At 70.7% G+C, this 56637-nt stretch carries 51 protein-coding genes, 1 pseudogene and 1 riboswitch (1 of these 53 only partly in view); of the genes and pseudogenes, 21 read left to right on the top strand and 31 right to left on the bottom strand.

The features are described 5' to 3' along the window. Positions 1-977, bottom strand: the 5' portion of a protein-coding gene (locus ABZ880_RS33020; RefSeq protein WP_361270373.1) for a bifunctional nitrate reductase/sulfite reductase flavoprotein subunit alpha. The gene continues 3109 nt to the left of window position 1, outside the view; the window shows 977 of its 4086 coding nt (coding positions 1-977); it begins with the start codon at positions 975-977; the stop codon falls past the left edge of the window. A 158-nt stretch (positions 978-1135) separates the two neighbouring features. After that, the gene (locus ABZ880_RS33015) at positions 1136-1606 is read right to left on the bottom strand and encodes a hypothetical protein (protein ID WP_361270370.1); all 471 of its coding nucleotides are present in this window, start codon (positions 1604-1606) and stop codon (positions 1136-1138) included. Between the two features lie 354 nt (positions 1607-1960). Between ABZ880_RS33015 and ABZ880_RS33010 the strand changes: the two genes are divergently transcribed. From ABZ880_RS33010 to katG, 7 genes are all read left to right on the top strand, one after another. Then, positions 1961-2560 carry a hypothetical protein gene (locus ABZ880_RS33010; protein WP_361270367.1) on the top strand — a complete coding sequence of 200 codons (600 nt, stop codon included), beginning with the start codon at positions 1961-1963 and terminating at the stop codon, positions 2558-2560. Beyond that, entirely contained in the window at positions 2557-3870 is a 1314-nt protein-coding gene (locus ABZ880_RS33005; protein WP_361270364.1) for a copper resistance protein CopC, read from the top strand. Before ABZ880_RS33010 ends, ABZ880_RS33005 begins: the two co-directional genes overlap by 4 nt. A 59-nt stretch (positions 3871-3929) precedes the next feature. Beyond that, positions 3930-4949 carry a cupredoxin family copper-binding protein gene (locus tag ABZ880_RS33000; protein ID WP_361270361.1) on the top strand — a complete coding sequence of 340 codons (1020 nt, stop codon included), beginning with the start codon at positions 3930-3932 and terminating at the stop codon, positions 4947-4949. A gap of 208 nt (positions 4950-5157) precedes the next feature. After that, positions 5158-5673: a hypothetical protein gene (locus ABZ880_RS32995; RefSeq protein WP_361270359.1), complete on the top strand. Its 516-nt coding sequence runs from the start codon at positions 5158-5160 to the stop codon at positions 5671-5673. Next, positions 5661-6374, top strand: a complete 714-nt coding sequence (locus ABZ880_RS32990) for a plastocyanin/azurin family copper-binding protein (protein WP_361270356.1) — start codon at positions 5661-5663, stop codon at positions 6372-6374. Before ABZ880_RS32995 ends, ABZ880_RS32990 begins: the two co-directional genes overlap by 13 nt. A gap of 187 nt (positions 6375-6561) precedes the next feature. After that, complete coding sequence (locus ABZ880_RS32985; protein WP_361270353.1) at positions 6562-7008, top strand: Fur family transcriptional regulator; 447 nt, start codon at positions 6562-6564, stop codon at positions 7006-7008. Positions 7009-7032: 24 nt separating this feature from the next. Next, a complete protein-coding gene (katG, locus tag ABZ880_RS32980) occupies positions 7033-9246 on the top strand; it encodes a catalase/peroxidase HPI (protein ID WP_361270350.1) in 2214 nt (737 codons plus the stop codon). 70 nt (positions 9247-9316) lie between these two features. Here katG and ABZ880_RS32975 read toward each other — a convergent pair whose 3' ends face one another. The 3 genes from ABZ880_RS32975 to ABZ880_RS32965 form a co-directional block, all read right to left on the bottom strand. Beyond that, the gene (locus tag ABZ880_RS32975) at positions 9317-10210 is read right to left on the bottom strand and encodes an alpha/beta hydrolase (RefSeq protein WP_361270347.1); all 894 of its coding nucleotides are present in this window, start codon (positions 10208-10210) and stop codon (positions 9317-9319) included. A 332-nt stretch (positions 10211-10542) separates the two neighbouring features. Then, a complete protein-coding gene (locus tag ABZ880_RS32970) occupies positions 10543-11883 on the bottom strand; it encodes a class I SAM-dependent RNA methyltransferase (RefSeq protein WP_361270344.1) in 1341 nt (446 codons plus the stop codon). A 93-nt stretch (positions 11884-11976) separates the two neighbouring features. Next, complete coding sequence (locus ABZ880_RS32965) at positions 11977-14040, bottom strand: APC family permease (RefSeq protein WP_361270342.1); 2064 nt, start codon at positions 14038-14040, stop codon at positions 11977-11979. A gap of 402 nt (positions 14041-14442) precedes the next feature. Here ABZ880_RS32965 and ABZ880_RS32960 point away from each other — a divergent pair, with 402 nt between their 5' ends. Then, complete coding sequence (locus ABZ880_RS32960) at positions 14443-15114, top strand: TrkA family potassium uptake protein (protein WP_361270339.1); 672 nt, start codon at positions 14443-14445, stop codon at positions 15112-15114. After that, positions 15114-15791, top strand: coding sequence for a TrkA family potassium uptake protein (locus ABZ880_RS32955; RefSeq protein ID WP_361270336.1), 678 nt, complete (start codon positions 15114-15116; stop codon positions 15789-15791). The genes ABZ880_RS32960 and ABZ880_RS32955 overlap by 1 nt, the downstream gene beginning before the upstream one ends. Positions 15792-15940: 149 nt before the next feature. On the opposite strand, the gene ABZ880_RS32950 is transcribed toward ABZ880_RS32955, so the two are convergent. The 9 genes from ABZ880_RS32950 to ABZ880_RS32910 all read right to left on the bottom strand — a co-directional run bounded on the left by ABZ880_RS32950 (position 15941) and on the right by ABZ880_RS32910 (position 24554). Beyond that, complete coding sequence (locus ABZ880_RS32950; protein WP_361270333.1) at positions 15941-16699, bottom strand: DUF3159 domain-containing protein; 759 nt, start codon at positions 16697-16699, stop codon at positions 15941-15943. 3 nt (positions 16700-16702) lie between these two features. Continuing rightward, a complete protein-coding gene (locus ABZ880_RS32945; protein WP_361270331.1) occupies positions 16703-17101 on the bottom strand; it encodes an OB-fold nucleic acid binding domain-containing protein in 399 nt (132 codons plus the stop codon). An 82-nt stretch (positions 17102-17183) separates the two neighbouring features. Then, a complete protein-coding gene (locus tag ABZ880_RS32940; RefSeq protein WP_361270329.1) occupies positions 17184-17870 on the bottom strand; it encodes a response regulator in 687 nt (228 codons plus the stop codon). Continuing rightward, positions 17867-20434, bottom strand: a complete 2568-nt coding sequence (locus ABZ880_RS32935; RefSeq protein WP_361270327.1) for an ATP-binding protein — start codon at positions 20432-20434, stop codon at positions 17867-17869. The genes ABZ880_RS32940 and ABZ880_RS32935 overlap by 4 nt, the downstream gene beginning before the upstream one ends. A 124-nt stretch (positions 20435-20558) precedes the next feature. After that, positions 20559-21254 (bottom strand): ABC transporter ATP-binding protein, encoded by a 696-nt coding sequence (locus ABZ880_RS32930; protein WP_361270325.1) that lies wholly within the window; start codon positions 21252-21254, stop codon positions 20559-20561. A gap of 60 nt (positions 21255-21314) precedes the next feature. After that, entirely contained in the window at positions 21315-22493 is a 1179-nt protein-coding gene (locus tag ABZ880_RS32925) for an alginate lyase family protein (protein WP_361270323.1), read from the bottom strand. A gap of 156 nt (positions 22494-22649) precedes the next feature. Further along, entirely contained in the window at positions 22650-23411 is a 762-nt protein-coding gene (locus ABZ880_RS32920) for a DUF3710 domain-containing protein (RefSeq protein ID WP_361270320.1), read from the bottom strand. Position 23412: 1 nt separating this feature from the next. Beyond that, the gene (dut, locus tag ABZ880_RS32915) at positions 23413-23973 is read right to left on the bottom strand and encodes a dUTP diphosphatase (RefSeq protein ID WP_361270318.1); all 561 of its coding nucleotides are present in this window, start codon (positions 23971-23973) and stop codon (positions 23413-23415) included. Beyond that, complete coding sequence (locus tag ABZ880_RS32910; protein ID WP_361270315.1) at positions 23970-24554, bottom strand: PaaI family thioesterase; 585 nt, start codon at positions 24552-24554, stop codon at positions 23970-23972. The genes dut and ABZ880_RS32910 overlap by 4 nt, the downstream gene beginning before the upstream one ends. Positions 24555-24612: 58 nt before the next feature. On the opposite strand from ABZ880_RS32910, the gene ABZ880_RS32905 reads away from it, so the two are divergent. After that, positions 24613-25077: a DUF3093 domain-containing protein gene (locus ABZ880_RS32905; RefSeq protein WP_361270312.1), complete on the top strand. Its 465-nt coding sequence runs from the start codon at positions 24613-24615 to the stop codon at positions 25075-25077. 21 nt (positions 25078-25098) lie between these two features. Here ABZ880_RS32905 and ABZ880_RS32900 read toward each other — a convergent pair whose 3' ends face one another. From ABZ880_RS32900 to ABZ880_RS32885, 4 genes are all read right to left on the bottom strand, one after another. After that, positions 25099-26046 (bottom strand): hypothetical protein, encoded by a 948-nt coding sequence (locus ABZ880_RS32900; protein WP_361270310.1) that lies wholly within the window; start codon positions 26044-26046, stop codon positions 25099-25101. 13 nt (positions 26047-26059) lie between these two features. Beyond that, positions 26060-26356, bottom strand: coding sequence for a DUF4193 domain-containing protein (locus tag ABZ880_RS32895; protein ID WP_005481602.1), 297 nt, complete (start codon positions 26354-26356; stop codon positions 26060-26062). Positions 26357-26749: 393 nt separating this feature from the next. Next, positions 26750-27988, bottom strand: a complete 1239-nt coding sequence (locus ABZ880_RS32890; protein WP_361270308.1) for a HAMP domain-containing sensor histidine kinase — start codon at positions 27986-27988, stop codon at positions 26750-26752. 6 nt (positions 27989-27994) lie between these two features. Further along, complete coding sequence (locus ABZ880_RS32885; protein WP_031165802.1) at positions 27995-28648, bottom strand: response regulator transcription factor; 654 nt, start codon at positions 28646-28648, stop codon at positions 27995-27997. Between the two features lie 428 nt (positions 28649-29076). On the opposite strand from ABZ880_RS32885, the gene ABZ880_RS32880 reads away from it, so the two are divergent. Next, positions 29077-29241, top strand: coding sequence for a hypothetical protein (locus ABZ880_RS32880; protein WP_361270305.1), 165 nt, complete (start codon positions 29077-29079; stop codon positions 29239-29241). 182 nt (positions 29242-29423) lie between these two features. Here ABZ880_RS32880 and ABZ880_RS32875 read toward each other — a convergent pair whose 3' ends face one another. Together ABZ880_RS32875 and ABZ880_RS32870 are read right to left on the bottom strand one after the other, a co-directional pair. After that, positions 29424-30239, bottom strand: coding sequence for an inositol monophosphatase family protein (locus ABZ880_RS32875; protein ID WP_361270302.1), 816 nt, complete (start codon positions 30237-30239; stop codon positions 29424-29426). An 8-nt stretch (positions 30240-30247) separates the two neighbouring features. Then, positions 30248-31375, bottom strand: coding sequence for a ferrochelatase (locus ABZ880_RS32870; RefSeq protein WP_361270301.1), 1128 nt, complete (start codon positions 31373-31375; stop codon positions 30248-30250). Between the two features lie 184 nt (positions 31376-31559). On the opposite strand from ABZ880_RS32870, the gene ABZ880_RS32865 reads away from it, so the two are divergent. From ABZ880_RS32865 to sepH, 3 genes are all read left to right on the top strand, one after another. Then, positions 31560-32798 carry an MFS transporter gene (locus ABZ880_RS32865; RefSeq protein WP_361270298.1) on the top strand — a complete coding sequence of 413 codons (1239 nt, stop codon included), beginning with the start codon at positions 31560-31562 and terminating at the stop codon, positions 32796-32798. Beyond that, positions 32758-34077 (top strand): D-arabinono-1,4-lactone oxidase, encoded by a 1320-nt coding sequence (locus ABZ880_RS32860; protein WP_361270295.1) that lies wholly within the window; start codon positions 32758-32760, stop codon positions 34075-34077. Before ABZ880_RS32865 ends, ABZ880_RS32860 begins: the two co-directional genes overlap by 41 nt. Positions 34078-34471: 394 nt before the next feature. Then, on the top strand, positions 34472-35521 hold the full coding sequence (gene sepH / locus ABZ880_RS32855) for a septation protein SepH (protein ID WP_361270293.1): 1050 nt from the start codon (positions 34472-34474) through the stop codon (positions 35519-35521). A 90-nt stretch (positions 35522-35611) separates the two neighbouring features. On the opposite strand, the gene ABZ880_RS32850 is transcribed toward sepH, so the two are convergent. Beyond that, positions 35612-36463: a sulfurtransferase gene (locus tag ABZ880_RS32850; protein ID WP_361270290.1), complete on the bottom strand. Its 852-nt coding sequence runs from the start codon at positions 36461-36463 to the stop codon at positions 35612-35614. Between the two features lie 284 nt (positions 36464-36747). Here ABZ880_RS32850 and ABZ880_RS32845 point away from each other — a divergent pair, with 284 nt between their 5' ends. Then, complete coding sequence (locus ABZ880_RS32845; RefSeq protein WP_361270287.1) at positions 36748-37551, top strand: VOC family protein; 804 nt, start codon at positions 36748-36750, stop codon at positions 37549-37551. 40 nt (positions 37552-37591) lie between these two features. Here the strand turns inward: ABZ880_RS32845 and ABZ880_RS32840 are convergent, their stop codons facing one another. From ABZ880_RS32840 to ABZ880_RS32825, 4 genes are all read right to left on the bottom strand, one after another. Continuing rightward, a complete protein-coding gene (locus ABZ880_RS32840; protein ID WP_361270284.1) occupies positions 37592-38239 on the bottom strand; it encodes a thymidine kinase in 648 nt (215 codons plus the stop codon). A gap of 62 nt (positions 38240-38301) precedes the next feature. Further along, on the bottom strand, positions 38302-39495 hold the full coding sequence (locus ABZ880_RS32835) for a nucleotide pyrophosphatase/phosphodiesterase family protein (RefSeq protein WP_361270281.1): 1194 nt from the start codon (positions 39493-39495) through the stop codon (positions 38302-38304). Further along, on the bottom strand, positions 39495-40091 hold the full coding sequence (locus ABZ880_RS32830; RefSeq protein ID WP_361270472.1) for a DUF5998 family protein: 597 nt from the start codon (positions 40089-40091) through the stop codon (positions 39495-39497). Before ABZ880_RS32830 ends, ABZ880_RS32835 begins: the two co-directional genes overlap by 1 nt. Before the next feature lie 55 nt (positions 40092-40146). Continuing rightward, complete coding sequence (locus ABZ880_RS32825) at positions 40147-42984, bottom strand: GNAT family N-acetyltransferase (RefSeq protein ID WP_361270278.1); 2838 nt, start codon at positions 42982-42984, stop codon at positions 40147-40149. Positions 42985-43193: 209 nt separating this feature from the next. Between ABZ880_RS32825 and ABZ880_RS32820 the strand changes: the two genes are divergently transcribed. Continuing rightward, a complete protein-coding gene (locus ABZ880_RS32820) occupies positions 43194-43475 on the top strand; it encodes an HPr family phosphocarrier protein (RefSeq protein WP_361270274.1) in 282 nt (93 codons plus the stop codon). 139 nt (positions 43476-43614) lie between these two features. Here ABZ880_RS32820 and ABZ880_RS32815 read toward each other — a convergent pair whose 3' ends face one another. The 4 genes from ABZ880_RS32815 to ABZ880_RS32800 form a co-directional block, all read right to left on the bottom strand. Beyond that, positions 43615-44307, bottom strand: coding sequence for a GntR family transcriptional regulator (locus tag ABZ880_RS32815; protein ID WP_361270271.1), 693 nt, complete (start codon positions 44305-44307; stop codon positions 43615-43617). 187 nt (positions 44308-44494) lie between these two features. Then, positions 44495-45259: a M23 family metallopeptidase gene (locus ABZ880_RS32810; protein WP_361270269.1), complete on the bottom strand. Its 765-nt coding sequence runs from the start codon at positions 45257-45259 to the stop codon at positions 44495-44497. A 13-nt stretch (positions 45260-45272) separates the two neighbouring features. Next, a riboswitch (cyclic di-AMP (ydaO/yuaA leader) is annotated at positions 45273-45436 on the bottom strand. Positions 45437-45649: 213 nt separating this feature from the next. After that, a complete protein-coding gene (locus tag ABZ880_RS32805; RefSeq protein ID WP_361270266.1) occupies positions 45650-47038 on the bottom strand; it encodes a pitrilysin family protein in 1389 nt (462 codons plus the stop codon). Beyond that, the gene (locus tag ABZ880_RS32800; protein ID WP_361270263.1) at positions 47035-48429 is read right to left on the bottom strand and encodes a pitrilysin family protein; all 1395 of its coding nucleotides are present in this window, start codon (positions 48427-48429) and stop codon (positions 47035-47037) included. The genes ABZ880_RS32805 and ABZ880_RS32800 overlap by 4 nt, the downstream gene beginning before the upstream one ends. A 246-nt stretch (positions 48430-48675) precedes the next feature. On the opposite strand from ABZ880_RS32800, the gene ABZ880_RS32795 reads away from it, so the two are divergent. Continuing rightward, positions 48676-51132, top strand: coding sequence for a DNA topoisomerase IV subunit A (locus tag ABZ880_RS32795; protein WP_361270261.1), 2457 nt, complete (start codon positions 48676-48678; stop codon positions 51130-51132). Here ABZ880_RS32795 and ABZ880_RS32790 read toward each other — a convergent pair. Then, on the bottom strand, positions 51129-52205 hold the full coding sequence (locus ABZ880_RS32790) for a GTP-binding protein (protein WP_361270258.1): 1077 nt from the start codon (positions 52203-52205) through the stop codon (positions 51129-51131). The two genes, ABZ880_RS32795 and ABZ880_RS32790, sit on opposite strands and share 4 nt — an antisense overlap. 351 nt (positions 52206-52556) lie before the next feature. Here ABZ880_RS32790 and ABZ880_RS32785 point away from each other — a divergent pair, with 351 nt between their 5' ends. The 3 genes and pseudogenes from ABZ880_RS32785 to ABZ880_RS32775 all read left to right on the top strand — a co-directional run bounded on the left by ABZ880_RS32785 (position 52557) and on the right by ABZ880_RS32775 (position 53982). Further along, positions 52557-53084, top strand: coding sequence for a DUF6082 family protein (locus tag ABZ880_RS32785; RefSeq protein ID WP_361270255.1), 528 nt, complete (start codon positions 52557-52559; stop codon positions 53082-53084). A gap of 307 nt (positions 53085-53391) precedes the next feature. Beyond that, positions 53392-53625 (top strand): annotated as a pseudogene (locus tag ABZ880_RS32780) (hypothetical protein); the annotation flags it as partial. 111 nt (positions 53626-53736) lie between these two features. Continuing rightward, positions 53737-53982 carry a hypothetical protein gene (locus ABZ880_RS32775; protein ID WP_361270469.1) on the top strand — a complete coding sequence of 82 codons (246 nt, stop codon included), beginning with the start codon at positions 53737-53739 and terminating at the stop codon, positions 53980-53982. Between the two features lie 83 nt (positions 53983-54065). Here the strand turns inward: ABZ880_RS32775 and ABZ880_RS32770 are convergent, their stop codons facing one another. Beyond that, positions 54066-55232: a citrate synthase/methylcitrate synthase gene (locus ABZ880_RS32770; RefSeq protein WP_361270253.1), complete on the bottom strand. Its 1167-nt coding sequence runs from the start codon at positions 55230-55232 to the stop codon at positions 54066-54068. A gap of 109 nt (positions 55233-55341) precedes the next feature. Between ABZ880_RS32770 and ABZ880_RS32765 the strand changes: the two genes are divergently transcribed. After that, a complete protein-coding gene (locus ABZ880_RS32765) occupies positions 55342-56598 on the top strand; it encodes a citrate synthase (protein WP_361270250.1) in 1257 nt (418 codons plus the stop codon). Positions 56599-56637 lie beyond the last annotated feature (39 nt).

Here is a 56637-nt window from a genome sequence, read left to right as displayed (position 1 = left end):
TGGTTGACCAGGGCGTTGGTGTTCCAGGTGCCGTGCGTGGACTGGTTGAGGCCCATGGTCCAGCAGCTGGTCCACTTCCCCGCCTCGCCGATCAGCCGGGCGGCCTCGCGGATGTCGTCCTCGGGGATGCCGGTGATCTCCGCGACGGCGGCGGGCGGGTAGTCGGCGAGGAAGGCGGGCATCCCGTCCCAGCCGTCGGTGTGCCGGGCGATGAACTCCTGGTCCGTGTGCCCGTTCTCGTACAGCAGGTGCAACAGCCCGTTGAGCAGGGCGAGATCGGTGCCGGGCTCGATCTGCAGGAACAGGTCTGCCTTCTCGGCGGTGGCACTGCGCCGCGGGTCGACGACGATGAGCCTGGCTCCCGACTTCACCCGTTCCATCATGCGCAGGAAGAGGATGGGGTGGCAGTCGGCCATGTTGGAGCCGATGACGAGGAAGAGATCGGCCTTGTCGAGGTCCTGGTACGACCCGGGAGGCCCGTCGGCGCCGAGCGACAGCTTGTAGCCCGTGCCGGCACTGGCCATGCACAGCCGGGAGTTCGACTCGATCTGATTGGTCCGCAGGAACCCCTTGGCCAGCTTGTTCGCCAGGTACTGCGCCTCGAGGCCCATCTGCCCGGAGACGTAGAGGGCGACGGCGTCCGGCCCGTGCTCGTCGACGATGGCGCGCAGCCGCCGGGCGGTCTCCGTGATCGCCGCGCCGGCCCCGGTCGGCACCGGCTCCTCGCCCCGGTCCTCCCGGACGAGGGCCGTGGTCAGGCGTCCGGGCGCGGCGAGCATGTCGGCGGTGGTCGCGCCCTTCGTGCAGAGCCGGCCGAAGTTCGCGGGGTGCTCCTTGTCGCCGGACGCCTTCAGAACCGTACGGCGCCCGTCCGGTCCGAGCCCGACATCCAGCACGATGCCGCAGCCCACACCGCAGTACGAGCAGACCGTCCGCACCTTCTCCGTGTCGGCGTTCCGCGAGCCCGGCGCGGCCACGGGCACCCCCTGCCTCTCATGATCGTTCCGTGCGGGTGGATCTTCCGCGACGGTACGAAACGCCCATTACACATGTGTCTCCTGAGCCGGTCATCAGGGGTTACACGTGACGCACAGGGGTGCGAGGGGCGCTGTGAGAGGAGCGCCGGGCCGGGGCCTCAGCTGCCGCCGACCTCCAGGGCGGCCAGCAGCACAAGGACCAGGGTCGCGGCGCCGAGCAGACCGTGAGCGGCGACGACGGGGAGCGGGAGGTGTCGTTCGGCGGGGGTCGTCGTCTCGTCGCCGGCGGGGGTCGTGCGGTACACGGGGAGCCAGCGGGCGAGCATGGTGAAGCCGAGCAGGGCCACGGCGAGGAGCACGCCGAAGGACGTCCGGGCCAGGCCTTCGCGGTCGGCGGCGAGGTAGACGATCCAGACGATCAGGCCGGACGAGAGTGCGCAGGCCGCGTCGTTCCGCGTCGCCCGCGAGCGCGGCGCGGCCCTGGGCGCGGATGCCCGCGGGGGTGACATCACGGCCGCGCTGGAATCACTCGGCTTCGAGCCCGCCGACGCCGGTTCCGGCCGGACCGTGCTGCACAACTGCCCCTTCCATCCGGTGGCGGCACAGGCCCCGGATCTGATCTGCGGCATGAACCACGCATTCCTCTGCGGTTATCTCGCCGCATCCGGCCACGACGGGACCACTGCCGTCCTGACCCCTCAACCGGGCCTTTGCTGCGTCGAGTTGCACACCGACCGGTAAGGCATATGCATTCACGGCGATTCCGTGAAGAAGAAATGCCCTGCGCGTTCGAATTCACCACCCCTTCTTTTTCTTCACGGAATGCAATGCGCGCATTGGGGCGGCAAGGTCCGTTCTCACAGGCACCCCCCGGTCGGAAATGAGGCAACGAAACGGCCGATTAACTGACGCGTAGCGGACGGGAATCGTCACGGCAGTGCACTCCTGGTCACCGCCGTTCACGCACAGCGTCAGGAGGGACCATGTCCTTCTTCGCCAGGGCATCCTGGCCAGGAGACCACCGCGACGAAACAGTGGCGGGCACTCTGGTCGCAGCCGTAGTCGTCGTACTCGGATACGCCTCGGGCATCGGCGCGTCCACGCCACCGACCGTCGACACCGCGGCACCGCCGGCCTCCGCGGCCCCGTCGCACGAGCCCACGGCCCGCTCCGAAACCGGCCCGCCCGACACCTCCGCCGGGAATGCGGGCGCCGGCTCGGCGGGCGGTTACTGGACTGGAGGGACCGGCAGCGGAATTCCCGTGGCCGGTGCCCCGTCGGCCACCGACGGGAACAGCGGCCACGATCACGGCACGGGCGGCGGCAGCGGACGCGGCTCCACCTCTCCCTCGCCTTCCTCCGCTCCCACCCCGTCGCCCACCCCCTCCGACAGCTGCGCCGAGGGCGAAGTCCGCCTCGTACAACCGCTGTTGACAGGTGTGGTGACTCCGGTGACCGGCCTGCTGAACGGCCTGCTCGACCCTGCGTCGCCGAGCCCGTCGCCCTCTCCCTCGTCGTCGGCCGACAGTCTCTGCGTCGGCGTGGCGGCCTCGCCGTCGGTACTTCCGGAGGTCCTCCCGTGAGACGCCGCGTCCCGCCCCTGCTCGTCGCCGTCCTGGCCGCCCTCGCGGTTCTGCTCCTCGCCGCGCCGCCCGCATCGGCCCATACGGAGCTGGAGTCCTCCACCCCGCAGAACGGCACCCGGCTCACGCACACGCCCACCACGGTCCGGCTCACCTTCAGCGAGCCGGTCGAGCTCGCCGACGTCCACATCAAGGCGGCGGGCGAGCAGCCGGCCGTGTCCCGCAGCGGGCGTGGCAACGATGCCATCCAGGTCACCGTCCCCAGGACCACAGGTCAGGACCGCCTCACCCTTGTTTGGCAGGTACTTGACATAGAGGACGGGCACTCCACCTCGGGCACACTCTCCTTCCGGCTCACCGCGAAGGGCACATCCGACGCCGCGCCCAAGGCACCGGAACCGAGCGACACGGTGCACACGGCCTGGGTCGCCGTGCGCTGGGCCGGCTATCTCTCCCTCGCCCTGTTCATCGGCGGCCTCGCCTTCCTCGCCCTGCTCTGGCCGCAGGGCGCCGAAGACCGCCGTAGCCGACGCATCCTCACCCTCTCCTGGACCGCCGGCCTCGCGGCGAGCCTGCTCGCGCCGGGGCTCCAGGGCGCGTACGGAGCGATGGGCACGCTCGGCGACGTACTCGAACCCGCCACCTACACCGACCTGTTGACCACCGAGGTCGGCATCGTGGCCGCCTGCCGGGTGCTGATGTGGGTGCTCGGCGCCGTCGTCCTGGCCGCCCTCCTGCAGGGCGGTGACCGCGCCGCACGGTCGCCCGGCTGGCGCGTCGGGGCCCTGGCGGTGGGCGTCGGACTACTGCGTACGACCGGCATGACCGGCCACAACTCCGAGGGCTCGCACCCCGGTTGGGGCGAGGTCGCCGACCTGGTCCATCTGCTCGGCGTCTCGCTCTGGCTGGGCGGTCTGACGCTGCTGCTGCTCGGCGTGCTGCCCCGGCGCCGGCCCGAGGAGCTGTCGGCCGTCGTGTCCGGCTACTCCACGCTGGCCGCGGTGTCGGTCACGGCGATCGCGGTCGCCGGGGCGGTGCTGACCTGGCAGGTGATCGGGTCCTTCGACGCACTGTTCCACACCGGCTACGGGCGGCTGCTGCTGCTCAAACTCGCCGTACTGGCCCTGGTGTTGCTGATCGCCCAGCGCAGCCGCGGCTGGGTGCGGACGCGGCTCGACATCGCCGTGCTGCTGCGCGGCGACCGCGCCACCCTGCGGCCCTTCGTCCACTCGGTCGCGGCCGAGACGGGGCTCGTCCTCGTCGTACTCGCCGCGACGAGTCTGCTGGTCACGTCCGCCCCCGGGCGGTGACCGGCATCTGTCCCACCCCTCTCCTCTCACAAGGGATCTCACAAGGGAGACGCACCACCATGCACACTGAGGAAACCACCGCACCCCCGCGCCACGGGCGCTCACGGGTGGGCAACCGAGTGCTGCTGGCCACCGGCCTCGGCGCGGGCCTCGCGGCCGTCGCCGGGCTCGGCCTGCTCCAGGCGTCCGCCGGGGCCTCCACCCCGCAGACCGCGACACCGGCGGCCGAGGCCCAGTCGATGTCGGACATGGACCACTCGGCCACCGAAGCCGAGGCGGCCGACTACACCGTCGAGATCAAGGACTACAAGTTCGACCAGCCGAAGCTCACGGTGAAGGTCGGCGACACCGTGAAGTGGGTCAACGAGGACTCCGCTCCACACACGGTCACCACCACCAGCGGCCCGGCCAAGTTCGACTCCGGCACGCTGCAGAAGGGCGACAGCTGGTCGTACACCTTCACCAAGGCCGGTACGTACGACTACTACTGCGCGGTCCACCCGGACATGACGGCGTCCGTCACCGTGGTCGCCGACGAGGGCGGCAGCTCGGGCGGCTCCGGCGGCGGCTCGACGGGCGGTTCGACCGGCGGCAGCTCGGGGGGCTCCACCGGGGGCAGCTCGGGCGGTTCGACGGGCGGTTCCACCGGCGGGTCGACGGGCGGCTCGACCAGCAGCGGCAGCAGCTCCGGCGGCACCAGCGGCGGGGGCGACGGCGGTGACGAGCAGTGCGTCAGCGTCCAGCAGGTCCTGCTGCCGATCCTGCAGCACATCGACAAGGCCCACCTGGAGGAGTCCCCGGGCCGGCAGGTCCAGGACGCGCTCCAGCTCGACAGCTACCTCAAGATGCACACCGTGTGGGTGGAGTCGATCCTCACGCCCGCGGTGAACGGCGCCGGCAGCGTCGCCGACGACACCCTCAGCGTGCTCCTCCAGCACATCAACTCCGCGCATCTGGACGAGTCCCCGGGCCAACAGATCGCCGACATCCTCAACCCCGACGCCTACGTGAAGATGCACACGGTCTGGGCCGAGCACCTGCTCGCACCCACCGAGGACTACGTCACCAACTCCTGCTGAACCAGCACCTGCTGACCTCCTTCAGCAGGACGCGGCGGGCCGGCCGAGTCGCAGTCGGCCGGCCCGCCGCTCACTTCATTCTCCCCACCTGTCGCTCCGCAGGGCCTGTACTTCGGATCAGGTCGGCTGTGAGATACGGCGCTTCCCGGCTGCCCCGCGACGCCGAGATGATCCGAAAGACAGGCCCTATGCCCACCGAGGTGCCGAGATGACCACCGAGACCCTGCCCAACGCCACGCTGCCCCCGCCCCGTCCGGGCCCCGGCTGGCTGCCCGACCCCGGTACCTACGGCGCCGCCCCGGACCGGTGCATCACCGAACTGACCGCCCGCCTGGGCCCGTTCGCCACCATGCGCCGTCGTCTCACCCCGGTCGACGCCACCCTCTCCGTCGCGCCGGAGCCCGAGGACTGTGTGCTGAGCCTGGAGTTGGGCGGCCGGGTGCTGCGCGGCAGGTCGCTCACCTTCGTCAGTACGGCGATCACGCCCAAGGACGACGGCGCCCGCCTCCGCATGGCCGGCGAACTCGCCCTGGGCGACGCCTCCGTCCCGGCCGCACTCCCACTCCGTGTCGTCGACCGCACCGCCGACCGGCTGCTCGTCATCGGCACCCTCGGTGTGCCCTACCGTGCCCTGCGCCGCACGACCGGCTTCGCCCTGCCCCGCACCCGCCCCGCAGCCCGCATCCGGCTGCTCGTCGCCGCGGAGTTCACATGCCTCGCCTGACCTTCCTGCGCACCCTGCTCGCCGCCCTGCTGGTGGCCGGCTCGGCCACGGCCGTCCTGCCCGCGCCCGCGGCCCAGGCCGCGGGCACCCACCAAGTCCTCATGTCCGGCTACGCGTTCAGCCCCCGCACCCTGACCATCACCGCGGGGGACACCGTCGCCTGGACCAACCGGGACCAGGCACCCCACGACGTCAAGACCACCTCCGGCCCGGCGTCGATCCACTCCCCGATGCTCAGCAAGGGCGGCACCTGGAGTCACACCTTCACGACCGCGGGGACGTACGGCTACGTCTGCACCGTCCACCCGGACATGGCGGCCCAGCTGGTGGTGAAACCGGCCGCGGCGCCCACTCCCACCGCCCACCACCACCCGACGTCCGCCGCACCGGCCACCCGGCCCGCCACCGCCATGCCACCGTCGATGCACATGGACCCCACCACCAAGGCCGCCGCCCCCGCCGCCTCGAAGAAGGACGCGGGGTCCCCCTCCCCCACGACCGCCGCCTCCCCGTCCAGCTCCGCCGCACCCGCGCCGGCACAACCGGTCGACGCCCAGAACACCGCCTCCGCCACCCGCCCCCTCAGCCCCCTCCTGCTCCTCACCGGCGTCGTGGCAGGCGTCGCGGTGCTGTGCCTGCTGCTGGTCGGCTCCCGCTCGGCCGCCCACCCGTCCCGGAGCGAGGGCCCCGGCACCGACTGACGCCCGGCAGTACGACACAACCCGAGAAGAGCCACCCAGCGGCAGCCACGTCACTCCCGGCGTGCGCTGCCGCAGGCCGTCGTGGCGGGCCCACCCCCGGACTTAACCAGCGGTTCAATGCGACGCGCCAAAACTTGGACTGTTCGTTTTCTTGAACTCTTCGTGTTTGTGCGGCTAGGTTGTCCGCATGACCGCATCCCCGACTCCGACCACCGCCGAGGAGCTGCGCGGTGCCGGCCTCCGGGTGACGGCCGCCCGCGTCGCGCTGCTGGAAACCGTCCGCGACGGTGACCACCTCGACGTCGAAGCGATCGCCTCTGGGGTGCGCGATCGTGTCGGCCACATATCGCTGCAGGCCGTGTACGAGGCGCTGCACGCGCTCAGCACGGCGGGACTCGTCCGCCGCATCGAGCCGCCGGGCAGCCCGGCCAGGTTCGAGGGGCGCGTCGGCGACAACCACCACCACCTCGTCTGCCGGTCGTGCGGCGCCGTCGTCGACGTCGACTGCGCGGTCGGCCACGCCCCCTGCCTGACCGCATCCGACGACCGCGGCTTCGCGGTCGACGAGGCAGAGGTCATCTACTGGGGCCTGTGCCCCACCTGTTCCACCGAAGCCCGCAGTTCAGCTCAGTGATCCACCCAGTTCGGAAGGACTCCCATGTCTGAGAACCCTGACGCAATCGTCACCGACCCCAAGGCCGAGGGGACCGGTGGCTGCCCGGTCGCGCACACGCGCGCCGCGCACCCGACCCAGGGTGGCGGCAACCGCCAGTGGTGGCCCGAGCGGCTCAACCTGAAGATCCTTGCCAAGGACCCGGTCGTCGCGAACCCGCTCGGTGCGGAGTTCGACTACGCCGAGGCGTTCAACAACCTCGACCTGGCCGCCGTGAAACAGGACATCGCCGAGGTGCTGACCAGCTCGCAGGACTGGTGGCCCGCCGACTTCGGCAACTACGGCCCGCTGATGATCCGTATGGCCTGGCACAGCGCCGGCACCTACCGCATCAGTGACGGCCGCGGCGGTGGCGGCCGCGGTCAGCAGCGCTTCGCGCCGCTGAACAGCTGGCCGGACAACGGCAACCTGGACAAGGCCCGCCGTCTGCTGTGGCCGGTCAAGAAGAAGTACGGCCAGTCCATCTCCTGGGCCGACCTCATGATCCTCACCGGCAACGTCGCCCTGGAGACCATGGGCTTCGAGACCTTCGGCTTCGGCGGCGGCCGCGCCGACGTCTGGGAGGCCGACGAGGACGTGTACTGGGGTCCCGAGACCACCTGGCTCGACGACCAGCGCTACACCGGCGACCGTGAGCTGGAGAACCCGCTCGGCGCCGTCCAGATGGGCCTCATCTACGTCAACCCGGAGGGCCCGAACGGCAACCCGGACCCGATCGCCGCGGCCCGCGACATCCGCGAGACCTTCCGCCGTATGGCGATGAACGACGAGGAGACCGTCGCCCTCATCGCCGGTGGTCACACCTTCGGCAAGACCCACGGCGCCGGCCCGGCCGACGCGGTCGGCAACGACCCCGAGGCCGCCTCCATGGAGGAGCAGGGCCTGGGCTGGAAGTCCACCTACGGCACCGGCAAGGGCGGCGACGCCATCACCTCCGGTCTCGAGGTCACCTGGACCACCAAGCCCACCCAGTGGAGCAACGACTTCTTCAACATCCTCTTCGGCTACGAGTGGGAGCTGACCCAGTCCCCCGCCGGCGCCAACCAGTGGGTGGCGAAGGACTCCGAGGAGATCATCCCCGACGCGCACGACGCGTCGAAGAAGCGTCGGCCCACGATGCTCACCACCGACCTCTCGCTGCGCTTCGACCCGATCTACGGCGAGATCTCCAAGCGCTTCCACGAGCACCCCGACCAGTTCGCGGACGCCTTCGCCCGCGCCTGGTACAAGCTGACCCACCGCGACCTGGGCCCGAAGTCCCTGTACCTCGGCCCGGAGGTCCCGGAGGAGACGCTGCTGTGGCAGGACCCGCTGCCGCAGGCCGAGGGCGAGGCCATCGACGCCGCGGACGTCGCGGCCCTGAAGGCCAAGCTCCTCGACTCGGGCCTGAGCGTCTCGCAGCTCGTCTCCACCGCGTGGGCGTCGGCCTCGACGTTCCGCGGCAGCGACAAGCGCGGCGGTGCCAACGGCGCCCGCATCCGTCTGCAGCCGCAGGCCGGCTGGGAGGTCAACCAGCCCGACGAGCTCGCCCAGGTGCTGCGCGTCCTCGAGGGCGTCCAGTCGGAGTTCAACTCCGGCGCGAAGAAGGTCTCCCTGGCCGACCTGATCGTCCTCGGTGGTGCCGCCGCCGTGGAGAAGGCCGCCAAGGACGCCGGCTTCGACGTCGAGGTGCCCTTCACGCCGGGCCGTGTGGACGCCGCGCAGGAGCACACCGACGCGGAGTCCTTCGCCGCGCTGGAGCCCGCCGCCGACGGCTTCCGCAACTACGTGGGCAAGGGCAACCGCCTGCCGGCCGAGTACCTGCTGCTCGACAAGGCGAACCTGCTCACGCTGACCGCCCCCGAGCTGACCGTCCTCGTCGGTGGTCTGCGCGTCCTGGGCGCCAACCACGGCGGCTCGGCGCACGGCGTCTTCACCGAGACCCCGGGCAAGCTGACCAACGACTTCTTCGTCAACCTGCTCGACCTGGGCACGGAGTGGAAGTCGACGTCCTCGGACCAGACCACCTTCGAGGGTCGCGACGCCTCGGGCCAGGTCAAGTGGACCGGCACCCGTGCCGACCTGGTCTTCGGCTCGAACTCCGAGCTCCGTGCGCTCGCCGAGGTCTACGCGAGCGACGACGCGAAGGAGAAGTTCGTGAAGGACTTCGTCGACGCGTGGGTCAAGGTCTCCAACCTGGACCGGTTCGACCTGGTCTGATCCACCCGAACACCGCACCGGGCCGGCCCCACAAGGGCCGGCCCGGCCGTCGTTGTGCCTGCTCCCGGCGTCAGGCGGCGAGCGCAGTCCGCAGGGTGGCGGCCATCAGCTCGATGGCCTCCTTCCCCGCCGGCACCGGACCCGTGTGCGTGAAGTAGTGGTCGACGCCCGCGAAGACACGGTGGGTGACCGGGACACCCGCGGCCTCCAGCGCCTTGGCGTAGGCGTCGCCCTCGTCGCGCAGCCGGTCGTGCTCCGCGGTGATGACCAGGGCGGGCGGCAGCCCGGCGAGGTCGTCGGCCGGCCCGGGCGAGACGAGCGGGTGGGAGAGGTCGGCGGGATCCGGGACGTAGGCGGCGGTGAAGACCCGCATGAGATACGGGGTGAGCAGCGGCTTGGCGATCGGCGAGTGCTTGGTCGCGGGGTCGGCGAGCTGGTCGAGCGGTACGGAGTCGAGGATCTGCAGCCGGGGCGAGAAGGTGCGCCGGTCCCGGGCCGTGCGGCAGACCGCGGCGGTGAGGTTGCCCCCGGCGCTGTGCCCGCCGACGGCGAGCCGCGAGCCGTCCCAGCCGTGGTCGGAGTCGTGCTCGACGGCCCACGCGGTGACGTCGTAGGCCTGGGTGACGGCGGTCGGATAGGGCCGTTGCGGGGCGACGGCGTAGTCCACGTTGATCACGACGCATCCGGCCGTGGCGGCGATGTACCGGCAGATGTGGTCGTCCTGCTCGGGTCTGCCGACGATGAAGCCGCCGCCGTGGAAGTTGACGTACACGGGCGCGGGGCTGTCGGCGGTGGCCGGCGGGCGGTAGACGGTGACGGCCACCGGACCGGCACCGGTCTCCACGCGAAGGGTCTCCGTCTGCTTCGGGACGTCGGTGAAGCGCAGGTCCTTGTGGACGCGGGACATCACGCCGCCGAGCAGCAGCTGGATGGCTCTGGCCTGGATTCCTGGACTGATGGGCATGGTCCGACCCGCCTATCGCTACAACATTGAAGTAACAGGATTCCTGATAATGAGGGCTCGACGCGCGCCGCGCAACGGGCGGCGCGTCAGAACCTGCCGAGGCCGACGCCCCACGAACGGAATCCGCACATCCGCAGCCTCGGCCCTTCGGCCCGCAACTCCCTGCTACTGCACGGTCAGGTTGTGCGCCCGCCGACCGAGACCGAGCTGCACCTCGCGCTGTTGGGCGCGCACGCCGAAGCCCTGCTGTGGGATCGCCGTACGCCCGGGCGCCCTGCAGGAGGCCGCGCAGCCATCGCGGACGCACCTTGTGCGCCGCACAAAACCTCGGGTCAGGAGCCCTTTGCGGCCGGTTCGAGGATCGCCACGCACTCCACGTGATGCGTCATCGGGAACAGATCGAACGCCCGCAGCGTCCGCACGCGGTACCCCCCGTCCCGGAAGTACCCCAAGTCCCGCGCCAGCGCCGCCGGATCGCAGGCCACGTACGCGATCCTGCGCGCCCCCAGCGAGGCCAGGTGCTCCACCGTCTGCCGGCCGGCGCCGGCCCGCGGCGGGTCCAGAACGATCAGGTCGACCTCGGTGATCCCGGTGCGCGGCAGGACGGACTCGACCTTGCCCTGCTCGATCCGCACCCGGTCGAAGCCGGCGAGGTTGTGCCGCGCGTCCTCGACGGCCCGCTTGCCGGACTCGATGCCGAGGACCGCGCCCTTGTCGCCGAGCCGGTCGGCGAGGGCGCCCGCGAACAGGCCGACGCCGCAGTACAGATCCAGCGCCATCTCGCCCTTGCGCGGCAGCAGGCCCTGCATGACGGCCGTCACCAGCGTGTCCGCGGCCTTCGGGTGGACCTGCCAGAAGCCGCCGCTGCCGACGCGGTGCGTACGGCCGTCCGCGCGCTCGCGGACGAAGGGGCGGCCGTGCACCCGGTGAACCCCGCCGTCCTTCTCGCCGACCCGCATCACGGACACCGGCTTGTCCAGCTCGACGATCGGCAGCCGCGCCCCCGGCTTCGGCGTCAGGATCACCTGGCGGTCCTGCGAACCGGTGGCCGCGATCGCGTCGACCGACGCCATGCCGCTCCAGTCGCGCTTTTCGATGCCGAGCTCGGTCACCCCGGGGGCCGCGATCATGCAGTGGTCGATCGCCTCCACCTCGTGCGAGCGGTGCCGGCGCAGACCGGCATGGCCGTCGGCGTCGACGGCGTACTGCACGCGCGTGCGCCACTGCGGCACCTCGCCCGCCGGCAGCTTGTCGCCCTCGGCCGGCATGACCGTGCCGTCCCAGCCGGCCTCCTCGGGCGTGAGGCCCGCGAGCCGCTGCAGCTGCTCGGCGATGACCTCGCCCTTCAGCCGGCGCTGCGCCCCCGGCTTGGCGTGCTGCCAGTCGCAGCCGCCGCAGCGGCCGGGACCGGAGTAGGGGCAGGGGGCCTCGACCCGGTCCTTGGACGCCGAGAGGATCTCCACCGCGTCCGCGCGCAGGAACCGGGCCCCCTCCTCGCCCTCGGTCACCCGCGCCACGACCCGCTCACCGGGCAGCGCGTGCCGGACGAAGAGCACCTGGCCCTCGGCCGTACGGGCAATGCAGTGCCCGCCGTGGGCGACGGGCCCGATCTCGACCTCGTACTCCTCCCCCACCAGCGACCCCGCCTGCGATTTCTTCGGTTCTGCCTGCATGGCGGGGTGACTCCACAACATCGGGAAAGGGAAACGGCCGGACAACAGCCCACCAGTCTACGTGGGCGCTGTCCGGCCGTTGACCAACGAGCGTCAGCTCTTGCCGCCCGAGCTGCCCGAGGGCTCCTTCGGCCGTCCCTGCTCCGCCGGACCGCGCCGCACGGAACCCGGCGCGTTCCAGTCCTGCCGCTTGCCGGCCCGCAGCTTCGCGGCCTCCGAGGACTGCAGCTGGTAGGGCACCGAGGTGACCATGATGCCCGGCGTGAACAGCAGCCGGCCCTTGAGCCGCAGTGCGCTCTGGTTGTGCAGCAGGTGCTCGTACCAGTGGCCGACCACGTACTCGGGGATGATCACGGACACCGCGTCGCGCGGCGACTCCTTCCGCAGCCCCTTCACGTACTCGATGATCGGCCGTGTGATCTCGCGGTACGGCGAGTCCAGCACCTTCAGCGGTACGTCGATGCCGCGCCGCTCCCACTCCTCCTTCAGCGCCTTCGTCTCCAGCGGGTCGACGTTGACGGTGAGCGCCTCCAGGGAGTCCGAGCGCATCAGCTTGGCGTAGGCGAGGGCGCGCAGCGTCGGGCGGTGGATCTTGGAGATCAGGACGATCGAGCGGACCCGGGAGGGCCGTACGCTGTCGTCGCTCGGGCCCTCGGGCGCAGCGATCTCCGCGGCGACACGGTCGTAGTGCTTACGGATCGCGGTCATGGTCGCGTAGAAGATCACCATGCCGAGCAGCGCGACCCAGGCACCATGTGTGAACTTGGTGACGAGGACGACGACCAGCACCAGGCCGGTGAAGAAGGCGCCGAAGGTGTTGATCGCCCGGGAGCGCACCATGTGGCGGCGCTTGGCCTGGTCCTTCTCGACCGCCAGATGGCGGTTCCAGTGCCGGACCATGCCGGTCTGGCTGAGCGTGAAGGACACGAAGACGCCGACGATGTACAGCTGGATCAGCCGGGTCGAGTCGGCGCCGTAGATCACGGTCAGCAGGGTCGCCGCGCCCGCGAGCAGCACGATGCCGTTGGAGAAGGCGAGGCGGTCGCCGCGGGTGTGCAGCTGGCGGGGCAGATAGCGGTCCTGCGCGAGGATCGAGCCGAGGACCGGGAAGCCGTTGTAGGCGGTGTTGGCCGCCAGGAACAGCACCAGGGCGGTGGCCGCGGCGAGCACGATGAACAGGAAGCTGCCCTTGCCGAAGACGGCCTCGGCGACCTGCGTGATCACCGGGTTCTGCACGTAGTCGGCACCGACCCCGACGCCGTTCTTGAGCAGGTCGGTGGCCGGGTTCTCGGCCATGCGGACCTTGGTCGTCAGGGCGAGGACGATGATCCCGCAGAACATGGTGACGGCCAGCAGGCCCATCGCGGCGAGGGTGGTCGCGGCGTTCTTCGACTTGGGCTTGCGGAAGGCCGGCACGCCGTTGGAGATCGCCTCGACACCGGTGAGCGCGGCACAGCCGGAGGAGAAGGCCCGCAGCATCAGGAAGACCAGAGCGAATCCGGCCAGGCCCTCGTGCTCGGCCTTGATCGTGTACTGCGCTGTCGGCGCCCGCATGGTGTCGTCGAGCACCAACCCGCGGAACGCACCCCACGCGATCATGATGAAGACGCCGCCGACGAAGACGTACGTCGGAATCGCGAAGAGCTTCCCGGATTCCTTCACGCCGCGCAGGTTCATCAGCGTGAGCAGCACGATCACGGCGACGGCGCACAGCACCTTGTGCTCGACCACGAACGGCACCGCGGAGCCCAGGTTCTCGATGCCGGAGGCGATCGAGACGGCGACGGTGAGGACGTAGTCGACGAGCAGCGCGCTGGCGACGGTCAGGCCCGCCCTGGGCCCCAGGTTGGTGGTGGCGACCTCGTAGTCGCCGCCGCCGCTGGGGTAGGCGTGCACGTTCTGCCGGTAGGAGGCGACCACGGTGAACATCAGCACGACGACCGCGAGGGCGATCCAGGGGCTGAAGTGGTACGCCGACACGCCCGCGATGGACAGGACCAGCAGCACCTCTCCCGGGGCGTAGGCCACGGAGGACAGCGGGTCGGAGGCGAAGACGGGGAGGGCGATGCGCTTCGGCAGGAGCGTTTCGCCCAGCCGGTCACTGCGCAGTGCGCGCCCGATCAAGATCCGTTTGGGCACGTCGGTCAGTTTGGACACGACAGGTAATCGTAGGCGTTCGAACGGGCGCCCAACCACCCGCCACCCCACATCTGCTCTACGGGTGAAAACGGACGTGCGCCCGGCTGCGGATTCCGCAGGTCGCGGTAGCCCCATGCCTATATGACAAACACCGCCCGTTTCCCAACCGTCACGGGCCCGTTGCCGCCCCCGGAGGTTCCATGCACGCCACAGCAGAGTTGATCGGCGCCGCGGCGGCCCTCGTCGGCCTCGGAATCCTGACACTTGCCAGCGTCCGCAGCATCAGCCGGCGCTGATAGCCCCCGACCCCCACGGCAACCGTGCACAGGGGTGCCGACGTCCTACCGCGCGTGTGTAGCTTGGGCGTCGGTCTGAGACCCTGAGGCTGAGCAGTAGTTTTTGGACATCGGAAGGACGGTCGTGCACATCGTCATCATGGGCTGCGGAAGAGTGGGCTCCGCACTTGCCCAGACCCTGGAGCAACAGGGGCACACGGTCGCCGTGATCGACCAGGACCCCACCGCCTTCCGCCGCCTCGGCCCCGGGTTCGGCGGCCGCCGGGTCACCGGGATCGGCTTCGACCAGGACACCCTGCGCGAGGCCGGCATCGAGGAGGCCGGTGCCTTCGCCGCCGTGTCCAGCGGCGACAACTCGAACATCATCTCCGCGCGGGTGGCCCGCGAGATGTTCGGCGTGGAGAACGTCGCGGCCCGGATCTACGACCCCCGGCGCGCCGAGGTCTACCAGCGCCTGGGTATCCCGACCGTGGCCACGGTCCGGTGGACCGCCGACCAGATGCTGCGCCGTCTGCTCCCCTCCGGGGCGGAGCCGCTGTGGCGCGATCCCACCGGGGGTGTCCAGCTCGCCGAGGTGCACGCCTCCGCGGCCTGGGTCGGCCACAAGATCAGCAAGCTGCAGGAGGAGACGGGCGTCCGCGTGGCGTTCCTGACCCGGCTCGGCGAGGCGATCCTGCCCACCTCGCAGACGGTGCTGCAGGAGGGCGACCTGGTGCACGTGATGATGCGCACCGACGAGGTCGACAAGGTCGAGGCGTCCTTCGCCAAGGGTCCCGAAGAGGAGGGCGGTCACTGATGAGGGTCGCCATTGCCGGTGCCGGTGCGGTCGGCCGCTCGATCGCGGGCGAGCTGCTGGAGAACGGCCACGAGGTCCTGCTCATCGACAAGGCGCCGACCGCCATCTCGGTCGAGCGCGTCCCGCAGGCGGAGTGGCTGCTGGCCGACGCCTGCGAGATCACGTCGCTGGACGAGGCGGCTCTGCAGCGCTGCAACGTCGTGATCGCCGCGACGGGCGACGACAAGGTCAACCTGGTCGTCTCGCTCCTCGCGAAGACGGAGTACGGCGTCCCCCGCGTCGTCGCCCGCGTCAACAACCCCAAGAACGAGTGGCTCTTCAACGAGTCCTGGGGCGTCGACGTCGCCGTCTCCACCCCCCGCCTGATGTCCGCCCTGGTCGAGGAAGCGGTCTCGGTCGGCGACCTGGTCCGCCTCCTGCGCTTCAGCCACGGCGACGCGAACCTGGTCGAGCTGACGCTGCCGGAGGAGTCGGCCCTGGCCGGCACCCAGGTCGGCGACGTGGAATGGCCCGAGGACACGTCCCTGGTCACCATCATCCGAGGCACCCGAGTCCTGACCCCGACCCGGGACGACTCCCTGGAACCGGGCGACGAGCTGCTTTTCGTGGCCGCCCAGGCACGGGAGGAACAGCTGGAGGACCTGCTGTCGGTGCGACGCGAGGACGCGGCGGGTTAGGCGTTTCGGTTACGACGACGAGGGGCGCCCTGCGAGTGCGGGGCGCCCCTTCTTTTTCAGCCCGTCCGGCGTTTGAGGACGTGGCCCTTCGGGCCGAGGCGGGGGTCTGGGGGCGGCAGCCCCCGGCGACGCCCGCGCCGACGCCGGTGCTACGCCTCCCGACGGTGCCGCCCGCCTGCCGCTTCCTCGCGTTCGGCGCGCTCCGCGGCCTTGCGCTCCTTCTCCGCCTGCTCCTCGGCCTCCATCTCGGCGAAGACGTCGATCGGAGCCGGCGCCTTCGCGAGGAAGACCCAGGTCAGCCAGACGGCCAGCAGGAACGGCGGGATCTTCAGCGCGACCAGGACCCAGCCCAACTGCGCCGTGTTCGCCCACCAGTACAGCGGGAAGAGGATCGCGCACTTGGCGAGCAGGATCAGCCCCCAGGCCCAACTGGCCTTCGCGTATGCCTTCTTGCGGCCCGGGTTGCGGGTGCGCCAGGAGAGGTTCTCCTTGAAGACCGGGCCGAGGATCAGACCGAGCAGTGGGACGCCGCACAGCGTCGTGACGATGTACGCCAGCGCCAGGCCCAGCGTGTAGAGCATGCCGGGGAGGTAGAAGTCCTTGGCGTTGCCCGTCATCATCGCGAAGACGACACCGAAGGCGACGCCGAAGACACCGCTGAACGCGTGCTTGACGGTGTCCCGCATGGCCAGCCGGACCACCACGAGCAGCAGGGACACGGCGAGGGCGGCGATCGCCGACCAGTGCAGGTCCTTGTTGATCGTGTAGATGGTTACGAAGAGGAGGCCGGGCAGCACCGTCTCGACCATGCCCCGCACTCCGCCGAACGCCTCGAACAGGGCGGCCTCGGTCACCGCCCGCGCATCGTCGGCTTGAGTGTCTTCGGTCGGCTTGTCGAGCGACGTCACCGGCTACTCCCGTCCGAGGGGTCTCAGTTCGTATTTCGGATTGAACAGCACCCGGCGGCCCCGGCTCAGCGAGACACGGCCCGATGCGATCAGTCTGCGCCCCGGCTCTATGCCCACGATGGAGCGCCTGCCGAGCCACACCACGTCCAGGGCGGCGGAACCGTCGAACAACTCGGCCTCCAGGGCCGGGACGCCCGCACGTGGCCGCAGAGTGACCGTGCGCAAGGTACCAGTAACCGTGACGATCTGTCGGTCGTGACAGTCACCGATCCGCGTACAGCCCGCGGTCTCCGTGTCCTCCCGCAGCTCCTCGGACTCCAGGTCCTCCTGCGACGAGGAGAGCCGGTCGAGCATGCGCCGGAACCGGCCCACCGGCTTTTCGGAACGAGGAACAGCACTCATATCTGAAGCGTACCGGGGTGCACTGACACCTTCGTACCCGCCCGGCCACGCCCCGAACCGGCACCTTTCCGCCCCCGGCCTGCTACTTCTCGAACCGGTATCCCATGCCCGGTTCGGTGATGAAATGCCGGGGATGTGACGGATCAGACTCCAGCTTCCGCCGCAGCTGCGCCATGTACACCCGCAGGTAGTTGGTCTCCGTCCCGTACGACGGCCCCCACACCTCCTGGAGCAGCTGCTTCTGGCTCACCAGCCGGCCCGTGTTGCGGACCAGCACCTCCAGCAGATGCCACTCCGTGGGCGTCAGCCGTACGTCCCTGCCGTCCCGGTTGACCTTCTTCGCGGCCAGGTCGACGGTGAACTCCTCGGTCTCCACCGTCGTCACGTCGTCCTCGCCGGCGCCGACCGGCTCGGCGCGGCGGACGGCGGCCCGCAGCCGGGCGAGCAGTTCGTCCATGCCGAAGGGCTTGGTGACGTAGTCGTCGGCGCCCGCGTCGAGGGCCTCGACCTTCTCGTCGGAGGTGTGCCGGGCGGACAGCACCAGGATCGGCACCCGGGTCCAGCCGCGCAGGCCCCGGATCACCTCGACCCCGTCCATGTCGGGCAGGCCCAGGTCGAGCACGACCACGTCGGGGTGGCGGGCGGCCGCGAGCTGCAGGGCGGTGGCGCCGTCGTGGGCCGCGTCGACGTCGTACTTGCGCGCCCTGAGGTTGATCACGAGGGCGCGCACGATCTGCGGCTCGTCGTCGATCACGAGCACCCGGGTCATGTGACCTGCCTTTCGGGTTCCGCCGGGCGCTCAGCGGGTGCGGCGCCCTCTTCGAGACGTTCCGCGCGCGATTCCTCCGCGCGCAGGGTGAGGACCATGGTGAGGCCTCCGCCGGGGGTGTCCTCGGCGTTGAGGGTGCCGCCCATGGCCTCGGCGAAGCCGCGGGCCACCGCGAGGCCGAGGCCCACGCCGGCGCCGCGCGGGGCGTCGCCGTAGCGCTGGAAGGGCTCGAAGATGCGCTCCTTGGCCTCGTCGGGGACGCCGGAGCCGCGGTCGACCACTCGTACCTCGACCCGGTCGGCGAGGGCGCTGGCGGCGACCAGGACCGGTTTGCCGGCCGGGCTGTACTTGACGGCGTTCTCGACCAGGTTGGCGACCGACCGCTCCAGCAGCCCCGGGTCGACGGCGACCATGGGCAGGGTCTCCGGGACCTCCAGCTCGACGCTGTCCTCGGGCACCCCGACCAGCGCCATCGGGACCACCTCGTCGAGGTCGATCTCGCGGATCAGCGGGGTGACCGTGCCGGTCTGCAGGCGGGACATGTCCAGCAGGTTGCCCACCAGGTGGTCGAGGCGGTCGGCGCCCTCCTCGATGCCCTTCAGCAGCTCCGCCTGGTCCTCCTCCGACCAGGCCACGTCGTCCGACCGCAGCGACGACACGGCCGCCTTGATCCCGGCCAGCGGGGTGCGCAGGTCATGGCTGACGGCCGCCAGCAGCGCCGTACGGATGCGGTTGCCCTCGGCCAGCGTGCGGGCCAGGTCGGCCTCCTCCTGGAGCCGGCGGCGGTCCAGCACCACGGCGGCCTGGGCGGCGAACGCGGCCAGCACCCGGCGGTCCTCGGCGGGCAGCACACGACCGGTCAGCGCCAGCGCCATGTGGTCCCCGACCGGTACGTCCACGTCGGCCTCGTCGGGCCGCTCCACCGCCGGCCCGAGCCCGGCGCGTCCCGCACAGGTCCACGGGTCGTGGTCGCTCGCCCGCTCCAGCAGGGCCGCCGACTCCATGCCGAAGGTCTCGCGGACCCGCTCGAGGAGCTCCTCCAGGCCGGTCTCGCCGCGCAGCACGTTGCCCGCGAGGAAGGAGAGGATCTCCGACTCGGCGCGCAGCCGGGCCGCCTGGTGGGTGCGGCGGGCGGCGAGGTCGACGACCGAGGCCACCGAGACGCCCACCGCGACGAAGATCACGATGGCGACGATGTTCTTCGGGTCGGCGATGGTCCAGCGGTGCAGGGGCGGTGTGTAGAAGTAGTTCAGCAGCAGCGAGCCCACCGCCGCCGAGGCCAGCGCGGGCAGCAGCCCGCCGAGCAGCGCCGCGGCGACCGTCAGGGCGAGGAACAGCAGCATGTCGTTGGCGAGGCCGAGGTCGACGGCGCTGAGCAGCACCGCCATGACGACCGGACCGGCCACGCCGACCAGCCACCCCCACATGATCCGCGACCGGCCGAGCCGGGCGCCGCGGGCCACCGGCAGCCCCCGCCCCTTGCCCGCCTCGTCGTGCGTGATCAGGTGGACGTCCAGGTCGGGCCCCGAGTCCCGGGCGACCGTGGCGCCGACGCCCGGCCCGAAGACGTACTGCCAGCTCTTGCGCCGGGAGACGCCGAGCACGATCTGGGTGGCGTTGACCCCGCGCGCGAAGGCGAGCAGCGCCGCCGGTATGTCGTCGCCGACCACGTGGTGGAAGGTGCCGCCGAGGTCCTCGACGAGGGTGCGCTGCACGGCCAGCTCCTTGGGCGAGGCCGCCGTCAGGCCGTCGCTGCTGGCTATGTAGACGGCCAGCACCTCCCCGCCTGCGCCCTTCTCCGCGAGCCGCGCGGCCCGCCGGATCAGCGTCCGGCCCTCGGGGCCGCCGGTAAGCCCGACCACGATCCGCTCCCGCGAGCCCCAGATCTTCGAGACCTGGTGCTCGCTGCGGTACTGCTGCAGGTACTCGTCGACCCGGTCGGCCACCCACAGCAGTGCCAGCTCGCGCAGGGCGGTGAGGTTGCCGGGCCGGAAGTAGTTCGACAGGGCCGCGTCGACCTTGTCCGGCTGGTAGATGTTGCCGTGCGCCATCCGGCGGCGCAGCGCCTGCGGCGACATGTCGACCAGCTCTATCTGGTCCGCCCGCCGCACGACCTCGTCCGGCACGGTCTCCCGCTGCCGTACGCCGGTGATCGACTCGACCACGTCGCCCAGCGACTCCAGGTGCTGGATGTTGACGGTCGAGACGACGTCGATGCCGGCCGCGAGGAGCTCCTCCACGTCCTGCCAGCGCTTGGTGTTGCGGGAGCCGGGCACGTTGGTGTGGGCGAGCTCGTCCACGAGCGCGACCTGCGGGCTCCGAGCCAGTACCGCGTCGACGTCCATCTCGGTGAAGGCGGCCCCGCGGTACTCCAGCTCCCGGCGCAGCAGCCCCTCCAGACCGTGCAGCATCACCTCGGTGCGCGGACGGCCGTGGTGCTCCACGAAGGCGACCACGCAGTCGGTGCCGCGCTCCACGCGCCGGTGCGCCTCGGAGAGCATGGCGTACGTCTTGCCGACGCCCGGTGCCGCACCGAGGTAGATCCGAAGCTTCCCGCGTCCCATGGCCCCATTGTCTTCCGGTCACTGCTGCCCACGCAGCGTCGACCTTACGGCCGCAGGGCACGGCGAAAGGTGCCGGAAAGGGTCCGCCGACCGTCTTTGACGGAACTCTGACGCCCGCGCCCGCTCAGTGCTCGACGATCTCCCCGTCGCCCAGTTCCAGCACCCGGTCGGCCAGGTCGAGCAGGGTCGCGTCGTGCGTGGCGACGAGTGCGGTGACCTGTTCGCTGTGGACGACGGCCCGCAGCAGCTCCATGACGGCGTGACCGGTCTCGGCGTCCAGCTGGCCGGTCGGCTCGTCGGCCACGAGCAGCGAGGGGCTGTTGGCGAGGGCGCGGGCGATGGCGACGCGCTGCTGCTGGCCGCCGGACAGCTCGCCCGGCCGCTGCGCCGCGTGGTCGGCGAGGCCGACCAGGGCGAGCAGCAGCTCGACGCGCTCCTCTCGCTCGCGCACCTCGGCCCGGCGCAGCCGCATCGGGACGCCGACGTTCTCGGCAGCCGTGAGGATCGGGATCAGCCCGAAGGACTGGAAGACGAAGCCGACGCGGTCGCGGCGCAGGGCGAGCAGTCCGTCCTCGCCGAGCTCGGACAGGTCGAGCCCGTCGACGGTGACCCGTCCTTCGTCCGGTACGTCGAGCCCGCCGACGATGTTGAGGAGGGTGGTCTTGCCCGACCCGGAGCGCCCCTTGAGGGCGACGAGTTCACCGCGCGGGACCTCGAACGAAACGCCGCGCAGGGCGTGCACCGCGGCGGCTCCATGCCCGTACGACTTGTGGACGTTCTCGACCCGCACCATGGTCTCGGTGACCACCTGGCTGCTCATGTCGCCTCCCCCGTCGACCGGGCGCCAGTATCACCGCCCGGCGCCCGGCCCTTCAACGGTTCAGCTCGGGTTGTCACCGTGGGTGAGGGTCTCCCAGGCCACGAAGAGGTTGTTGCTGCCGGCCGGACGCTGCTGCCGGGTCAGCGTCTGGGTGTTGGCCATCGCGATGCCGAGGCGGTTGTGCAGGGCGTTGTAGCCGACCTCGGTGACCGGCCCGAGCCCGAGCTTCAGCGATCCTCCGCACAGCCAGGTCGGGACGACCGCGCCCAGCTGGTACTTGGCCTGGAACCCGAGCGCCTGCCGCAGCCGTGCGCCGACGTCGGTGCCGTAGAGGTCCTGGCCCTGGATCCGGCTGGTCTCGGCGACGTGCGAGATCGCGGAGATGCCGTATCCGGTGTGGGTGAAGTCGCGGCAGGTCTCCTGGGTGAGCCCGGTGACGAAGGTGGACTGCCCCTGCCAGTAGTTGACGATCTTCGCCTTGGTGTCGAGGTTCTGGCTGGGCACCGTCTTCGGCAGATCGCCGTCGGAGGACAGATAGACATACGCGGCCGTACGGGTGCGGAACCTCGCCATGGCCTTGTCGTACGACGTCCTGTCCTCGAGGAAGACGGAGATGCCGACCGCGGCCTCCATCATCGACAGCTCCCAATTGCCGTTGGAGTTGGAGCCGTTGATGACCTTGGGGAGGTAGACGTTGCGCAGCATGGTCGCGAAGCGGCCGGAGTTCGCCCAGCTCCCGGTGTACGTGTACTTGATGATCTCGGCGGCCTTCGGCCAGGAGGAGCCCGCCCAGCCGGTCTGCAGGGGCGCGTTGCTGTTGGTGTGGTCCTTGATCACCGCGGACCAGGCGTCCATCAGCTGGATCGCCTTCTTCGCATACCGGTCGTCGCGCGTGATGTACCAGGCGAGCGCGTCGGTGTACGCGGCGATCGCGTCCTCGCGCTCGTCCGTGCAGCCGTAGTCGGGGTCGGAGTACGGGCCGCACTCGACGGTGGCGCGGGGCTTGGGGGTGCGGTTCAGGTCGGCGTACTTGCTCGCCAGCATCTGGTCGAAGGCACCCTTCCAGGGCTGGGCGCCGGCGTTGACCTCGGTGCGCGCGAAGTCCAACTGCGCCTTGGAGACGGTGACTCCAGGGTGGGCGAAGGTCGTGGGGGCGGCGTCGGCATGGCGGGCGGCGGGCCAGGCGAGCATGCCCACGACAAGTGCGGAGGCGGTTGCGAGCAGTGCGGTGCGACGCATGGTGGGGGCCATCCGTTCTCGTATATGAACAATGAACGCCTTTATGAACACAGGCGTTGGGCCGAGACCGTAGGTCCAGACCAATCGGCCGTCAAGGGTCCGCGCACGGAAAAGGGCCGCACCCCGCCAGGGGTACGGCCCTTTTCTGCTGTACGGCTACCGGACCTCGGTGATCTCCGGTCCGCGCTGCAGCTGTCCCATGCCGCCGGAGAAGCGCGAGCCCTCCTCCTGCTGGACGCCCTCGGGGACCATCTGGGCGTCGTTCGGCAACTTGAGGACGATCGGGTCACGAGGCGCCATCGGGCCCTCGCCGCGGACCACGACCGTGTCCCGGAAGATCTGCTCGAGCAGGCCGGCCGCCTGCGGCTGCACCGCGCCCTGGCCCGAGATCACACCGCGCAGGAACCAGCGCGGACCGTCCACGCCGACGAACCGCACGACCTGGAAACCGCCCGTGCCGTCCGGCAGTTGCACCGGCACCTGGGCGCGCAGCTCCCAGCCCAGCGGGCCCTCGACCTCGTCGATGATGCCACCCTGCTGGGTGATGCCGGAGCCGATCTCCTCACGTACCTCGCCCCAGATGCCCTCCCGCTTGGGAGCGGCGAAGGCCTGCAGCTGGATGGCGCTGTCGCGCAGTACGACGGTCGCCGCGACGATCGCGTCGCCCGCGACCTCGACCCGCAGCTCCATGCCGTCGACTCCGGGCACGAAGAGCCCGCCCAGGTCCACCCGGCCCTCGGCGGGGTCGCGCACCTCGGAGTCGTCCCAGGGCCCGTCGGGCCGCGGCTCGGGCTCGAGCCTCACGCGCTCGCGCACGTCCTCTTCGTCGTCCGCCTCAGTGTCGACGTAGTCGACGACCTGCTCGGCCTCGCCGGCCGCGTCCTCGGCGGCACCCTTCTTCTTGCGACGTCCGAACACGTCACTGTCCTTCCCGGTCGGATACGACCGAAGCGTATCGATTCCCACCCGTAGTGCCGCCCACGGCGGCCTGACCGCTTGTGCTGCTCGTTCCGGCCACCGCCGCATGTCCTCCGGTGGACCCGAAGCCCCCTTCGGCCCGCGCCGAGTCGGGAAGCTCCGCAACCTCCTGGAAGCGGACCCTCTCGACCTGCTGAACGACCAGTTGGGCAATCCGGTCGAAGCGCTCGAACCGCACGGCCTCGCGCGGGTCGAGATTCACCACGATCACCTTGATCTCCCCACGGTACCCGGCATCAACCGTCCCTGGGGCATTCACCAGGGCGACACCGCAGCGGGCGGCGAGACCGGATCGCGGGTGCACGAAGGCCGCGTACCCCTCCGGGAGCGCGATGGACACCCCGGTGGGCAGCACGGCCCGCTCGCCCGGCTTCAGTTCGCACGCCTCGGTGGTGCGCAGATCGGCGCCCGCGTCACCGGGTTGTGCGTACGACGGAAGCGGTACGTCCGGGTCGACGCGCCGGATGAGCACGTCGAGCTCTTGACGGGGGGAACGGCTCACGGGTTCACCTCGAAGGCGCGGGCACGCCGGCGCTGGTCGGGGTCGCTCATGGCGGCCTGGATCTCCTCCGGGCGGCCGTTGTCGATGAAGTGGTCGACCTTCACCTCGACGAAGAGGGCGTCGGCGCGGACGGCGACGGGCCCCTCCGGACCACCGATCCGCCCGGTGGCGGACGAGTAGATCTTGCGGCCCGCGACCGCCGTCACCTCGGCCTCCAGGTACAGCACAGTGCCGACCGGAACGGGCCGCACGAAGTCGGTCTCCAGCCGCCCGGTCACGGCGATCGTCCGCAGCAGCCAGTTCAGCGAGCCGAGGGTCTCGTCGAGGGCGGTCGCCAGCACCCCGCCGTGGGCCAGCCCGGGCGCCCCCTGATGGGCGGGCTGCACGGTGAACTCGGCGGTGATCGTGACGCCTTCGCCGGCCCGTGCCTCGAGGTGCAGCCCGTGGGGCTGCTCTCCGCCGCACCCGAAACACAGTTCGTAGTGGGCACCAAGAAGCTCACCGGGCGCGGGAGCATCGGGATGCCTCACGGGTTTCACCGCGTCGGCGGGAGGCTTAAGAGCTGGAGACGTACCACTCACAGCCGCAGACCTTACCCGCGCGTCGGTGGAATCCGGACACCGTGCCAAGCTTGGCTCCATGCAGCTCTCCGCCACCCCTTACGAAGAACGCCTCACCGCCCCCCGCTCGTGGTGGCTGATCTCCTTCCTGGTCGGACTCTCGTTCGCCCTGATCCTGCTGCCCTTCGGCACGCTGCCGCTGCTCGGCGGCCTGGTCGGCGGCACAGCGGCGGCGGCGGTCGTGGCGAGCTCGTACGGGTCGGTCCGTATCCGTGTGGTGGGCGGCTCGCTGATCGCGGGCGAGGCGAAGATCCCGGTCTCGGCGCTGGGTGAGGCGGAGATCCTGGACCCGGAGGAGGCCCGCGCCTGGCGCACGTACAAGGCCGACACCCGCGCGTTCCTGCTGCTGCGCGCCTACATCCCCGGGGCCCTGAAGGTCGAGGTCACCGACCCCGAGGACCCGACGCCGTACCTGTACCTGTCCACGCGGGAGCCGCAGCGCCTCGCCCAGGCGCTGAAGGCGGCCAAAGAGGCCGTGGCGTAACGAAGCGGCCGCTCAGGGGTCTCAGAGCCCTCCGGGCCCGAGTTCCCTGCTGATCTCGCCCATCGTCAGCGGGTCCACCGGGCGCTCCAGGGGCGGGAGTTCGACAAGCGCGTCCCAGGGCACCTGAATCTTTCTCAGGTCTTTACGGATCCGCTCCGCGAGCTTCTTGGTGTCCCGGCGGTTCATGACCGCCCCGACGGCGGCCCCCACCATGAAGGGCATCAGGTTCGGCAGATCGCGCACCATGCGCTTCATGATCTGTTGGCGCAGTTGATGCTTCATCTGGCTGTTGACCGCGCCACCGAAGCTCGACGGCTTCGTCACGTCGACCCCGCGCTCTCCCGACCAGGAGTTCAGATACGCGGTGCTGCGTTCCTTGAGGTTGCCGGGCGGTCGTACGCCGTAGACCTCGTGCAGCTCGGCGATCAGCTTCAGCTCGATCGCGGCGACGCCGGTGATCTCTGCGGCCAGCTCCGTCGGCATCGCGGGCGGCACAGGCAGCATCGCCGCCGCTCCGATCCCCGCTCCGACCGTCGACGTCGCGGCCGCGGCGCCCGCCACGAGCTTGTCGGCGAGCTGCTCGGGCCCGAGTCCCGGGAACTGTCTGCGGAGCGTCGCAAGGTCGCGTACGGGGATCCGCGGGGCGATCTCGATGATGCGGTCGGCGAGGTACGCAAGGCCCGCTCTGGCGCGGCTGCCGCCTTTGCGGACGCCTTCCACGGCCCTGTCGCGGATGGCCGCGGCCCGCCGCCGGGCGACGGGCGCACGATTTCTCTGCGACGGCGCCGGGAGGTCACCCCGGCCGAGCGCCGCTTCGAGCGAGGCCGATCCCGTAGCCCCAGCCGTACCGGGTGTCTTACCGGATGAGCCCCGCTCGTCGTCACGCGCGCCGTGAGGGCCGGCGTGCAGCCCTTCGTCCGCTCCCGGCAAAAGGGAGCGGCGCTTCCAAGGTGGGGTCGAGCCAGTCACGGCCGACCCGGCCTCAGTCGCAGTCGCGGCAGATCGGCTGACCGTTCTTCTCCCGGGCCAGCTGGCTGCGGTGGTGCACCAGGAAGCAGCTCATGCAGGTGAACTCGTCCTGCTGCTTGGGCAGCACCCGGACGGCCAGCTCCTCGTTCGAGAGGTCCGCGCCGGGCAGCTCCAGGCCTTCCGCGGCCTCGAACTCGTCGACGTCCACAGCGGACGTCGACTTGTCGTTCCGACGGGCCTTGAGCTCTTCAAGGCTGTCCGAGTCGACGTCGTCGTCGGTCTTGCGTGGGGTGTCGTAATCCGTTGCCATGTCGCTCTCCCCCTCTGGGTGTCTGCGGTGTCTCCAGCGCACGTAACGCGTGAGAGGCCGGACTTGTGCCCGACCCGAGGCGGAGATTTTGCCTCACATCAAGGTCTGTTACTCAATCGACACCCAACCGGACTCCTCAAGAGTGATCGGCTTGGATGGCGAACGGGACCGTACACGGTCCCCATGCCGCTCTTCAAAGGCGTCTCACCCTGTACTTCCCGTGATCAGGACACCCGAAAACCCGGATTTTCCCGGCTTTCCGCCTGCGTGCATGATCACGGAGAGTAGATGGCTGGAAAATCGCCCTTGTGATCGATCACACACGTGCTGCTCCATTCGGCGGCCAGAAAATTCCGCGCAAAGCGAACATCCCCGTGTGTCGGCGACATGATCTCAGATGGGCAGGGTGACCCGCATCACGAGCCCACCCCCCTCGCGCGGCTGTGCCGAAATATGCCCGCCGTGCGCCCGCGCCACGGACCGCACGATGGACAGACCGAGGCCGACGCCCTTGTCGCTGCCCGTGCGCTCCGTACGCAGCCGCCGGAAGGGCTCGAAGAGGTTGTCGATCTCGTACGCCGGTACGACGGGTCCGGTGTTGGCCACGACCAGGACCGCCTGGCCGTGCTGGACCTCGGTGGTGACCTCGACCCAGCCCTCGTCCGGCACGTTGTACCGCACGGCGTTCTGCACGAGGTTGAGCGCAATCCGCTCCAGCAGCACGCCGTTGCCCTGGACGACCGCGGGCTTCTGCTCGCCGCGGATCACCACGCCCTTGGCGTCCGCCTCCGCGTGCACCTGGTCGACGGCCTGCGCGGCGACCTCGGCGAGGTCGACCGGCTTGCGCTCGACGATCTGGTTGTCGCTGCGGGCGAGCAGCAGCAGGCCCTCCACGAGCTGCTCGCTGCGCTCGTTGGTGGCCAGCAGCGTCTTGCCGAGCTGCTGCAGCTCCGCCGGCGCGTTCGGGTCGGACAGGTGCACCTCGAGGAGCGTGCGGTTGATCGCGAGGGGGGTTCGCAGCTCGTGCGAGGCGTTGCCGACGAAGCGCTGCTGGGCGGTGAAGGCGCGCTGAAGGCGCTCCAGCATGTCGTCGAAGGTGTCCGCCAGCTCCTTGAGCTCGTCGTCCGGGCCGTCCAGCTCGATACGGCGGGACAGGTCCGAACCCGCCACCGCGCGCGCGGTGCGCGTGATGCGGCCGAGCGGCGACAGGACGCGGCCGGCCATGGCGTAGCCGAAGGCGAAGGCGATGACGGCGAGGCCGAGCAGGGCCAGCAGCGAGCGGCTGAGCAGGTCGTCGAGGGCGTGCTGGCGCTGGACGGCGTCGCACTGCTTGAGGATCGTGTTGAACTCGCTCTTCGGCGCCGAGTTCAGGGCGGGGCAGGTGGAGCTGGTGATGTCGAGGTTGGCGCCGGAGATCGAGAAGGACTGGCCGCTGCCCTCATGCAGGGCCTGGGCCGCCAGCAGGTAGATGATCGACAGCAGCAGGATGCCGGCGATCAGGAACATGCCGCCGTACAGCAACGTGAGCCGTATGCGGATGGTCGGGCGCAGCCAGGGGAACTGCGGCTCCGGCTTCCTGGGGTCCCAAGTGGGCTTGGGGGGTGCGGTGGGGAGAGCGGGTGTTGCAGCCATCGGGCATCAGATCCGGTAGCCGGAGCCGGGCACGGTGACGATCACAGGCGGCTCGCCGAGCTTGCGGCGCAGGGTCATGACGGTGACGCGCACGACGTTCGTGAACGGGTCGGTGTTCTCGTCCCAGGCCTTCTCCAGCAGCTGTTCCGCGGAGACGACCGCGCCCTCGGAGCGCATCAGCACCTCAAGGACGGCGAACTCCTTCGGCGCGAGCTGGATCTCCTTGCCGTCGCGGAAGACCTCGCGGCGGTTGGGGTCGAGCTTGATGCCGGCGCGCTCCAGGACCGGCGGCAGCGGCACACTGGTGCGCCGGCCGAGGGCACGCACGCGTGCGATGAGCTCGCTGAACGCGAACGGCTTGGGAAGGTAGTCGTCGGCGCCGATCTCCAGGCCCTCGACCCGGTCGCTGACGTCGCCGGAGGCCGTGAGCATCAGCACGCGCGTGGGCATGCCGAGCTCCACGATCTTGCGGCAGACGTCGTCGCCGTGGACGAGCGGGAGGTCGCGGTCGAGGACGACCACGTCGTAGTCGTTGACGCCGATGCGCTCCAGGGCGGCCGCACCGTCGTACACGACGTCGACGGCCATGGCCTCCCGGCGCAGTCCGGTGGCCACCGCATCGGCGAGCAGCTGCTCGTCCTCGACGACGAGTACGCGCACGTCGCTTGTCCTTCCTGTGTCCACCCGCGTAGCGCCTGCAAGGGCACACGCGGGCCGGGGTCTTCATGAGTGTGTGCCTCCATCCTGCCCTTTTCGGCCATAAGTCGGCTGTAAGACGGGTGGGCTGTGGATGAGGGCAGGATGAAGGACAGGTGTGAGACCCGGGAATGCGAGATTTTCTCGCCGGGTTGAGGTTTCCGTGGAAGGGAGCGGGGGGAGGACGGTTCATACCCCGCGATCACGCTCTGCTAGTGCCGCAACACCATGCGGTACGGCGCAATCCGCTTTCCGCAGAGTGGGCGTGGGTGTCCGGCACCGTCGCCGCCCGGCGCGGGCAGTGCTGGGCACCTGCAGGAGACGTGATCGCCCCTTCCGAACGGCACACCCCCGTGCCACCCGACCCACGACCCAGGACGAGGGGGCGCAGCATGGACGCATTCACCGCAGGACTTCTGCAGCGCATAAGGGCGACCGAGTCCGATCTGACGCGGGCTCGCAACGAGGGCGACGACTTCCTCGTCGAGGTTGAGCAGGGCGAACTCGACGACCTGCGCCGCCTCGCCGCCGAGCACGGTGTGGAGGTCGGCGCATAGCGTCTGATCAGCGCGTACGCACGACAGCAACCCCCGGCGAATCCAGCGCCGGGGGTTGCTGCTCTTTGGCCCCTTCAACGACAGCACACGGCGAGGGCTTTCCAACGGCGACCGGGCCGACGACACCGGCCGCGTGGAGAGCCGGAGCCGGCTGAGGCGCCCCCGTAGGCGAACGAAGCAATTCAGTCGTGCCAGGCGCCGAAGTCCTCCAGGAGGCGCTGGAGGGGCTCGAAGACGCCCGGGGTGGCCGCGATCGCCAGGTCGCGTGCGGGGCGCTCTCCGGGGCGGCCACCGGTCAGCGCGCCCGCCTCCCGGGCGATGAGGTCGCCCGCCGCGAGGTCCCACGCGTTCAGGCCGCGCTCGAAGTAGCCGTCCAGGCGGCCGGCCGCCACGTCGCACAGGTCGACCGCGGCCGAGCCGCTGCGCCGGATGTCGCGGAGCAAGGGGATCAGCCGGCGGGCGACCTCGGCCTGGTGGGTGCGGACCTCGCTGACGTAGTTGAAGCCCGTCGAGACCAGCGCCTGGTCCAGCGGCGGCGCCGGGCGGCACGCCAGCTCGAGCTCGCCCTCCCGGGCGCCCGTGGCCCGGGCCCCGCCCCCGCGCACCGCGTGGTACGTCTCGCCGCGCATCGGGGCCGCGACGACCCCGACCACCGTCTCGCCGTCCTGCTCGGCGGCGATGGAGACGGCCCAAGTGGGCAGTCCGTACAGGTAGTTGACCGTGCCGTCGAGCGGGTCGATCACCCAGCGGATGCCGCTCGTGCCCTCGGTGGAGGCGCCCTCCTCGCCCAGGAAGCCGTCGTCCGGGCGGTGCTCGGAGATCAGATCGGTGATCAGCTTCTCCGCCGCGATGTCCATCTCGGTGACCACGTCGATCGGGCTCGACTTGGTCGCGGCGACCGCGAGGTCGGCCGGGCGGCCGTCCCGCAGCAGCTCTCCGGCGCGGCGGGCGGCCTCCTGGGCCAGCGCGAGCAGTTCCTGGTGCAGGGGGTCGGTCACGGGGCTCCTCACGCGTAGGGGCTGTCGACGCCCGCGGCGGCCGGGCGCGGGGCGCGGGCCGGGCAGCAGCCCACCGGGCAGAGGTTGTGGCTCGCACCGAGCGCGCCCAGGGCACAGGGGGTGACCTCGGCGCCGCGCTCCACGCCCGCGCGCTCGACCACGAGGTCGCGGATCGCGGCGGCGAAGCGCGGGTCGGCGCCGACGGTCGCCGAGCGGCGCATCGGCAGGCCCAGCTCCGCGGCCTTGGCCTTGGCCTCCGTGTCGAGGTCGTAGAGGACCTCCATGTGGTCGGAGACGAAGCCGATGGGCGAGATGACGACGGCCGGGACGCCCGCCGCGTGCCGCTCCTCGAGGTGGTCGCAGATGTCGGGCTCGAGCCACGGGATGTGCGGGGCGCCGGAGCGCGACTGGTAGACGAGCTGCCAGGGGTGGTCGACGCCGGTGCGCTCGCGGACCGCGTCGGCGATCAGCTGCGCCACGTCCAGGTGCTGCTTCACGTACGCCCCGCCGTCGCCGTGGTCCTCGACCGGGCCGGAGGTGTCCGCGGAGACCGTGGGGATGGAGTGCGTCGAGAACGCGAGGTGCGCGCCGTCACGGACGTCCTCGGGGAGGTCGGCCAGCGACTGCAGGACGCCTTCGATCATGGGCTCCAGGAAGCCCTCGTGGTTGAAGTAGTGCCGCAGCTTGTCGACCTTGGGGAGGTCGAGGCCCTCGGCCTCAAGGGCGGCGAGCGAGTCCGCGAGGTTCTCGCGGTACTGACGGCAGCCCGAGTACGAGGCGTAGGCGCTGGTGGCCAGGACCAGGATGCGGCGGTGGCCGTCGGCGACCATCTCGCGCAGGGTGTCCGTCAGGTAGGGCGCCCAGTTGCGGTTGCCCCAGTAGATCGGCAGGTCCAGGCCGTGGTCCGCGAAGTCTTTGCGCAGGGCGTCCAGCAGGGCACGGTTCTGGTCGTTGATGGGGCTGACCCCGCCGAACAGGAAGTAGTGTTCGCCGACTTCCTTGAGGCGTTCCTTGGGGATTCCGCGCCCGCGCGTGACGTTCTCCAGGAACGGGATCACGTCGTCGGGGCCCTCGGGCCCGCCGAAGGAGAGCAGGAGCAGGGCGTCGTAGGGGGTGGCGTCGAGCACGTCTCGCATGGGTCGATCCTGTCATCCGGTACTGACAGCCGGGAAACGGCGGGATGACCACCCGGGTTCCCGACGGGTCCGGCAGGTGCGGCGGGGTGCATTAGGGTCGCCTAACTCGTAAGCTGTATCGGCTGCATTCGCGCCTTACCAGGCGCCCAGCCGATCCGCAGCCCTTCCTTGACCGGAGCCCGCCGTGCCCAGCCCCTACCGCGCCCTGTTCGCCGCCCCCGGCACCAAGGGCTTCGCCGCCGCGGGTCTCCTCGGCCGGATGCCGCTGTCGATGATGGGCATCGGCGTGGTCACGATGGTCTCCCAGCTCACCGGGCGCTACGGGCTCGCGGGCGCCCTCTCGGCAACCATCGCGCTGGCCGCCGCGGCGATCGGGCCGCAGATCTCCCGGCTGGTGGACCAGCACGGGCAGCGCAGGGTGCTGCGTCCGGCGACGCTCGTGGCGCTCGTCTCGGCGGCCGGGCTGCTGCTGGCCGCGCACTTCGAGTGGCCGGACTGGGTGCTGTTCGTGTGTGCCGCCGGCATCGGCTCCGTGCCGAGCCTCGGCGCGATGATCCGCGCCCGCTGGGCGGCCCTGTACCGGGGCACTCCGCAGTTGCACACCGCGTACTCCTTCGAGTCCGTGGTGGACGAGGTGTGCTTCATCTTCGGGCCGATCATCTCCATCGGCCTGTCCACGGCCTGGTTCCCGGAGGCCGGGCCGCTGCTCGCCGCCTGCTTCCTGGCGGTCGGCGTCTTCTGGCTGACCGCGCAGCGCGCCACCGAACCCGAGCCGCACCCGCGCGAGCACCACGGGGGCGGCTCGGCACTGCGCGCGCGTGGCCTGCAGGTCCTGGTGGCCACCTTCGCGGCGACCGGGGCGATCTTCGGATCCGTCGACGTGGTCACCGTGGCCTTCGCCGACGAGCAGGGGCACAAGGGGGCGGCGAGCATCGTGCTCGCCCTGTACGCGGCGGGTTCCTGCGTGGCCGGAGTGGTGTTCGGGCTGCTGCACTTCAAGGGGGCGCCCGCACCTCGCTGGCTGCTGGGCATATGCGCGATGGCCGTGAGTATGATCCCCCTCCTACTGGTCGGAAACTTGCCGTTTCTGGCCGTGGCGCTGTTCGTTGCGGGCCTGTCCATCGCTCCCACGATGATCACGACGATGTCCCTCATCGAAGAGCACGTACCACGCGCGCAGTTGACCGAGGGCATGACCTGGGTGAGCACCGGCCTCGCGGTCGGCGTCGCGCTCGGCTCCTCGGTGGCCGGCTGGGTCATCGACGCGGCCGGCGCGCGTGCCGGGTACGGGGTTCCGGCGGTGTCCGGGGCCGTCGCGGTCGCGGTCGGTTTCCTGGGGTACCGCCGGCTCAGCAGGCCGGCTCCGCGTCGGGGAGGCACCGTTGAGCAGCACAGCGAGCGGGAAGAACGGCACGTGGCGTAACTGGGGCGGCAACGTCGCGGCGCGTCCCGCACGGGAGGTGACTCCGGCGTCCGTGGACGAACTGTCCGCGGCCGTACGGCAGGCCGCGGAGGACGGCCTGACGGTGAAGGCCGTGGGCTCGGGGCACTCCTTCACTTCCATTGCCGCAACCGACGGTGTGTTGATCCGTCCTCAACTGTTGACCGGCATCCGCAAGATTGATCGCGACGCCATGACGGTCACGGTCGAGGCCGGCACTCCGCTCAAGAGGCTCAACATGGCCCTGGCCCGCGAGGGTCTGTCGCTGACCAACATGGGCGACATCATGGAGCAGACGGTCTCCGGCGCCACCAGCACCGGCACGCACGGCACGGGCCGCGAGTCGGCGTCGATCGCCGCCCAGATCAGGGGACTTGAGCTGGTCACCGCCGACGGCTCGGTCCTCACCTGCTCCGAGAAGGAGAACCCGGAGGTCTTCGCGGCCGCCCGGATCGGCCTCGGCGCGCTCGGCATCGTCACCGCGATCACCTTCGCCGTGGAGCCGATCTTCCTGCTCACGGCCCGTGAGGAGCCGATGCCCTTCGACAAGGTGCTCGCCGACTTCGACGAACTCTGGGCCGAGAACGAGCACTTCGAGTTCTACTGGTTCCCGCACACCGGCAGCACCAACACCAAGCGCAACAACCGCAGCGCAGGCCCCGAGAAGCCGGTGAGTCAACTCGCGGGCTGGTTCGAGGACGAGTTCCTCTCCAACGGCGTCTTCCAGGTGGCCCAGTGGGTCGGCCGGGCGGCCCCGGCCACGGTCCCGACGATCGCCCAGATCTCCAGCAAGGCCCTGTCCGCGCGCACCTACACGGACATTCCCTACAAGGTCTTCACTTCACCGCGCCGGGTGCGCTTCGTGGAGATGGAGTACGCCGTTCCGCGCGAGGCCCTGGCCGAGTTGCTGCGCGAACTCAAGGCGATGCTCGACCGCTCCGGCCTGAAGGTCAGCTTCCCCGTCGAGGTGCGCACGGCCCCCGCCGACGACATCACGCTGTCCACGGCATCGGGCCGCGACAGCGCGTACGTCGCCGTCCACATGTTCCGGGGCACGCCCTACCAGGCGTACTTCACCGCCGCCGAGCGCATCTTCACCGCGCACGAGGGCCGGCCGCACTGGGGCAAGGTGCACACGCGGGACGCCGAGTACTTCGCCGGGGTCTACCCGCGCTTCGGCGAGTTCACCGCGCTGCGGGACCGGCTCGACCCGGACCGGCTCTTCCAGAACGACTACTTGCGGCGGGTGTTGGGGGCGTAGTTCCGTTTCCGGCGATTACGTGAAGTACGCCACGTACAAGATCCCGAAAACCCGCAACGGGCGGCCGAGTCCTGCCCCTTGCAAGAAGTTGAGCGGCGTGCCAATCCACGCACGTGGCCCGAATGGAGTACTGTTGCGAGCCCTGGGTCCGGTCTCCCGCCAGGGTGTCCGCGGCTTCCAAGGACCGCCAGGAGGGGGCTAGTTGCACAGGGTGACGGAGTTGGTCACTTAGCGTTGCGAATAGGTAACCGTGCCATAACGGCGATCCAGGGCCCGTGCCCGACACGCCGGGCAACTCGGCAAGGTTGTGGCAGGCTGCACCCGGGCAGGCCACACTCGACTAGCGGAAGCAGCGACGCACGTGACGTCGGCAGGCACCACCCGGGAGGTCCCCATGCCCGAACTGCGTGTCGTGGCCGTCTCGAATGACGGCACACGGCTGGTGCTGAAGGCTGCCGACTCAACGGAGTACACGCTTCCGATCGACGAGCGGCTGCGTGCGGCGGTCCGTGGTGACCGTCCCCGCCTCGGCCAGATCGAGATCGAGGTCGAGAGCCATCTCCGCCCCCGCGACATCCAGGCGCGTATACGCGCCGGTGCCACCGCGGAAGAGGTCGCCCAGCTCGCAGGCATCCCCGTCGACCGCGTACGCCGCTTCGAGGGCCCCGTGCTCGCGGAGCGTGCGTTCATGGCCGAGCGGGCCCGCAAGACACCCGTCCGCAGGCCCGGTGAGAACGCCGGACCGCAGCTCGGCGAGGCCGTCCAGGAGCGGTTGCTGCTGCGCGGTGCCGAGAAGGACACCGTGCAGTGGGACTCCTGGCGCCGCGACGACGGCACCTGGGAGGTCCTGCTGGTCTACCTGGTGGCGGGCGAACCGCACTCGGCGAGCTGGACGTACGACCCGCCCCGGCGGCTCGTCCAGGCCGTCGACGAGGAGGCGCGCTCGCTGATCGGCGAGTCCGAGGACCTCGCCGCGCCGGAGCCCAGCTTTCCGTTCGTCCCGCGCATCGCACGGCTGCCGCGCGACCGCCCGCTGGACCGTGCCCTCGAGCGGCCGAGCCTGCCCGCGCAGGCGTCCGAGCCCGCAGAGGAGAGCACGGGCGAACGGGACTCGCTGACCAGCCTGTTGGAGGCGGTACCGAGCTTCCGCGGCGACCTGGTGGTCCCGGAGCGCCCCGCAGAAGCGTCTCCTCCGCCGCCACCGCCGGAGGAGCCCGCCGCCGCTGCCGAACCTGCGGAGGAGGAGCCCCCGGCGCCCGCGGCCTCGGCCGGTTCCGCCTACGCGGACGTCCTCATGCCGCGTTCCGTCGGCAGCCACCGCGACCGACTCGTCGGCGCCACGGACCGCCAGGCCGAGGCCGACGGCGTCCGCCCGGGCCGCCGCGCGGCGGTCCCGAGCTGGGACGAGATCGTGTTCGGGACACGGCGCAAGAAGCAGGAGTAGCAGGTCGTACGAGGATGAGGGTCGCGCTGTTCGACAGCGCGGCCCTTTCCGCGTCGTGTTCCGCGTCGTACGGACGGTGCGTCGTACGGACTACTGCGGATCCGGCCCGACCGCCACCGGACGCGACGGATCCGACGACCACTGGGACCAGGACCCCACGTACAGCGCCGAGTCGATGCCCGCGACCGCCAGCGCCAGCACCTCGTGTGCACCGGAGACGCCCGAACCGCAGTACACGCCGACCTCCGAACCGTCCGTTGCACCAAGGGACTTGAAGCGCTCGGCCAGCTCCTCGGCCGACCGGAATCGCCCGTCGGCCCCCACGTTCTCGTTCGTCGGCGCGGACACGGCTCCCGGGATGTGTCCGCCGACCCGGTCGATCGGCTCCACCTCGCCCCGGTAGCGCTCGCCCGCGCGTGCGTCGAACAGCACCCCGGCCCGGGCCACCGCCGCCGCGTCGTCCGCGTCCAGCAGCCCCGCCGCTCCCGGCACCGGCGCGAAGTCGCCCTCGGGCGGCGTCGGCACCGCCGTCTCCAGTTCCCCCTCCCAGGCCGGCAACCCGCCGTCCAGGACCCGCACGTCCGGGTGACTTGTCCAGCGCAGCAGCCACCAGGCACGGGCCGCGGCCCAGCCCTGCCCGCCGTCGTACACGACCACCGGTGTCCCGGCCGAGACGCCCGCCCGGCGCATCGCGGCGCCGAAGACCTCGAGGTCGGGCAGCGGGTGACGGCCGCCCTCGCCGGGTGCGGCGGCGAGCTCGGTGTCCAGGTCGACGTAGACGGCACCGGGGATGTGCCCGGCCGCGTACTCGGCCCGGCCGTCGAAGGGCGGCTCGCCGGCCGCCTTGGCCACGCTGAGCTGCCAACGGACGTCGAGCAGCACGGGCGGGCGCCGTCCCGCGAGGTCGCCGGCGAGTTCGGAAGCGGAGATGATGGCGTTCATGGCCACCATCCTTGCGCACGGGGTGGCCGCATCGTCCATGTCCGGCTACTCTGCTCGGCCGGACAGGCCCGATCACGAGGCGTACGGGTTCGGGCACATGCTGTACAGCCGATCGACGGCCGTCGGCAATCGCACGGAAACGGACGGGAAACCGCACACCGGGCATCCTCCTCGCGTGCGGCGCGCCCGGAGCGCACGGCAGCACAGGGGGTGCGAGCATCGGCACGGGGATCCGGAGAGCGGAAGCAACGCGGCCTCCACGAGGGGTCGAGGAGAGAGTGACGATGACCGAGGCACGGGGGTCGGCCGGCCCGAACGGCGAGACGCACGCTCGGCACACGCCCGGCACGCCCTGCTGGGTGAGTCTGATGGTGCACGGTCTGGCCGCGACCCAGGAGTTCTACGGTTCGCTGTTCGGCTGGCAGTTCGAGCCGGGCCCCCAGCAGCTCGGCCCGTATGTGCGGGCACTGCTCGACGGACACGAGGTGGCGGGCATCGGCCAGTTGCCGCCGGACCGCCATCTGCCCATCGCCTGGACGCCCTACCTGGCCTCGGACGACGTGGATCTGACCGCCGAGACGGTACGGCTGTGCGGCGGCACGATCGGGGTGGGCCCCCTGGACGCCGCCGAGGCGGGCCGCCTCGCGATCGGCTCGGACCCCTCCGGCGCCGTCTTCGGCATCTGGCAGGCGGCGGCGCACCGCGGCACGGCCATCACGGGCGTGCCCGGCACCCCCGCCTGGAACGAACTGCTGACCTTCGAGTCGGCGAGCGTCGCCAAGTTCTACGAGACGGTCTTCGGCTACGAGGAGGAGCCGGTGGTCTCCGCCGACTTCGACTACGTGACCCTGCACATCGAGGGCCGTCCGGTCGCCGGCATCCACGGCGTCGGCAACGCCCTGCCCCGCGACCGGGGCCCGCACTGGATGACGTACTTCGAAGTCGCCGACACGGACGACGCGGTGACCCGCCTGGTCGACCTGGGCGGCCATGTCCTGAAGTCCCCGCGCGACAGCGCGCACGGCCGGGTGGCCACGGTGTCGGATCCCGAAGGGGCCCGGTTCTCCCTGATCCAGAGCACGCGCTGAGACGGCCGGGCCGACCGAGCCGAGGAAAGGTCTCTGCGGCCTAGACCTGCGACACCGGCAGTACGTCCGGGGAGAGCGCCGCCGCCCGGGCCGAAGCCGCCGTCATGCGGCGGCGGTGGTGGCGGCGGCACAGGACCTCGTAGCCGATGGCGTCCGCCTGGTTGACGTCGCCGACGACCACCTGGGCGCCCTCGACGACCATCGCGCCGCCTATCGTGCGCGCGTTGTGCGTGGCGCGGGCACCGCACCAGCACAGGGCCTCGACCTGCAACACCTCTACCCGGTCGGCGAGTTCGACCAGGCGCTGGGAGCCCGGGAAGAGCTTGGAGCGGAAGTCGGTCGTGATGCCGAAGGCGTAGACGTCCAGGCCCAGGTCGTCGACCACACGCGCGAGTTGGTCGATCTGCTCCGGCGCCAGGAACTGCGCCTCGTCGGCGATGACGTAGTCCGCGCGGCCGCCCTGCGACAGGTGGTCGACGAGGTAGACGTACAGGTCCTGGCCGTCCTCGACCTCCACCGCGTCCGTCACCAGGCCCAGCCGGGAGGAGAGTTTCCCCTCGCCCGCGCGGTCGTCGCGCGTGAAGATCATGCCCGCCAGGCCGCGTGCCGAGCGGTTGTGCTCGATCTGCAGAGCCAGCGTGGACTTCCCGCAGTCCATCGTTCCGGAGAAGAACACCAGCTCGGGCATGGAGAGTTGAGCACCTTTCGGCAAGAAGTGGCTACGGGCGGGGCGTCAGGTACGGGCGGGCTTCAGGAGCGTACTTCGAGCAGGGGGACCAGCTGTTCGGCAGGGGTCATCGAACCGTGGTTGCCGACCATCGCCGACTCCTTCGGCTCCCGCTCGGAGGCGATGATCAGGACGTCGTCGCGCGCGGCCGCGATCACGTCGCCTAGGCGCGCGTACACGCGGTCGTCGATGTGCGGGCCGAACCAGCCCGCCGCGATCGCCTCGTCCCGCGAGGCCACCCAGAACTGCTCGCCGAGGACCTCGCGCCAGCAGGTCAGTACGTCGCTCTCGGCGCCCGGCACCGCGTACACGTGGCGGGCGCGGCCCTCGCCGCCGAGCAGGGCGACCCCGGCGCGCAGCTCCCAGTCCTCGTCGAAGTCGATGCGGTGCTGCTCGTCGAAGGGGATGTCGACCATGCCGTGGTCGGCGGTGACGTAGAGCGCGGTGCGCGGCGGGAGTTGCTCGGCGAGGCGCTGGACGAGCCGGTCGACGTACATGAGCTGGCCGCGCCAGGTGTCGGAGGCGACGCCGAAGCGGTGGCCGGCGCCGTCGAGCTCGGCGTAGTACGTGTAGACCAAGGAGCGGTCGCCGGCGGCCAGTTGCTCGGCCGCGAGGTCCATGCGGTCCTCGCCGGACAGCCGCCCGTAAAACGTTCCGCCACTGAGCGCGACCTTGGTCAGCGGGGTGTTCTCGAAGGTCGGCGACGACACCTGCGCGGCGTGCACGCCCGCGTCATGGGCCAGTTGGAAGACGGTGGGGTACGGCTGCCACGCGCGCGGCGAGGTCCACGGCTGCCAGCGCAGCTGGTTCATCAGCTCGCCGGTGTCCGGATTGCGTGCGGTGTAACCGGGCAGGCCGTGCGCGCCGGGCGGCAGGCCGGTGCCGACGGAGGCGAGGGAGGTCGCGGTGGTCGCCGGGTAGCCGGTGGTCAGCGGGCGGCCGGTGCCCCCGCGCGAGCTGCTCATCAGGGCGTGCAGGAAGGGCGCCTCGTCCGGGTGCGCCTTCAGCTGCTCCCAGCCCAGGCCGTCGATCAGGAACACGCAGTTCCGGTCGGCGGGGGCCAGCTCCGTGATCGCGGCCGTCGTGCCGGGTACGCCCATGCCGGCGGCCAGGGTCGGCAGGAGGTCGGCGAGGGAGCCGCAGCCGTACTCGGGCAGCGGCGCGGAGTCGACGGAGAGGGGTTCGGGGTGGGCGTCCCAGGGGGCGGCGTGGACCATTATCGGGTGGTGTCCGCGGTCGCCTCGGAGAGCGACTGGGCGAAGGCGAGGGCCTGGCGCACCGTCTCCGGTCCGTCGCCGGCCTCGCTGACGCGCAGGCTGAGGTCGTCCGCCGTGGAGTTGCCCGTGTACCCGTGGTCGGCCTCACAGTTGGGGTCGCCGCAGGCGGCGGGCTCGAGGTCGATGCGGGAGACGGCGCCCCAGCCGATGGTGAGGACGACCTCGCGGGGCAGTGTGCCCACCGTGTACTGCTCCGGGTTGGCGACCACGCGGCTGACCACGACCGACGAGATCCGGCCGAGCTTCACGGACTCCGTCGAGGTCGTGGCGTACGGCGTCGGGGAGGTGGTGTCGGCCGCCTGCTCGTCGGTGTGGCTGACGATGAAGCGGTTGCCGGTGAGGACGAGCACCGTGACGTGCCGCCGCACCTCGTTCTGGTCGAACGTCGTCTCCTGGTGGACCAGGTACGACCGGATGGAGTCGCCGCCCACGGCGGCCTCCACCGCCTCGGCCACGAGGGCCGGGTAGTAGCCGCTGCGCTCGATCGCCGCTCGCAGCCCCTGGGTCGTCGTACTGGTCTTGGCCATGACGTCCATCCTACGGTGGCCCACTGACTGCGAGGCACCGCTCAGGGCTGTCTCGGTACACGGCTCAGTAGACGGGAAGTGTGCGCGGGCCGAGGTCGTCGCGGGCGGGCGGGGGTGCGAGGCGCACGGAGGCGCCGAGAACGCTCAGACCGCGCGGTGCGACGACGACCGGCTCCAGGGTCACCGCCACGACCTCCGGGTGGTCGTCGACCAGGCGTGAGACGCGCAGCAGCAGCTCTTCCAGTGCAGGTGTGTCGACCGGTGTGGAGCCGCGCCAGCCGAACAGGAGCGGTGCCGTCCGGATCGACCGGACCAGGGAGGTCGACTCCCGGTCGGTGACCGGGATCAGGCGGTGCGCCATGTCGCCGAGCAGCTGGGAGGCGGCTCCGGCGAGCCCGAAGGAGAGCACCGCGCCGGCGGCCGGATCGATCACTGCCCGTACGACGGTGTCGACGCCCCGCGGTGCCATCCCCTGCACGACCGGCCGCAGCTCCTCCGGGTTCCCGAAGAGCTCGGTCAACTCGGCGTACGCGCGCCGCAGTTGCTCCTCGTCCGCGAGATCCAGTCGTACGCCGCCCAGGTCGGCGCGGTGGCGCAGATGCGGGGCGGTGGCCTTGAGGGCGACGGGGTAGTCGAGGGTCTCGGCGGCCCGGGCGGCGTCGTCGGCGGTGAAGGCGGGGACCGCTCTGCGTACGGCGATGCCGTACCGCCCGAGCAGTTCGCACGTCTCCTCGGTGCCGAGCGTGAGGCCCTGTCCGCGCGCGAGCATGCCGTCAATGAGCTGCGCGGCGCCCTTCTCGTCGATGTCCTCGTACTCGGGCACCTTGCCGGGGTCGGCGCTGTCGCGCCGCCACTGGGCGTACTTGACGGCTTCGGCGAGGGCTCGGACGGCCCGCTCGGCAGCGGGGAAGGCGGGGATGAGGCGGGACTCCGACGGGACGCTGCCGGCGGGGGCCGGCTGTGCCGCCGGTGTGGTGGGGGGCAGCATCTGCGAGGGGCGCAGTCGGGCACCGGCGGGTGGGCTCGAACCGGCCTGGGGTGCGGTGCTCGCCGCGGCCGACAGTGCTTCCGCGAGCCCGCCGAGCTCCACATGCACCACCAGGACGGGCTTGCCGGGGACGGCCTCCGCGGCCGAGCGCAGGGCCTCCGCCAGCTCCGCGTCCCCGGGCGACATCTCGCCGATCGCCGGGATCGCGGTGACGACCACCGCGTCGCACGAGTCGTCCCCGAGCGCCCGCAACAGCGCGGCGTGGAAGTCCTCGGCCGATGCCCCCGTCGTCAGGTCCAGCGGCCTGAGCGGCCTGAGCCCCTCGGAGAGACAGGCGTCGTACGTCAGCAGTCCCAGCGACTCGGAGTTCCCCAGGATCGCCACCCGGGGTCCCGTCGGCAGCGGCTGCCGCGCGAGCAGCAACCCCGCGTCGACCAGCTCGGTGATCGTGTCGACGCGGATCACTCCGGCCTGCCTGAGCAGCGCGGACACCGTGGTGTGCGGCAGCCGCGTGGCCCGTACGGCATGCCCCTGCGGGGCGGAGCCGGCGCCCTGGACCACGACCAGCGGCTTCGCGGCGGCCGTGCGTCGCGCGAGGCGGGTGAACTTGCGCGGGTTGCCGATGGACTCGAGGTACATCAGGACGACGTCGGTGTCCGGGTCGTCGTACCAGTACTGGATGAGGTCGTTGCCGGAGACGTCCGCGCGGTTGCCCGACGACACGAAGGTGGAGACGCCCGTGACCCCAGTGACGCCGCCGCCGCGTCGCTGCAGCCGGGACAGCAGCGCGATACCGATGGCGCCGGACTGGGCGAACAGGCCGATCCGTCCGGGGCGCGGCATCTCAGGGGCGAGGGAGGCGTTCAGCCGTACGCCGGGGGACGTGTTGACGATCCCGAAGGCGTTCGGCCCGATGATCCGCATGCCGTACGTGCGCGCGTGCCGTACGAGTTCGCGCTGGCGCTCGCGCCCGTCGGGGCCGCTCTCGGCGTATCCGGCGGAGACGACGACGATCCCCTGCACGCCGTGCTCCCCGCACTCGGTGACGGCATCGGGGACGTGCTCGGCCGGCACGGCGACGACCGCGAGGTCGACGGGCCCGTCGATGTCCCGCACCGAGCGGTACGCGGGGACCGAGTCGAGCTCCTTGACGTCCTCGGGGAGGGCCTTGTTCACCGCGTACAACTGCCCCGTGAAGCCGGCGTCCCTGATGTTGTCGAGGATGCTGCGGCCCACTCCCCCGGGTGTGCGGCCGGTGCCGACGACGGCGACCGAGCCGGGCACCAGCAGCCGCTGCACGGACCGCGCCTCGGCCCGCTGCTCGCGCGCGTACTGAACGGCCAGCGAGCGGTCGGTGGGTTCGAGGTCGAACTCCAGGCGTACGACGCCGTCCTCGAAGCTGCGCTTCTGGGTGTACCCGGCGTCCATGAACACCTTGATCATCTTGGTGTTGGCGGGCAGCACCTCGGCGGCGAAGCGGCGGATGCCGCGCTCCCGGGCGACCGCGCCGATGTGCTCGAGGAGGGCGGAGGCGACGCCGCGCCCCTGGTGGGCGTCCTGGACGAGGAAGGCGACCTCGGCCTCGTCGGCAGGCGACGACGCGGGCATGCCATCGGCGCCGATGCGGTCATAGCGTACGGTGGCGATGAACTCGCCGCCGATGGTGGCCGCGAGTCCCACCCGGTCCACAAAGTCGTGGTGCGTGAAGCGGTGGACGTCCTTTGCGGACAGACGCGGGTAGGGCGCGAAGAAGCGGTAGTACTTCGACTCGTCCGACACCTGCTCGTAGAAGCTGACCAGGCGCTCGGCGTCATCAACGGTGATGGGCCGGATGCGTGCGGTGCCGCCGTCGCGCAGCACCACGTCGGCCTCCCAGTGGGCGGGGTACTCGTGCCGGTCCGGCGAGGTCTGCATGGGCCCCAGAGTACGGCTCGCGTCCGACAACGGCGCGAGGCAGTCTGTGGAGAACGCACAGCAGTCCGTGGAGAACGCAAGAGGACGGAAGTCGGGCCGAGGCCGCGGTCCGACCACTCACTCCGGACGGTACGAAGGACCGCTCCGGGCATGCTTCACGTGTGGGAAACTGGTCTAGACAACCCTGAGACAGTGAAGGGCAGCATCACATGGCTGAGCGCCGCGTCAACGTCGGCTGGGCCGAGGGCCTCCACGCCCGCCCCGCTTCCATCTTCGTCCGGGCCGCCACGGCCGCAGGTATCCCGGTGACGATCGCCAAGGCCGACGGCAACCCCGTCAACGCGGCCTCCATGCTGGCGGTCCTGGGCCTGGGCGCCCAGGGCGGCGAGGAGATCGTCCTCGCCTCCGACGCCGAGGGTGCGGACATCGCCCTCGACCGTCTGGCGAAGCTCGTCTCCGAAGGCCTCGAGGAGCTTCCCGAGACCGTCTGATCACGGCACCACAGAAGGGCTCGTCCGAATTATCGGGCGGGCCCTTCGCATTTCCCGTACCGGGGCTGCAGAATTCTCGATCGCGGGCAGCAGAAATAATCCCCCGCGAATTCTCTCCTCTTTGTATACGGCGCCCGTGTTAATGCCGCAGGCTCGACATGTTTACGGCATGTTGCGAGTTCCTCACACCGTTTGCGCGGTCCGGTCCGCCGAAGCGCAGCCGGTGCGCCGCGCTCGAGCGCTCGGTGTGCAGCGTCGTCACCGCCCGCGCGCGTTCGCTGTCGCCGCGGGCCACGGCGTCGACGATCGCGCCGTGCTCCGCCCAGGACTCCACGGGGTTGGCGGGCGCCTCCACGGTGTACATCCAGGCGATCTTGTGCCGCAGCTGGGTCAGCATCGAGGTCAGGGCGGGGCTGCCGGAGGCCTGTGCGAGGGTCTCGTGGAACCAGCCCCCCAGGGAGCGCAGATCCTCGCTGTTGCCCCTCCTGGCCCGCTCCTGGCCCAGTCTGACCAGACCGCGCAGCACCTTGAGGTGGGCCTCGGTGCGCCGCTGGGCGGCCCGGGAGGCACCCAGCGGCTCCAGCAGCATGCGCATCTCCAGCAGGTCGGCGGCCTCCTGTTCGGTCGGTTCCGCCACACACGCGCCCGCGTGCCGCCGGGTCACCACGAAGCCCTCGGCCTCCAGAGTGCGCAGGGCCTCGCGCACGGGGACGCGCGAGACGCCGTAGCGGCGCGCGAGCAGTTCCTCGGTGAGCCGGCTGCCGCGCTCGTAGACACCGGCGACGATGTCGTCCCGGATCGCCGTGCACACCGAGTGCGCCGGAATACGCATGACCGACCTCCGACTTAATCCCCGTGAAACGTCGATGATTGACGTGTGTTCCGTGACTCTATTGCACGGAGCCGGAATTTCCGACGGCGGGCCGGAATCCATGGATATTTTTTGGACAGCAAGGCGACAGAAACGACGAAACCCCGGCTCGGGGAGCCGGGGTTTCAGTGGATCCTGCGGTCCGTCGTCAGACGTTCACACCGTGCGAGCGCAGGTAGGCGAGCGGGTCGATGTCCGAGCCGTACTCGGGGGTCGTACGGGCCTCGAAGTGCAGGTGCGGTCCCGTGACGTTGCCGGTCGCGCCGGAGAGACCGATCTGCTGGCCCGGGGTGACCTTCTGGCCCACCGAGACTCCGATGGACGACAGGTGGCCGTACTGGGTGTACGTGCCGTCGTTCATCTTGATCACGATCTGGTTGCCGTAGGACCCGCCCCAGCCGGTCTCGACGACGGTGCCGGAGCCCACCGCGTGGACGGTCGTGCCGCTCGCGGCGTGGAAGTCGATGCCCGTGTGGCTGCCGGAGGACCACAGGCTGCTGCTCGCCTTGTAGCCGGTCGAGACATACGAGTTCGATATCGGCGCGACGAACGTGTTGAGGCGCTTGCGCTCGGCCTCGCGGGCGGCACGCTCCTTGGCCTCGCGCTCCTGCTTGGCCTTCGCGGCGGCCTTCTCGCGCGCGGCCTCCGCGGCCGCCTTCTTGAGCGCGGCCTCCTCGGCGGCCTGCTTCTGGGCGTCGGCCTGGGCGTCGATCTTGTCGGCGAGCGTGTCGCCGATGGTGATGACGGGGGTGAGGCCGGTCTGCTCGACGGAGGTCTCGGCGGCGAGTGCGGGGGCGGCCAGGGCACCGACGACGCCGGTGGTGGCGAGGGCCGCGACGCCGGCGGCGCGCTTGGTGGTGCGGTGCGTCCGGCTGGGACGGCGGTGCTTCCCGGTGGCGCGGGTGAACGCCATGTAGTGGCTTGTCCTTTCCTTCCTTCTCGCCTACCGGGTTAGCTGACGGGTTCGGAGCAGGAAGGTCTCCTACGGACCCCCTCGCTGCACGCGCGGGCGTCCGATTCACCCCAGGGACTGCGGTGGGTCCCCGGCTCCCCTGGCTCGCGCCGTACGGGGACTCGGCGATGGCTGTCCGGTGCCGCGGGTGCGGCGCGGTGCCTGACGGACAGCCCGGACGACGCTAAGCGGGGCCGCTTTCAATTCCCAAACGGATCAGGGTCTTTGTAGCGCATCCCACAGGGCAAACACGCAACTCTCCTTCAATTCTCTTTCAATTCGGACATAAGAGGGCCCTGGTGACTCATCAGTCACCAGGGCCCCCACGCGCGCGTGCGGCTGACCGGGCCTCTACTCGGCTGCCACGACGGTGACTTCGCCGATGCCGAGGGCCTCGACCGGCTCCTTGATCTGCGCCGCGTCACCGACGAGAACGGTCACCAGGCGGTCCTGCGGGAAGGCGCTCACGGCGGCCGCGGTGGCCTCCACGGTGCCGGTCGCGGCGAGCTGCTGGTACAGCGTCGCCTGGTAGTCGTCGGGCAGGTGCTGCTCGACCTGGTCGGCCAGCGTGCTCGCGACGGCCGCCGCGGTCTCGTACTTCAGCGGCGCCACCCCGACGAGGTTCTGTACGGCGACATCGCGTTCGGCGTCGGTGAGGCCGCCCTCGGCGAGCGTGCGCAGCACCGTCCACAGGTCCTGGAGCGCCGGGCCGGTGTTGGGGGTGTCGACGGAGCCGCTGATGGCGAGCATCGAGGCGCCCGAGCCGTCCGGGGCGGACCTGAGGACCTGGCCGAACGCGCGCACACCGTAGGTGTAGCCCTTCTCCTCGCGCAGGACGCGGTCCAGGCGGGAGGTGAGGGTGCCGCCCAGGCAGTACGTGCCGAGGACCTGCGCGGGCCACACGCGGTCGTGCCGGTCGGGGCCGACGCGGCCGATGAGCAGCTGCGTCTGGACGGCGCCCGGACGGTCCACGATGATCACGCGGCCGGTGTCGTCGGCGGTCACCGGCGGCACGGGGCGGGGCTCGGCCTTGGAGCCCGTCCACTCGCCGAGGGTCTCGCCGAGCAGCGCGTCCAGGTCGATGCCGGTGAGGTCGCCGACGACGACCGCGGTGGCCGTGGCGGGCCGGACGTGCCGGTCGTAGAAGGCCCGTACGGCCGCGGAGTCGATCTTCTCGACGGTCTCCTCGGTGCCCTGACGCGGGCGTGACATGCGCGAGGTCGTCGGGAACAGCTCCTTGGAGAGCTCCTTGGCAGCGCGGCGGGAGGGGTTGGCCAGCTCGTGCGGGATCTCGTCGAGGCGGTTGCGGACGAGCCGCTCGACCTCGCTGTCGGCGAACGCGGGCGCCCTGAGGGCGTCGGCGAGCAGACCGAGCGCCTTGCCGAGGCGGGAGGCCGGCACTTCGAGGCTGATCCGGACGCCGGGGTGGTCGGCGTGCGAGTCGAGGGTGGCGCCGCAGCGCTCCAGCTCGGCGGCGAACTCCTCGGCGGAGTGCTTGTCGGTGCCCTCGGAGAAGGCGCGCGCCATGATCGTGGCGACACCGTCGAAGCCGGTCGGCTCGGCCTCCAGGGGCGCGTCCAGGAGCACCTCCACGGCGACGACCTGCTGGCCGGGGCGGTGGCAGCGCAGCACGGTCAGGCCGTTGTCGAGCGCGCCGCGCTCGGGTGCCGGGAAGGCCCAGGGCTTGGCCTCGCCCGCCTGGGGCTGCGGGTGGAACTGCATCGTGGCGAGCTCGGTCACTTGGCCGCCTCCTTGTTGTTGTCGCCGGCTTCGACCGTGGCCTCGGCCTCGGGGTCTTCGGGCGGATCCGCGTCCTCGGCGATCTCTCCCGAGACCGGCTCGTAGACCAGCACCGCGCGATTGTCGGGCCGCAGGCGGGCCTTGGCGACCTCCTGGACCTCCTCCGGTGTCACCTCCAGGACGCGCTGGACGGCGGTCAGGGCGAGCTGCGGGTCGCCGAACAGGACGGCGAACCGGCACAGTTCGTCGGCGCGGCCCGCGACCGTGCCGAGCCGGTCCAGCCACTCGCGCTCCAACTGGGCCTGGGCGCGCTCCATTTCCTCGGCCGTGGGGCCCTCCTCGGCGAACCGGGCGAGCTCCTCGTCGATGGCGGTCTCGATGACCGGCACCTCGACGTCACCGGAGGTCTTCACGTCCAGCCAGCCCAGGGAGGGCGCTCCGGCCAGCCGCAGCAGGCCGAAGCCGGCGGCGACGGCCGTACGGTCGCGCCGTACCAGCCGGTTGTAGAGGCGGGAGGACTCGCCGCCGCCGAGGACGGTGAGTGCGAGGTCGGCCGCGTCGCACGCGCGCGTGCCGTCGTGCGGCAACCGGTAGGCGGCCATCAACGCGCGCGCGGGGACCTCCTCCTCGACGACCTCGCGCAGTTGCTCACCGATGACGTCCGGGAGCGAACCGTCGCGGGGTGCGGGCTTGCCGTCGTGCGCGGCGATGGAGCCGAAGTACTTCTCGATCCAGGCGAGCGTCTGCTCCGGATCGATGTCGCCGACGACCGACAGGACGGCGTTGCCCGGCGCGTAGTACGTACGGAAGAACGCGCGCGCGTCCTCCAGGGTCGCCGCGTCCAGGTCGGCCATCGAGCCGATCGGGGTGTGGTGGTAGGGGTGGCCCTCCGGGTAGGCGAGAGCGGTGAGCTTCTCGAACGCCGTGCCGTACGGCACGTTGTCGTAGCGCTGCCGGCGTTCGTTCTTGACGACGTCCCGCTGGTTCTCCATGGACTCGTCGTCGAGGGCGGCGAGCAGGGAGCCCATGCGGTCGGCCTCCAGCCAGAGGGCGAGCTCCAGCTGGTGGGTGGGCATGGTCTCGAAGTAGTTGGTGCGCTCGAAGCTGGTGGTGCCGTTCAGCGAACCGCCCGCGCCCTGGACCAGTTCGAAGTGTCCGTTGCCCTTGACCTGTCCCGAGCCCTGGAACATCAGGTGCTCGAAAAGGTGAGCCAGGCCGGTTCGTCCCTTGACTTCGTGCCGCGAACCGACGTCGTACCAGAGGCACACCGCCGCGACCGGGGTCAGGTGATCCTCGGAGAGCACCACGCGCAGGCCGTTGGCCAGGCGGTGCTCGGTCGCTGTCAGGCCTCCGGAGCCTGCCTGGTCTGTGGCCGTGTGACCCATGGGCATGTACGTCCCTTCGATCGCGGGTGCGGTGGTTGAAACCGCGGTTTTCCTGCCGGTCCTGCCACTGTATGCAAGCGTGCGCAGCCTCGGCGAAGTTCCCGCAGGACGTACGCCCACAGCGGATCGCGTAGCCTTCGGCCACGCCGGGAACCGAGGCCCGACACCAGGTCCTCGTCCGCGTTGTCAGTGCCACGGTCCACAATGGTCCGCGTCAGAACCCGTTCACGCTTCAGCAAGGAGCCGGCAGCGATGGCCCGCCGCAGCACGAAGACCCCGCCGCCCGACGACTCGTTCGAGGAGCGGATCCTCGACATCGACGTCGTCGACGAGATGCAGGGCTCCTTCCTCGAGTACGCGTACTCGGTCATCTACTCCCGAGCCCTGCCCGACGCCCGCGACGGCCTCAAGCCGGTGCACCGCCGCATCGTCTACCAGATGAACGAGATGGGGCTGCGCCCCGACCGCGGATACGTGAAGTGCGCGCGCGTGGTCGGCGAGGTCATGGGTAAGTTGCACCCGCACGGCGACGCGTCGATCTACGACGCCCTGGTGCGCATGGCGCAGCCGTTCTCCATGCGCGTGCCGCTCGTCGACGGCCACGGCAACTTCGGCTCGCTGGGCAACGACGACCCGCCGGCCGCCATGCGGTACACCGAGTGCCGCCAAGCCCAGGCGACGAGCCTGATGACGGAGTCGATCGACGAGGACACGGTCGACTTCGCGCCCAACTACGACGGCCAGGAGCAGGAGCCGGTGGCGCTGCCCGCCGCCTTCCCGAACCTGCTGGTGAACGGCTCCTCGGGCATCGCGGTCGGCATGGCGACGAACATGCCGCCGCACAACCTCTCCGAGGTCATCGCGGCCGCCCGCCACCTGATCCGCTACCCGAACGCGGATCTGGACACCCTGATGAAGCACGTCCCGGGCCCCGACCTGCCCACGGGCGGCCGGATCGTCGGCCTCTCCGGCATCCGGGACGCGTACGAGACGGGCCGCGGCACCTTCAAGATCCGCGCCACGGTCGAGATCGAGACCGTCACCGCCCGCCGCAAGGGCCTGGTCATCACCGAGCTGCCCTTCACGGTCGGCCCGGAGAAGGTGATCGCCAAGATCAAGGACCTGGTCGGTTCGAAGAAGATCCAGGGCATCGCCGACGTCAAGGACCTCACCGACCGCGCGCACGGCCTGCGCCTGGTGATCGAGATCAAGAACGGCTTCGTGCCGGAGGCCGTCCTGGAGCAGCTCTACAAGCTGACGCCGATGGAGGAGTCCTTCGGCATCAACAACGTGGCGCTGGTCGACGGCCAGCCCCTCACGCTCGGCCTCAAGGAGCTCCTGGAGGTCTACCTCGACCACCGCTTCGAGGTCGTGCGCCGCCGCAGCGAGTTCCGCCGCACCAAGCGCCGCGACCGGCTGCACCTGGTGGAGGGCCTGCTCACCGCGCTCGTCGACATCGACGAGGTCATCCGCCTGATCCGCTCCAGCGAGAACAGCGCGCAGGCGAAGGAGCGCCTGATGGAGCGCTTCTCCCTGTCGGAGATCCAGACCCAGTACATCCTCGACACGCCGCTGCGCCGTCTCACCAAGTACGACCGCATCGAGCTGGAGTCGGAGAAGGACAGGCTCAACGCGGAGATCGCGGAGCTGACCCGGATCCTCGAGTCGGACGCGGAGCTGCGCAAGCTGGTCTCCTCCGAACTGGCCGCGGTGGCAAAGAAGTTCGGCACCGAGCGGCGTACGGTCCTGCTGGAGGCGTCGGGCGCCCCGGCGGCCGTCGTACCGCTGCAGGTCGCGGACGACCCGTGCCGGGTCCTGCTCTCCTCCACGGGTCTGCTGGCCCGTACGGCCAACGGCGAGCCCTTCCCGGAGGACGCCGGCGCCAGGCGTGTGAAGCACGACGTGATCGTCTCGGCGGTCCCGGCGACGGCACGCGGCGAGATCGGCGCGGTCACCTCGTCCGGCCGCCTGCTGCGGATCAACGTCGTCGACCTCCCGCAGCTGCCGGAGACGGCATCGGCGCCGAACCTCGCGGGCGGAGCACCCCTCTCGGAGTTCCTCTCCCTGGAGGAGGACGAGACGGCGGTCTGCCTGATCACCCTCGACGAGTCCTCCCCCGGCCTCGCCCTCGGCACCGAACAGGGCGTCGTCAAGCGTGTGGTGCCCGACTACCCGTCCAACAAGGAGGAGTTGGAGGTCATCACGCTCAAGGAGGGCGACCGGATCGTCGGCGCGGTGGAGCTGCGCACCGGTGACGAGGACCTCGTCTTCATCACGGACGACGCCCAACTGCTGCGCTACCAGGCCTCGCAGGTCCGTCCCCAGGGCCGTCCGGCGGGCGGCATGGCGGGCATCAAGCTCACCGAGGGCGCGAAGGTGATCTCCTTCACGGCGGTGGACCCGGCGGCCGACGCGGTCGTGTTCACGGTCGCGGGCTCGCGCGGCACACTCGACGACTCGGTCCAGACGACGGCCAAGCTGACCCCGTTCGACCAGTACCCGCGCAAGGGCCGCGCCACCGGCGGTGTCCGCTGCCAGCGGTTCCTGAAGGGCGAGGACTGCCTGTCCCTGGCCTGGGCGGGCGCCGTCCCGGCCAAGGCGGCGCAGAAGAACGGCACCCCGGCCGACCTCCCCGAGATCGACCCGCGCCGCGACGGCTCGGGCGTGTCCCTGGCGAAGACGGTGTCGGTGGTGGCCGGACCGGTCTAGGCGGGCTCCCCGGGATCCTCTTCCGGATCCTGCACGTAGCGCAGGACGCCCCACATGCCGTGCTCGTCGACGGTGTGCGGGGCGTCGCTCTTGCACGCCTCCAGTTCCTTGGCGAGCGCGGGCGCATCGATGCCGGAACCGATGAGGACGAGCTGGGTCAGACGCGCGTCGCCGCCCGCCCAGGGCTCCGGGTAGAACCGCAGGAAGCGCCCCACGGCGTGCACGGCGTAGCGGTTGCGGACGTCGTGCGCCCCGAAGTCGACGTACCCCTTGATCCGGTACAGCCCCTCGGGCCGGCTGTCGAGGAACTCCATCAACCGGCGCGGATCCATGGGCGTTTCGGAGCTCAGGGACAGGCTGTCGTACGCGGCGTGCAGGTGGCCCTCATGGTCGTGCACGCTGTCACTGTCGTGATCGCGGTCATGCAGGTCGTCGAAGGACAGCTGCCCGATGCGCTCCTCGCTCGGTCTGCAGTCGAAGAGGAACTCGGGGTCGACGCGGCCGTAGGAGGCGGGCACGACGGCGGCACGGTCGACGAGGGACCGCACGAGCCCGAGGACCCGCTCGCCGTCGCCGGCCCGGTCGAGCTTGTTGACGACGACCAGGTCGGCGAGGGCGAGATGCCGGTCGACCTCGGGATGCTTCGCGCGGGTGTCGTCGAACTCGGCGGCGTCGACGACCTCGACGAGGCCGCCGTACACGATCCCCGGATGTTCGCTGGCGAGCAGCATGCGGACGAGTTCCTGGGGTTCGGCCAGTCCGCTCGCCTCGATGACGATGACGTCGATGCCGGCGGCGGGCCGGGCTAGCCGCTCCAGATACAGGTCGAGCTCGCTCGCGTCGACGGCACAGCACAGACAGCCGTTCCCGAGCGACACGGTGGAGTCGCCGAGCGCACCCGCGACGGCCATGGCATCGATCTCGATGGCACCGAAGTCGTTGACGATTGCCCCGATACGGCTGCCTCCGCTGTGGTGGAGGAGGTGGTTGAGGAGGGTGGTCTTTCCGGAACCGAGAAAACCGGCGAGAACGACGACCGGGATCTGCCGAAGGCTGGGGCTCGGCTGGCTCAACGTGCGACCTCTCTGACACCGACGCGTGCACCGGATCACGAGCCCGGCGCACGTACGAGGATTGAATGCCGAACCAGGATACGAGCCGGAAGAATCACTGCGAAGTGAACGATTGTTAGCTGCACTTGCGGGGCAGACGTTGGGCAAGGCGCCGGAGTGTGCGACCCTCGCATCCCTCCGTGCGCCTCCTCTCCGCCTCCCTGCCGATCAGAGCCGCTCGGCACCCTGGGAGACGGCAAGCGCCGCCCACCGCTCGCCGGTCTGCTCCCCGTCGCCCCACACCCGACGACCGGCGGACGGTCGCCTGACTCGGGGGTTGACATGGCCACACGGAAGCGTGGAATACGGGCGTTGGGCGCTGTCGCCGCAGCAGGGATGGGCATGGTGACGGGAGCACTCGTCACCCTCGCCACACAGCGGCAGGCGCTCGACTCGCTGCGCAGGCGCCTTGATCACTTGGAAGAGACCGCACAGGCACAGCGCGACGCCAACCTCGCGCAGCAGCAACGCCTGCATTGGGAACTGCTGAGCAAGGCCATGGACGATCCCGAACTTGCCGAAGTGCTGGACACCTACAAGGAGACCGTGTCCGCCAAGAAGCAGCGCCAATTCCTGTTCGCCAACGCCCTGTACACGAATGCGCTGTGCTACTACCGCATCGGCAACATCAGCCGCGAGGAATTCTTCGGTTTTGCCCGAGGCATCCTGCAGAATCCCATCTTCAGGGAGTACTGGTACGCCACTCGTCCCCATCGGGCCACGCTGATCGACACGTCCGAGGAGGCGGAACTCGGGCAGATGGTTGAGGATCTACTGGGCCAGCTCGAGGAGGCCGACAGCGACGAATGGTGGGTGGTGGGCGAACCTCCCACCGATTGACGGCTTCGCCCTGCCTCCCAACCACGCCTCTGCGGCTCTCCCATGACGTTGACCGGGAAGTTTGGCCCGCCGATGTGCCTTCCGGGTGGATCATGCAGTCGGGCGATAACGAACTGGCAAACTCATGCGTTGCCCCTCATGCCAACAGGGTTGACTGCTCCGCGATCGCGTTCAGGGTCAACCCCCATCGAACCGTCGCTCCATGCCGCTCGGTCGTCGAGGTAGCAGCCCCACAGGGCTGCATCGCACCGCGCAGCGACAGCGCGCAGGCGCTCAGGCCTTGAGACCAAAGGGAACTTGAACAGTGATTCGGATCATCCGTCGGCTTGGCGTTCCTCCAAAGGCGCGAGGAAGTGTATCCGGCCAGAATTGCCCGGATATCTTCGAGCTGGCCAACGGGGACTTCGCCGTCATCGGAACAGATGCCACGAACAGGCTGGACACTCAACTACCCGCCGACGCCTCGCTGGCCGGGGCCGACCTCATCGTCATGGTCACACGGGAGACTCTGATCCACGCCAAAGCCGACATTCCCATTGCTGTCGAAAGCCTTCGCACGCCTCCTGCACCTGCACTGCTCAACGGGGGGCGTTCAAGGGCTGCCGGCCTCGCGCCTGCGCCCACACCCGCAAGCAGGGGAGATCAACACAAGGTGAACATCACACGGCGACTCGGCCTGCCGCCTCAGTCACGCAAGTCACCACAGAGCCTCGACGGAAACACCTGCCCGGACATTTTCGAGTTGAGCGACGGAAGTTTCGCCGTCATCGGTACGGAGGCCACACAAGAGCTCGACGACAAGCTGCCGGCCGACGCCTCGCGGGCCGACTATGAGCGCATCGTCGTCATCACACGCGAAACGCTGATCGAGGCCAAGAAGGACATCCCCGACGCCTGACCACGGCCTCTCTCGCTGACGCGCCATCCCCGGCTCGGCACCGCTCGGTGCCGAGCCTCGCTGTCCCCCGGGGACACCCTCCATCAGGCCACGGCAGGCACCGTCACCGGCGCCCCCGGCCCCACATACCGTGCCACCGGCCTGATGATCTTCGAATCCTCCGCCTGTTCCAGGATGTTCGCGCTCCAGCCCACCACCCGCGCCGCCGCGAACGTCGGGGTGAACATCTCTCGGGGCAGACCGCACAGTTCCATGACCACACCGGCGTAGAACTCGACGTTCGTGTGCAGTTCGCGGCCCGGCTTCAGCTCCGCGAGGATCGACTCGACGTGGCGCTCGACCTCCACGGCGAACTCGACGCGCGGGCCGCCGAAGCTCTGCGCCAGCTCGCGGAGCATCCGGGAACGCGGGTCCTCCGTGCGGTAGATGGGATGGCCGAAGCCCATGATGCGGTCGCCGGCCAGGACGCGTTCGCGGATCCAGGGGTCGATGCGGTCGCGCCCGCCGATGGCGTCCAGCGTGTCCAGCGCGCGGCTGGGCGCACCGCCGTGCAGCGGGCCCGAGAGCGCCCCAACGGCCCCGACGAGGCAGGCGGCCACGTCCGCTCCCGTGGACGTGATGACGCGTGCCGTGAATGTTGATGCATTGAAGCCGTGATCAATGGTTGAGATCAAGTACTGTTCGATCGCCCGGGCCCGCTTCGGGTCCGGCTCAGAACCCGTCAGCATGTAGAGGTAGTTGGCCGCACTGGACAGGTCGTCCCGGGGCTCCACCGGCTCGAGGCCCCGGCCCAGCCGGTGCAGTGCCGTGAGGAGAGTCGGTACGGCCGCGGCCGCCACGAGGGTGTCCCGGCGGCGGCCGGCCGCGTCGATGTCGTACACCGGCCGGAAGCCCTTCGCCGCGCCGAGCAGCGACAGCGCGGTGCGCATGCCCGCCAGCGGGCCGGACCGACCGCTCGCCGCCGCGATGGCGGGCAGCGCCGCACGCACCTCGTCGGGCAGCCGCCGGAGGGCCGCCGTCTCGGCGACGAAGGCCGCCTGCCGCCCCGCGTCCGGCAGCTCGCCGTGGACCAGGAGGTACCAGACGTCTTCGAAGCTGCGGGTCTGCGCGAGTTCCACGGCCGAGTACTGGCGGTAGTGGTAGAAGCCCTCGAGCCCCCGGACGTCCCCGATCTCGGTGTCGGTAACCACGACGCCTGCGAGCCCCCGCGGTACGTCGAGGGTGACGGCTGCTGACCTGTTGACGGACATGATTCCTCCCTGGACTTGATTCGACTGTCCATGATTGACTCTAACTCTGTCAATGTTGATTGGATCAATGCATTCAATCCATACGTCTTACTGCCGATACGGTGATCCCATGCGCGATCAAGACGCCTCCGCCGACCACGCCGACCGGAGGCTGACCACCAAGGAAGCCGCCGAACTGCTGGGCGTGAAGCCCGAGACCGTGTACGCGTACGTGAGCCGCGGCCAGCTCGGCAGCCGACGCGTGCCCGGCGGCCGGGGCAGCACCTTCGACGCCCAGGAGGTGGCGGCACTCGCCCGGCGCAACAGGCGTGAGAGCAGCGGGAGTTCGGCCTCGGGCGGCGAGTTGTCCGTGCGCACCCGCATCACCCTCATCGAGAAGGACCGCTACTTCTTCCGGGGCGTCGACGCCGCCGAACTGGCCACCCGCCACTCCTACGAAGAGGTCGCGGAGTGGCTGTGGACGGGCCGGCTGCGCCCCGGCATCACCTTCACCGCGCCGAAGGAATCCGTCACAGTGGCCCGCCGCGCGGTGGACGCACTGCCCGAACACACCGGCCCCACCGACCGGTTGCGCGTCGCGGCGATCGCGGCCGCGGTCGCCGACCCGCTGCGCTTCGACCTCTCCGAGGAAGCCGTGCTCGGCACCGCGCGCACCCTCATCCCCACCCTGGTCGCCGCGCTGCCGCAGAGGGGGCACCGCCGCGGCGACGAGGGCCCGCTGGCCCACCGCCTGTGGTCGCGGCTGAGCGGCCGGGACCCGGACGAGGCGTCGCTGCGTGCACTGGACACCGCGCTCGCGCTCCTCGTCGATCACGACCTGGCCGCCTCGACCCTCGCGGTGCGCGTCGCCGCATCGGCCCGGGCGCATGCCTACGCGGCCGTCTCCGCCGGGCTCGGCGTGCTCGAGGGCCCGCTGCACGGAGCGGCCAGCGGGCTCGCCCACCGACTGTTGCTCGACGTGCTCGACGAGGGCGACGCGGCCCCCGTGATCGCGGACGAGCTGCGGGCCGGCCGCCGCATCCCGGGACTCGGCCACCGGCTCTACCCCGGCGAGGACCCACGCGCGCGTGTCCTGTTCGGCCTCCTGGAGGAGATCCCCCGCGCCGCGCCCGCCCTTGCCGCGGCCCGCGACATCGTCGCCACCACCGCCCGCCACACGCCGCTGCACGCGAACGTCGACCTGGCCCTGGCCGTGTTCACGGCGTCCGCCGGCATGCCGGCCACCGCAGGCGAGACGATCTTCGCCGTGGCCCGTACGGCGGGCTGGATCGCCCACGCCCTGGAGGAGTACGGGGAACGCCCGTTGCGCATGCGGCCGAGCGGACACTACGTCGGACCCAAGCCGCCCCAGCCACTGCCGGAGTAGGACACCAGGGCGACCGGAAGTCACCTCGAGCCAACTCAG

The organism is Streptomyces sp. NPDC047043, from assembly GCF_040644055.1.
Lineage (GTDB): Bacteria > Actinomycetota > Actinomycetes > Streptomycetales > Streptomycetaceae > Streptomyces.
This window is presented reverse-complemented; position numbering and strand designations above follow the sequence as displayed.

Excerpts from the sequence above, each read along its gene's own strand:
- ABZ880_RS33015 (WP_361270370.1), bottom strand. The coding sequence starts at position 1,606 with ATGCCGCAGATCAGATCCGGGGCCTGTGCCGCCACCGGATGGAAGGGG.
- ABZ880_RS33010 (WP_361270367.1), top strand. The coding sequence starts at position 1,961 with ATGTCCTTCTTCGCCAGGGCATCCTGGCCAGGAGACCACCGCGACGAA.
- ABZ880_RS33000 (WP_361270361.1), top strand. The coding sequence starts at position 3,930 with ATGCACACTGAGGAAACCACCGCACCCCCGCGCCACGGGCGCTCACGG.
- ABZ880_RS32995 (WP_361270359.1), top strand. The coding sequence starts at position 5,158 with ATGACCACCGAGACCCTGCCCAACGCCACGCTGCCCCCGCCCCGTCCG.
- ABZ880_RS32990 (WP_361270356.1), top strand. The coding sequence starts at position 5,661 with ATGCCTCGCCTGACCTTCCTGCGCACCCTGCTCGCCGCCCTGCTGGTG.
- ABZ880_RS32985 (WP_361270353.1), top strand. The coding sequence starts at position 6,562 with ATGACCGCATCCCCGACTCCGACCACCGCCGAGGAGCTGCGCGGTGCC.
- katG (WP_361270350.1), top strand. The coding sequence starts at position 7,033 with ATGTCTGAGAACCCTGACGCAATCGTCACCGACCCCAAGGCCGAGGGG.
- ABZ880_RS32975 (WP_361270347.1), bottom strand. The coding sequence starts at position 10,210 with ATGCCCATCAGTCCAGGAATCCAGGCCAGAGCCATCCAGCTGCTGCTC.
- ABZ880_RS32970 (WP_361270344.1), bottom strand. The coding sequence starts at position 11,883 with ATGCAGGCAGAACCGAAGAAATCGCAGGCGGGGTCGCTGGTGGGGGAG.
- ABZ880_RS32955 (WP_361270336.1), top strand. The coding sequence starts at position 15,114 with ATGAGGGTCGCCATTGCCGGTGCCGGTGCGGTCGGCCGCTCGATCGCG.
- ABZ880_RS32945 (WP_361270331.1), bottom strand. The coding sequence starts at position 17,101 with ATGAGTGCTGTTCCTCGTTCCGAAAAGCCGGTGGGCCGGTTCCGGCGC.
- ABZ880_RS32940 (WP_361270329.1), bottom strand. The coding sequence starts at position 17,870 with ATGACCCGGGTGCTCGTGATCGACGACGAGCCGCAGATCGTGCGCGCC.
- ABZ880_RS32935 (WP_361270327.1), bottom strand. The coding sequence starts at position 20,434 with ATGGGACGCGGGAAGCTTCGGATCTACCTCGGTGCGGCACCGGGCGTC.
- ABZ880_RS32930 (WP_361270325.1), bottom strand. The coding sequence starts at position 21,254 with ATGAGCAGCCAGGTGGTCACCGAGACCATGGTGCGGGTCGAGAACGTC.
- ABZ880_RS32925 (WP_361270323.1), bottom strand. The coding sequence starts at position 22,493 with ATGCGTCGCACCGCACTGCTCGCAACCGCCTCCGCACTTGTCGTGGGC.
- ABZ880_RS32905 (WP_361270312.1), top strand. The coding sequence starts at position 24,613 with ATGCAGCTCTCCGCCACCCCTTACGAAGAACGCCTCACCGCCCCCCGC.
- ABZ880_RS32895 (WP_005481602.1), bottom strand. The coding sequence starts at position 26,356 with ATGGCAACGGATTACGACACCCCACGCAAGACCGACGACGACGTCGAC.
- ABZ880_RS32890 (WP_361270308.1), bottom strand. The coding sequence starts at position 27,988 with ATGGCTGCAACACCCGCTCTCCCCACCGCACCCCCCAAGCCCACTTGG.
- ABZ880_RS32880 (WP_361270305.1), top strand. The coding sequence starts at position 29,077 with ATGGACGCATTCACCGCAGGACTTCTGCAGCGCATAAGGGCGACCGAG.
- ABZ880_RS32870 (WP_361270301.1), bottom strand. The coding sequence starts at position 31,375 with ATGCGAGACGTGCTCGACGCCACCCCCTACGACGCCCTGCTCCTGCTC.
- sepH (WP_361270293.1), top strand. The coding sequence starts at position 34,472 with ATGCCCGAACTGCGTGTCGTGGCCGTCTCGAATGACGGCACACGGCTG.
- ABZ880_RS32850 (WP_361270290.1), bottom strand. The coding sequence starts at position 36,463 with ATGAACGCCATCATCTCCGCTTCCGAACTCGCCGGCGACCTCGCGGGA.
- ABZ880_RS32845 (WP_361270287.1), top strand. The coding sequence starts at position 36,748 with ATGACCGAGGCACGGGGGTCGGCCGGCCCGAACGGCGAGACGCACGCT.
- ABZ880_RS32840 (WP_361270284.1), bottom strand. The coding sequence starts at position 38,239 with ATGCCCGAGCTGGTGTTCTTCTCCGGAACGATGGACTGCGGGAAGTCC.
- ABZ880_RS32835 (WP_361270281.1), bottom strand. The coding sequence starts at position 39,495 with ATGGTCCACGCCGCCCCCTGGGACGCCCACCCCGAACCCCTCTCCGTC.
- ABZ880_RS32830 (WP_361270472.1), bottom strand. The coding sequence starts at position 40,091 with ATGGACGTCATGGCCAAGACCAGTACGACGACCCAGGGGCTGCGAGCG.
- ABZ880_RS32825 (WP_361270278.1), bottom strand. The coding sequence starts at position 42,984 with ATGCAGACCTCGCCGGACCGGCACGAGTACCCCGCCCACTGGGAGGCC.
- ABZ880_RS32820 (WP_361270274.1), top strand. The coding sequence starts at position 43,194 with ATGGCTGAGCGCCGCGTCAACGTCGGCTGGGCCGAGGGCCTCCACGCC.
- ABZ880_RS32815 (WP_361270271.1), bottom strand. The coding sequence starts at position 44,307 with ATGCGTATTCCGGCGCACTCGGTGTGCACGGCGATCCGGGACGACATC.
- ABZ880_RS32810 (WP_361270269.1), bottom strand. The coding sequence starts at position 45,259 with ATGGCGTTCACCCGCGCCACCGGGAAGCACCGCCGTCCCAGCCGGACG.
- ABZ880_RS32800 (WP_361270263.1), bottom strand. The coding sequence starts at position 48,429 with ATGCCCATGGGTCACACGGCCACAGACCAGGCAGGCTCCGGAGGCCTG.
- ABZ880_RS32795 (WP_361270261.1), top strand. The coding sequence starts at position 48,676 with ATGGCCCGCCGCAGCACGAAGACCCCGCCGCCCGACGACTCGTTCGAG.
- ABZ880_RS32770 (WP_361270253.1), bottom strand. The coding sequence starts at position 55,232 with ATGTCCGTCAACAGGTCAGCAGCCGTCACCCTCGACGTACCGCGGGGG.
- ABZ880_RS32765 (WP_361270250.1), top strand. The coding sequence starts at position 55,342 with ATGCGCGATCAAGACGCCTCCGCCGACCACGCCGACCGGAGGCTGACC.